Annotated in this window: 41 protein-coding genes (1 of these 41 running past the window's edge); 27 read left to right on the top strand and 14 right to left on the bottom strand. The window is 66.5% G+C overall.

From position 1 onward, the window contains the following. The 3 genes from FFS68_RS11650 to FFS68_RS11640 form a co-directional block, all read right to left on the bottom strand. Positions 1–315, bottom strand: partial view of an MDR family MFS transporter gene (locus tag FFS68_RS11650; RefSeq protein WP_137753365.1) — the start only. Its footprint begins 1,275 nt before the window's first position; only the first 315 of its 1,590 coding nucleotides appear in the window; it begins with the start codon at positions 313–315; the stop codon falls past the left edge of the window. A gap of 117 nt (positions 316–432) precedes the next feature. Then, entirely contained in the window at positions 433–1,530 is a 1,098-nt protein-coding gene (locus tag FFS68_RS11645) for an HlyD family secretion protein (RefSeq protein ID WP_137753364.1), read from the bottom strand. Then, positions 1,530–1,976, bottom strand: coding sequence for a MarR family transcriptional regulator (locus FFS68_RS11640; protein WP_137753363.1), 447 nt, complete (start codon positions 1,974–1,976; stop codon positions 1,530–1,532). Before FFS68_RS11640 ends, FFS68_RS11645 begins: the two co-directional genes overlap by 1 nt. 126 nt (positions 1,977–2,102) lie before the next feature. Between FFS68_RS11640 and FFS68_RS11635 the strand changes: the two genes are divergently transcribed. From FFS68_RS11635 to FFS68_RS11620, 4 genes are all read left to right on the top strand, one after another. Continuing rightward, entirely contained in the window at positions 2,103–2,750 is a 648-nt protein-coding gene (locus FFS68_RS11635; protein WP_137753362.1) for a 2-hydroxychromene-2-carboxylate isomerase, read from the top strand. 42 nt (positions 2,751–2,792) lie between these two features. Then, positions 2,793–3,545, top strand: a complete 753-nt coding sequence (locus FFS68_RS11630; protein WP_137753361.1) for an alpha/beta hydrolase — start codon at positions 2,793–2,795, stop codon at positions 3,543–3,545. 76 nt (positions 3,546–3,621) lie between these two features. After that, entirely contained in the window at positions 3,622–5,469 is a 1,848-nt protein-coding gene (locus FFS68_RS11625) for a M2 family metallopeptidase (protein WP_137753360.1), read from the top strand. Positions 5,470–5,528: 59 nt separating this feature from the next. Beyond that, positions 5,529–6,302, top strand: coding sequence for an arylamine N-acetyltransferase (locus tag FFS68_RS11620; RefSeq protein ID WP_212742350.1), 774 nt, complete (start codon positions 5,529–5,531; stop codon positions 6,300–6,302). Here FFS68_RS11620 and FFS68_RS11615 read toward each other — a convergent pair. Then, positions 6,281–6,625: a helix-turn-helix domain-containing protein gene (locus FFS68_RS11615; protein WP_137753359.1), complete on the bottom strand. Its 345-nt coding sequence runs from the start codon at positions 6,623–6,625 to the stop codon at positions 6,281–6,283. The genes FFS68_RS11620 and FFS68_RS11615 overlap by 22 nt on opposite strands. A gap of 47 nt (positions 6,626–6,672) precedes the next feature. Here FFS68_RS11615 and FFS68_RS11610 point away from each other — a divergent pair, with 47 nt between their 5' ends. Both FFS68_RS11610 and FFS68_RS11605 read left to right on the top strand, forming a co-directional pair. Beyond that, positions 6,673–7,155, top strand: a complete 483-nt coding sequence (locus FFS68_RS11610) for an SRPBCC family protein (protein ID WP_137753358.1) — start codon at positions 6,673–6,675, stop codon at positions 7,153–7,155. Positions 7,156–7,261: 106 nt separating this feature from the next. Next, the gene (locus tag FFS68_RS11605; RefSeq protein WP_137753357.1) at positions 7,262–8,083 is read left to right on the top strand and encodes a hypothetical protein; all 822 of its coding nucleotides are present in this window, start codon (positions 7,262–7,264) and stop codon (positions 8,081–8,083) included. Between the two features lie 36 nt (positions 8,084–8,119). Here the strand turns inward: FFS68_RS11605 and FFS68_RS11600 are convergent, their stop codons facing one another. Then, positions 8,120–9,670 carry an amidohydrolase family protein gene (locus FFS68_RS11600; RefSeq protein ID WP_137753370.1) on the bottom strand — a complete coding sequence of 517 codons (1,551 nt, stop codon included), beginning with the start codon at positions 9,668–9,670 and terminating at the stop codon, positions 8,120–8,122. A 275-nt stretch (positions 9,671–9,945) separates the two neighbouring features. Between FFS68_RS11600 and FFS68_RS11595 the strand changes: the two genes are divergently transcribed. The 7 genes from FFS68_RS11595 (at position 9,946) to dacB (ending at position 18,293) form a co-directional block, all read left to right on the top strand. Then, positions 9,946–10,830 (top strand): LysR family transcriptional regulator, encoded by an 885-nt coding sequence (locus FFS68_RS11595; RefSeq protein WP_137753356.1) that lies wholly within the window; start codon positions 9,946–9,948, stop codon positions 10,828–10,830. A gap of 96 nt (positions 10,831–10,926) precedes the next feature. Then, complete coding sequence (gene dgcN, locus FFS68_RS11590) at positions 10,927–11,964, top strand: N-acetyltransferase DgcN (RefSeq protein ID WP_137753355.1); 1,038 nt, start codon at positions 10,927–10,929, stop codon at positions 11,962–11,964. 10 nt (positions 11,965–11,974) lie between these two features. Beyond that, complete coding sequence (gene dgcA, locus FFS68_RS11585) at positions 11,975–12,967, top strand: N-acetyl-D-Glu racemase DgcA (RefSeq protein ID WP_137753354.1); 993 nt, start codon at positions 11,975–11,977, stop codon at positions 12,965–12,967. A gap of 22 nt (positions 12,968–12,989) precedes the next feature. Beyond that, entirely contained in the window at positions 12,990–14,228 is a 1,239-nt protein-coding gene (locus FFS68_RS11580) for a dicarboxylate/amino acid:cation symporter (protein WP_137753353.1), read from the top strand. Continuing rightward, entirely contained in the window at positions 14,225–15,805 is a 1,581-nt protein-coding gene (locus FFS68_RS11575) for a permease (RefSeq protein WP_249340134.1), read from the top strand. Before FFS68_RS11580 ends, FFS68_RS11575 begins: the two co-directional genes overlap by 4 nt. Further along, complete coding sequence (locus tag FFS68_RS11570; protein ID WP_137753352.1) at positions 15,802–16,815, top strand: serine hydrolase; 1,014 nt, start codon at positions 15,802–15,804, stop codon at positions 16,813–16,815. Before FFS68_RS11575 ends, FFS68_RS11570 begins: the two co-directional genes overlap by 4 nt. Next, a complete protein-coding gene (dacB, locus tag FFS68_RS11565) occupies positions 16,812–18,293 on the top strand; it encodes a D-alanyl-D-alanine carboxypeptidase/D-alanyl-D-alanine-endopeptidase (RefSeq protein ID WP_137753351.1) in 1,482 nt (493 codons plus the stop codon). Before FFS68_RS11570 ends, dacB begins: the two co-directional genes overlap by 4 nt. A 125-nt stretch (positions 18,294–18,418) precedes the next feature. Here the strand turns inward: dacB and FFS68_RS11560 are convergent, their stop codons facing one another. After that, a complete protein-coding gene (locus tag FFS68_RS11560; protein ID WP_137753350.1) occupies positions 18,419–20,806 on the bottom strand; it encodes a penicillin acylase family protein in 2,388 nt (795 codons plus the stop codon). Between the two features lie 423 nt (positions 20,807–21,229). On the opposite strand from FFS68_RS11560, the gene FFS68_RS11555 reads away from it, so the two are divergent. The 5 genes from FFS68_RS11555 to FFS68_RS11535 all read left to right on the top strand — a co-directional run bounded on the left by FFS68_RS11555 (position 21,230) and on the right by FFS68_RS11535 (position 31,424). Continuing rightward, entirely contained in the window at positions 21,230–24,256 is a 3,027-nt protein-coding gene (locus FFS68_RS11555) for a TonB-dependent receptor (RefSeq protein ID WP_137753349.1), read from the top strand. 137 nt (positions 24,257–24,393) lie between these two features. Continuing rightward, entirely contained in the window at positions 24,394–25,005 is a 612-nt protein-coding gene (locus FFS68_RS11550; RefSeq protein WP_137753348.1) for a TetR/AcrR family transcriptional regulator, read from the top strand. Between the two features lie 398 nt (positions 25,006–25,403). Further along, positions 25,404–26,675 (top strand): efflux RND transporter periplasmic adaptor subunit, encoded by a 1,272-nt coding sequence (locus FFS68_RS11545; RefSeq protein ID WP_137753347.1) that lies wholly within the window; start codon positions 25,404–25,406, stop codon positions 26,673–26,675. 136 nt (positions 26,676–26,811) lie between these two features. Then, a complete protein-coding gene (locus FFS68_RS11540) occupies positions 26,812–30,003 on the top strand; it encodes a multidrug efflux RND transporter permease subunit (protein ID WP_137753346.1) in 3,192 nt (1,063 codons plus the stop codon). An 11-nt stretch (positions 30,004–30,014) separates the two neighbouring features. Then, positions 30,015–31,424, top strand: a complete 1,410-nt coding sequence (locus tag FFS68_RS11535) for a TolC family protein (protein WP_137753345.1) — start codon at positions 30,015–30,017, stop codon at positions 31,422–31,424. On the opposite strand, the gene FFS68_RS11530 is transcribed toward FFS68_RS11535, so the two are convergent. Together FFS68_RS11530 and FFS68_RS11525 are read right to left on the bottom strand one after the other, a co-directional pair. Next, positions 31,421–32,929, bottom strand: coding sequence for an MFS transporter (locus FFS68_RS11530; protein WP_137753344.1), 1,509 nt, complete (start codon positions 32,927–32,929; stop codon positions 31,421–31,423). The genes FFS68_RS11535 and FFS68_RS11530 overlap by 4 nt on opposite strands. A 254-nt stretch (positions 32,930–33,183) precedes the next feature. Beyond that, entirely contained in the window at positions 33,184–34,218 is a 1,035-nt protein-coding gene (locus FFS68_RS11525; protein WP_137753343.1) for a LacI family DNA-binding transcriptional regulator, read from the bottom strand. A 319-nt stretch (positions 34,219–34,537) separates the two neighbouring features. On the opposite strand from FFS68_RS11525, the gene FFS68_RS11520 reads away from it, so the two are divergent. The 8 genes from FFS68_RS11520 to FFS68_RS11485 all read left to right on the top strand — a co-directional run bounded on the left by FFS68_RS11520 (position 34,538) and on the right by FFS68_RS11485 (position 51,771). Further along, positions 34,538–37,375 carry a TonB-dependent receptor gene (locus FFS68_RS11520; RefSeq protein ID WP_171003845.1) on the top strand — a complete coding sequence of 946 codons (2,838 nt, stop codon included), beginning with the start codon at positions 34,538–34,540 and terminating at the stop codon, positions 37,373–37,375. Positions 37,376–37,451: 76 nt separating this feature from the next. Continuing rightward, complete coding sequence (locus FFS68_RS11515) at positions 37,452–38,960, top strand: tryptophan halogenase family protein (protein ID WP_137753342.1); 1,509 nt, start codon at positions 37,452–37,454, stop codon at positions 38,958–38,960. Continuing rightward, positions 38,957–40,759, top strand: coding sequence for an alpha-amylase family glycosyl hydrolase (locus FFS68_RS11510; RefSeq protein WP_137753341.1), 1,803 nt, complete (start codon positions 38,957–38,959; stop codon positions 40,757–40,759). The genes FFS68_RS11515 and FFS68_RS11510 overlap by 4 nt, the downstream gene beginning before the upstream one ends. Before the next feature lie 13 nt (positions 40,760–40,772). Beyond that, on the top strand, positions 40,773–42,416 hold the full coding sequence (locus FFS68_RS11505; RefSeq protein ID WP_249340133.1) for an alpha-amylase family glycosyl hydrolase: 1,644 nt from the start codon (positions 40,773–40,775) through the stop codon (positions 42,414–42,416). Beyond that, positions 42,416–44,467, top strand: a complete 2,052-nt coding sequence (locus tag FFS68_RS11500) for a glycoside hydrolase family 97 protein (protein ID WP_137753340.1) — start codon at positions 42,416–42,418, stop codon at positions 44,465–44,467. The genes FFS68_RS11505 and FFS68_RS11500 overlap by 1 nt, the downstream gene beginning before the upstream one ends. Before the next feature lie 116 nt (positions 44,468–44,583). Continuing rightward, the gene (locus FFS68_RS11495) at positions 44,584–45,915 is read left to right on the top strand and encodes a hypothetical protein (RefSeq protein WP_249340132.1); all 1,332 of its coding nucleotides are present in this window, start codon (positions 44,584–44,586) and stop codon (positions 45,913–45,915) included. A gap of 164 nt (positions 45,916–46,079) precedes the next feature. Then, positions 46,080–50,786 (top strand): NAD-glutamate dehydrogenase domain-containing protein, encoded by a 4,707-nt coding sequence (locus tag FFS68_RS11490; RefSeq protein ID WP_171003843.1) that lies wholly within the window; start codon positions 46,080–46,082, stop codon positions 50,784–50,786. 127 nt (positions 50,787–50,913) lie between these two features. Then, complete coding sequence (locus tag FFS68_RS11485) at positions 50,914–51,771, top strand: hypothetical protein (RefSeq protein ID WP_137753338.1); 858 nt, start codon at positions 50,914–50,916, stop codon at positions 51,769–51,771. Here FFS68_RS11485 and FFS68_RS11480 read toward each other — a convergent pair. Together FFS68_RS11480 and FFS68_RS11475 are read right to left on the bottom strand one after the other, a co-directional pair. Next, positions 51,768–52,004, bottom strand: coding sequence for a ribbon-helix-helix domain-containing protein (locus tag FFS68_RS11480; RefSeq protein WP_171003842.1), 237 nt, complete (start codon positions 52,002–52,004; stop codon positions 51,768–51,770). The genes FFS68_RS11485 and FFS68_RS11480 overlap by 4 nt on opposite strands. Further along, a complete protein-coding gene (locus FFS68_RS11475; RefSeq protein ID WP_137753336.1) occupies positions 52,001–52,549 on the bottom strand; it encodes a hypothetical protein in 549 nt (182 codons plus the stop codon). Before FFS68_RS11475 ends, FFS68_RS11480 begins: the two co-directional genes overlap by 4 nt. Before the next feature lie 160 nt (positions 52,550–52,709). Between FFS68_RS11475 and FFS68_RS11470 the strand changes: the two genes are divergently transcribed. Continuing rightward, complete coding sequence (locus FFS68_RS11470; RefSeq protein WP_137753335.1) at positions 52,710–53,456, top strand: DUF4019 domain-containing protein; 747 nt, start codon at positions 52,710–52,712, stop codon at positions 53,454–53,456. A 302-nt stretch (positions 53,457–53,758) separates the two neighbouring features. On the opposite strand, the gene phbB is transcribed toward FFS68_RS11470, so the two are convergent. From phbB to FFS68_RS11450, 4 genes are all read right to left on the bottom strand, one after another. Beyond that, a complete protein-coding gene (gene phbB, locus FFS68_RS11465) occupies positions 53,759–54,481 on the bottom strand; it encodes an acetoacetyl-CoA reductase (protein WP_137753334.1) in 723 nt (240 codons plus the stop codon). 97 nt (positions 54,482–54,578) lie between these two features. Further along, on the bottom strand, positions 54,579–56,135 hold the full coding sequence (locus tag FFS68_RS11460; RefSeq protein ID WP_137753333.1) for a DUF1963 domain-containing protein: 1,557 nt from the start codon (positions 56,133–56,135) through the stop codon (positions 54,579–54,581). 93 nt (positions 56,136–56,228) lie between these two features. Then, positions 56,229–57,224 (bottom strand): ferrochelatase, encoded by a 996-nt coding sequence (gene hemH / locus FFS68_RS11455; protein WP_137753332.1) that lies wholly within the window; start codon positions 57,222–57,224, stop codon positions 56,229–56,231. After that, a partial coding sequence (locus tag FFS68_RS11450) for a molybdopterin cofactor-binding domain-containing protein (RefSeq protein WP_137753331.1) occupies positions 57,221–57,671 on the bottom strand: 451 nt, incomplete at its 5' end. The genes FFS68_RS11450 and hemH, both read right to left, overlap by 4 nt.

The raw sequence follows: 57,671 nt of genomic DNA, 5'->3' as shown, positions 1-57,671 counted from the left end.
AAAGATCGCGCCCAGAAACAGCTCGCGGCGGCCGATGCGGTCGGCCAGCCAGCCGGTGATCGGCATCGCGACCGCGCTCGCCAGGATGTAGCTGGTCAGCACCCAGGTCACCGTCTCGCTCGTCGCGCCCAGGGCCGATTGCATATGCGGGATGGCGACATTGGCGATCGTCGTGTCGAGGATCTGCATGATCGACGCGCCCATGACCGCGACGGTCAGCAGGCCGCGATGGCGGACGCGCGCGTGCAGCGGGACGCTGTCATCGGCGGGCAGCGCAGTGGCGGCAGGGCGGCCGGGGAGGGAGCGGGAGGCCATGATCAGTCGGAAAAAACTTCGTCATTCCCGCGAAAGCGGGAACCCAGTAGCGACGGCTGCTCGCTGGGTTCCCGCTTTCGCGGGAATGACGAAGGGAGGGGAAGATCGCGCATCGGGCTACTTCGTAAACACCCGCACGTCCGCCGACAGCCCGGCGATCATCTCGCGCGCCGGCTTTTCGTCGAACGCGATCCGCACCGGTACCCGCTGCGTCACCTTGACCCAGTTGCCCGTCGCATTCTGCGCCGGCAGCACCGAAAACTCGCTGCCCGTCCCCGCGCCGATGGTCAGCACATGGCCGCGCACTTTCAGCCCCGGATAGGCATCGAAGCTCACCTCGGCGCGCTGGCCGACGCGCATGTCGGCAAGGTCGGTTTCCTTGAAATTCGCCTCGACCCACGGATGCGCGGTATCGACCAAGGTGACCGCGGGCAGACCCGCGACCATCATCTGGCCGATCTGCAACCGGTCCGATTGCGCGACGCGCCCCGCGCTCGGCGCGCGGACGGTGGTGCGGGCGAGATTGACCTGCGCTTGCGACCGCTGGACGCGCGCCGCTTCGACCTGCGGGTTGACCCCGCTCGCCGGACCCGCGGCCAGCTTGGTGCGCGCCTCGATCGCCGCCGCCTCGGCCTGCCGCACCCGCTCGCGCGCCTGCGCGACCGCGTGGCGTGACGCATCATAGGCGGCTTTGGTGGTGAAACCCTTCTCCATCAGCGCCGCCTGCCGCGCGAAATTGACCTCGGCGAACGATACATCCTCGCGCGCCGCGGCAATGTCGACGGTCGAGGTGTTGGCGCTGGCCGACAGATTGCCGACCTCGACCTCGGCAGCGTCGATCGCCGCGGTCGCCTGCGCCACGCTCAGCGCATAGGCTTCGCCGTCGATGCGGAACAGCAATTGCCCCGCCGCCACCTGCTGGCCGTCGCGCACGGCGACTTCGGTGATCCGGCCACCCACTTCGGCGGCGACCGACACCTTGTCCATCTGGACATAGGCGTTGTCGGTCGACACCGACCCGCCGCTGGTCAGCCAGTACCAGCCGCCCGCCGCGATCAGGACCGCGGGCAGGCCGAACATCAGCAAGCGGGTGCGCCACTTCGGCGCGTCCTGCGCGTCCGCCGCAACCGTCGCGCTGGCGGGCGGCAGCGGATCGGCCTTGGGCGCTGCTTTTGCATCGTCGGACGCGGGGCGGGCGGGGGACAGCTGGTCCATCAGGCGGCGGCCCCTTCTTTCTGGCAGATACGGCGCGACAAATTGGCGCGGACGCGCTCGACCAGCGCGACCAGCTGGTCGCGTTCGGCGGCGCTCAGCCCCTCGGTCGCTTCGGCGGTCATCGCGTCGATGTCGGCGCGCATGGCGTTCAGCAGGTCGCCGGTGCGCGGGGTCAGATACAGCAGCCAGGCGCGGCGGTCGGTCGGGTCGGCGCGGCGTTCGACCAGATCGGCCTCGACCAGCCGGTCGATCATCCGCGACAGGGTGATCGGCTCGACCTCGATCAGCTCGGCCAGCGGCCCCTGCCTTATCCCCTCGTGACGGCGCAGATAGGTGATCAGCCGCCATTGCAGTGCGGTGATGCCGGTGTCGCGGGTGCGCGCGTTGAACGCGCGGCGGAACAGCCGCGCCGAATCGTTGAGCAGGAATCCGATCGTTTCACTCATGGCATGTAATATAATAGCAGATGCTACTATGTTCAACCGCCTGATCCTGTTGCCAACAATCTCGAATATGGTGTAAATTTTCTTTACACTGCTTGCGTTGACCGGCTTTTTGGGCAGGATAGAGCGATGACATTGACCGCCGACCTTTTCTGGTCCTTCCGCTCGCCGTACAGCTATCTGGCTATCGCCCGTTATCGCGCGCTCGCGGCCAGCCACGACCTGGCGATCAACCTCCGCCCCGTCTATCCGCTCGCGATCCGCCAGCCCGATTTTTTCGATCGCAACCACCCCAATTGGCTCAGCTACACGATGCGCGACATGATCCGCGTCGCGCAGTTCCACGGCATCCCGTTCGGCCCGCCGCGCCCCGATCCCATCGTGCAGGACATGATGACACGCGAGATCGCCGCCGAGCAGCCCTATATCTATCGCCTCACCCGGCTCGGTCAGGCGGCGTCGCGCCGCGGCAAGAGCCTGGCGTTCGCACACGAGACCGCGCAGCTGATCTGGGGCGGCGCGCGCGACTGGCATCTCGGCGATCATCTGGCGGGCGCGGCACAGCGCGCCGGACTCGATCTCGCCGAGCTCGACGCCGAGGCCGAAAAAGACGCCCAGACGCTCGACAATGAAATCGCGGCCAACCAAATCGCACTGGAGATGGCCGGCCATTGGGGGGTGCCGACGTTGGTGTTCGAGGGCGAGCCCTTCTTCGGGCAGGACCGGATCGAGATGGCGAAGTGGCGGATGGAGCAAAAGGGGCTGCGACCGCGCTGAACATCCTTGCCCAAGCGGTCGCCGCAGGGGCATAGCCGGGGCATGACGATCGAACCCCAATTTTTCGAGGCGCGCGACGGCGTGCGGCTGGCGTGGCGCGAAATCGGCGAGGGCCGGCCGCTGATCCTTCTCCACGGTCTGTTCTCGAGCGGCGAGGTCAACTGGATCAAGTTCGGCACCTCGGCGCGGATCGCTGCCGAGGGCTACCGCGTCATCATGCCCGACCTGCGCGTCCACGGATCAAGCGACGCGCCGCACGAGGAGGAATATTACCCGCCCGACGTGCTGGTGCGCGACCTTGAGGATCTGGTCGCGCATTTTGCGCTGACCGACTTCGATCTCGGCGGCTTTTCGCTCGGCGCGCGGACCAGCGTGCGCGCGGTTGTCGCGGGCATGAAGCCGCACCGGTTGATCCTCGGCGGCATGGGCCTCGCCGGGCTGGCCGGTTGGCAGCGGCGCGGGCAGTTCTTCAAGCGGGCGATCGCCGAGTATGAAACAGCGAAGCGCGGCGACGACACCTGGCTGTCGATCCAGTTCATGAAGACGATGAAGGTCGACCGCATCGCTGCGGGGCATTTGCTCGACAGCTTCACCGACACCCCGCCCGAGGCGCTCGCCGCGCTGACGATGCCGGTGCTCGTCGTGTGCGGCGAGCAGGATCAGGACAATGGCTCGGCGCCCGATCTCGTCGCGGCGCTCGCCGATGCCCGGCTCGCGACGATCCCCGGCACCCATATGTCGAGCGTGACCCAGCCCGAGCTGGGTGAGGCAATGGCGGCGTTCCTGACCGCTTGACCGCGCCGCCGACGCGGTCCAAGTTTCGATCATCGCGCCGCAGAGCGCCGTCCGATCATTCCAGAGGATCCACCCCATGAAAGTCATGATTTCAAGCCTTTCGCTTGCCCTGTCGCTCGCCGTCGCCGGCCCCGCCGTGGCGGCGGAGCAGAAGCCCGCGGCATCGACCGCAAAGGCGGCGAAGCCCACCGCCGCCGACGCCGACGCCTTTATCGCTGCTGCTGAAAAGGATCTGTTCGACTATACGGTCGAGGCAAGCCAGGTGAACTGGGTCAACAGCACCTATCTGACCGAAGACACCGATGCGATGGCGGCGCGGATCAACGCCGTCGGGACCGAAAAATCGGTCAAATATGCCCTCGAAGCCGCGAAATATAAGGATGTTGCGGGGCTCAGCGCCGACACCCGGCGCAAGCTCGATATCCTGCGCACCGGCCTCGTCCTGCCCGCGCCGACCAAGCCCGGCGCCGCGACCGAACTCAACCAGATCGCGACCGACCTGCAGTCGCAATATGGCAAGGGCCGCGGGACGCTCGGCGGCAAGGAAATTTCGGGCTCCGACATCGAGGAGCAGATGGGCAATATCGACCGGACGCCCGCCGAGCTCGCCGAAATGTGGACCAGCTGGCACGACAATGTCGGCGCGCCGATGAAGGATGATTATGCCCGCATGGTGGGCATCGCGAACGAAGGCGCCAAGGAGCTGGGTTTTGCCAACACCGGCGCGATGTGGCGGTCGGGCTATGACATGTCGCCCGAGGATTTCGCCAAGACGACCGAGCGCCTGTGGCAGGAAGTGAAGCCGCTCTACATGGCGCTCCACACCTATACGCGCTGGAAGCTGAACGAGAAATACGGCGATGCGGTGCAGCCCAAGACCGGCCCGATCCGCGCCGATCTGCTCGGCAATATGTGGGCGCAGGAATGGGGCAATATCTACCCGCTCGTCGCCCCTGCGGGGTCGGGCGACCTCGGCTATGATGTCGGCGAACTGCTGACCGCGCAGGGCAAATCGCCGCTCGACATGGTCAAGGCGGGCGAGAATTTCTACTCGTCGCTCGGCATGGCGGTGCTGCCCGAAACCTTCTGGAAACGGAGCATGTTCACCAAGCCCGCCGACCGCGAAGTCGTGTGCCACGCCTCGGCGTGGGATATCGACAACAAGGACGATATCCGCATCAAGATGTGCATCAAGGTGAATGCCGACGACTTCACCACCATCCACCACGAGCTGGGCCACAATTATTACCAGCGCGCCTATAACAAGCAGCCGTTCCTCTATCTGAACGGCGCCAACGACGGTTTCCACGAAGCGATCGGCGATTTCGTCGCGCTGTCGATCACCCCGCAATATCTGGTCGACATCGGCTTGCTCGACAAGGCGAAGGTGCCGAGCGCCGACAAGGACATCGGGCTGCTGCTGCGCCAGGCGATGGACAAGGTCGCCTTTCTGCCCTTCGGTCTGCTCGTCGATCGCTGGCGCTGGGGCGTCTTCGACGGCACGATCAAGCCCGCCGACTACAACACGGCATGGACCCAATTGCGCACCCAATATCAGGGCATCGTCCCGCCGGGCGCGCGGCCCGCCGGCGCGTTCGACGCGGGCGCGAAATATCACATCCCCGGCAACACCCCCTACACCCGCTATTTCCTCGCGCGCATCCTGCAGTTCCAGTTTTACGAGGCGGCGTGCAAGCAGGCAGGCTGGACCGGGCCGCTTCACCGCTGTTCCTTCTATGGCAACAAGGAGGTCGGCGCGAGGCTGAACGCGATGCTCGAAATGGGGGCGTCGAAACCATGGCCCGACGCGCTCGAAGCCTTCACCGGCAACCGCGAAATGTCGGGCAAGGCGATGGCCGATTATTTCGCGCCGCTGAAAACATGGCTCGACGCCCAGAATAAGGGCAAACCGCAAGGGTGGTGAGCCCAGCGTCCGCGCCGGCCGGTTTCGATCGGACACGCTATCTTTCCCGGATCGGTGCGGTGGCGCCGGTCCGGGCCGATCTGGCGGCGCTGGGCGTGCTGGTGCGCGCGCATCTGGACCGCGTTCCGTTTGAAAACCTCGATGTCCAACTCGGGCTCGTTCCGCCGGAGAGCGTCGATGCCATCTTCGACAAGGTGGTGAACCGGGAACGCGGCGGCTGGTGTTACGAGGTCAACACGCTGTTCGGCGTCCTGCTCGCCGATCTGGGTTATGCCGTCACTCGGTTGAGCGGCGATGTCCGGCGCGGCGGCGATGCCGCCGACCGACCGGGCAATCACCTCTGCCTGCGGGTCGATCTCGACCGGCCCTATCTGGTCGATGTCGGTTTCGGCGGGTCGATCACCGCGCCGGTCGCGATCGCGCCGGGGACGGGCGTCGACGGCCCCTATGCGATCCATCTGGCGCAGGTTGGTGGCGATCGCTGGACCTTCGACGAAATTGTCGGCGACGGCGCGCCCTTCGGCTTCGATTTCACCACCGGGGCAGCGGACGAGGGCGTCTTGGCTGCGATGCGATCGGCGCTCGCGCGCGAAGACTGGTCGCCGTTCGTCCAGAATCTGGTAGTCCAGCAGCGCCGCGGCGACACCCATTGGACGCTGCGCGGCCGGGTGCTCACCCAGCTGACACCCGCCGGGAAAACGACGCGCCTGCTGGAATCGGCCGATGAAATGGCGGGGGTCGGGCGCGAGATTTTCGCGATGGAGCTGCCCGAAGTTCAGCGGCTGTGGCGCCGCGCCGCCGATCGCCACGCTCAGCTGTTCGGTACGGGCTGACGCGTTTCGACCGACTGTTTTAATCGAGCGAGCTTGGCGCTCGCGGCGGCAGCGTGCGGGCCGATCCAGCGGTCGTGGATGTCCTGGATCGGCATCGCGTTGAGGTGGTTCCAGCGGGTGCGGCCGCGGCGTTCGGCGATGATCAGCCCGGCGTCCTCCAGCACTTTGAGATGTTGCATGATGGTGCAGCGATCGAGATGCACAAAGTTGCCGCACAGCGTGCCCGTGGTCAGCGGCTGATCGCGAAGATTGTCGAGGATTTGGCGGCGGATGTGTGACGCCAGCGCCTTGAAAATCTTGTCATATTCGTCGTGGATTGACATGTTATAAATATATAACATAATGGCCGAGAAGCAAGCGGAGAGTGTCGATGGAATTGAAATTTCGAGTCGCGGCACGGATCGCGAAGCCGGTGCATGAGGTGTTCGAGGCGGTCGCAGACCCCGCGAAACTGTCGAACTATTTCACCACGGGCGGCGCAAAGGGGCGGCTCGAGAACGGCGCGACGGTGACATGGGACTTCCACGATTTTCCGGGTGCGTTTCCGGTCTATGTCATCGAGGTTATGGCGGACGAGAAGATCGTGCTCGAATGGCAGGCGAGCGAAGGCGAGGCGCACAATGTCGAAGGCAGTGAGCCCAAGGATGCGGACTATCGCACGCGCGTGACGATGAGTTTCAAGGGCCTCGACGACGGCCGGACGCTGGTCGAGATCGCCGAAGAGGGCTGGCGCGAGAATCAGGGCGCGCTCGGCGCGAGCTATGGCAATTGCCAGGGCTGGTCGCAGATGCTGTGCGCGCTGAAAGTCTGGATCGAGCACGGCATCCATTTGCGCACCGACATGTATCGCTGAACCGTGCCGGCATTTGCTGGCGAGATACCCGGTACATTTTTGCGGTGGCATCGGCGCGCCGGGGTAGCGATGATATTTGCCTTTGATGCAAGGAAGGGCAAATCGAGTGAAGCGTGTCATTCTGGCGGCCGCTGGCCTGTTTCTGGGTGCCGGGACGGCGCAAGCCGCAACCTGCGAAGAGAGTTTCGTCAAAAAGGGCAATCCGGTCACCGGGCTGCGCTTCGTTGCGACCACGACCGTGCCCAACATGAGCATGGCGAGCGCGGTCGGGCAGCTCAACGGCATCGTCGCCGCCAAAGGCTATGCGATCCTCGCCGCCGAGCCCGCGGGCGGCGCGATGCTGATCGAACCACCCGCGACCGGCAAGTCACGGCCCTTCCCGATCGAGATCGCTGCCGACGCCGCGGGCACCGTTCGCATGGAAGCCAAGCTGCGCGGGGGAATGGCGATCCCCGACGCGGCGGCCAAGGCTGAAATGTGCGGCATCCTGGCGCAGCTGAAGGGCGGCAAGGCGGGAGAGGCGCTCGCCGCCAAGGGGCTGGGTGCGACCAGCGCGCCCGGCGCCCCTGTCCGCATGAGCGTCCTGCGCTTTTCGCAGGACATCACCGGGCAGGCCGACAAGAACAACGCTGCCGCACAGTTGCGCTACCAGAACCGGGCGTTCACCCTCTACGGACCCGTCGCCTATATCGGCCCGGTCGGCGACACGTACCGCGTCGAATGGAAACTGCTGTCCAATGTGCTGACCGACATCGTTCCCGGGCGCGCGTCGGCGGGCTTCAACGTCAACTGCTTGCTGGCCAAAGGGCAGGGCGTTTACGCGTTACAGCTCAAACCCGGCAAACATGTCGAGCTGACCGGCACCTTCGACCGGCTCGACTATGGCATGTCGCTGGTGTGGCTGAAGGATTGCCGCCCGGTCAAATAGGGCGGCCGGTCGGGGCGATGGGGCGCCGGTCGCGGGTCACGGCCCGGCACAGCCCGGCGGACGCGGTCGCAGCAGCGCCCGTCCCGCCGCGACCCCCGTTGCGCGGCCGTCATCAAGCGCCAGCGCGCCGTTGACGAACAGCTGCCGCACCCCGACGCTCAACTCGCGCGGCCGCACATAGTCGGCGCGCGGCGCATAGGCGGCCGGATCGAATACGAGAACGTCGGCAAAATAGCCCGGACGCAGGTAACCGCGCCGGTCGAGCTTGTAGATATCGGCGGTGCGCCCGGTCGACTGGCGGATGAAGGTCGGCAGGCCGATGACCTTGCGGTCGCGGACATAGCGCGCATATTTTTCGGGAAAGGTCGCGAACATGCGGGGGTGGCCGTCCGATCCGTCGGACGCCGTCACCATCCACGGTTGCTGCATCAGCAGGTCGACGTCGGCCTGCGCCATGTTGAACGACGCGACCGCGGTGCCGCCGACCTTCGCGCCCGGCGCCGCGATACCCTGCCGAATGATCCGCAGCGCCGCATCGCGGCTGTCGAGCTTCCATTCGTCCGCTACTGCCGCGAGTGTCTTGCCGCTCCAGGGAAAGCCCTCGGCGATCAACAGCAACGCGCCCGGCCCGCCGCGTCGCCGCAGATTGTCCTGCATCTCGGCGCGAATCCGCGCCAGCGTGGCGGGATCGTCCAGCCGCTTCAGCAACGCCGCGCCGCCGCCATCGACCGCCCAGCGCGGCAACAGCGACGCGTCGAGGCTCGATCCCGATGCCAGCCACGGATATTGGTCGGCGGTCACATCCACCCCCGCCCGGCGCGCCGCATCGATCGCGGCGATCACCGCGCCGGCCTGGCCGTGGACATCGACCCCCAGCGCTTTCAGATGCGCGAAATGCACCGGCATCCCGGCGCGCCGCCCGATCGCTATCGCCTCGTCCACCGACCCGAGCAGGCCGATGCTGTAGCTGGATTCGTCGCGCTGGTGGGTGTCGTAAAGCCCGCCGCGGATCGCCGCCTCGCGCGCCACCGCCACGACCTCGTCGGTGGTGGCGAAACTTTGCGGCGCATAGAACAGCCCGGTGGACAGCCCCACCGCGCCTTCGCACATGCCTTTGGCGACCAGCGCCTGCATCGCGCCCAGCTCCGCCGCGCTCGGCGCGCGCGCATCCTGACCCAGCACCCGCTGCCGCACCGGGCCGAACCCGACGAACGGCACGATATTGGTGCCGATCCCCGACCCCGCCAGTTTGCCGCTATCAGCGGCGACATCGGGGGTGCCATAGCCGTCGACCCCGATCATCACCGTAGTCACCCCCTGGTGCAGCCAAGCGGCGTTGACACGCACCACCGCGTCAGGCGAGCGGAGGAAACTGTCGGCGTGGGTGTGTGGGTCGATGAAGCCCGGCGCGACAATCATCCCCTTTGCGTCGATGATGCGCGCCGCTGTATAACGCCCCGGGCGACCGACAGCGACGATCCGGTCGCCGCGGATCGCGACATCGCCAATGACCGGCTTGCCGGTACTGCCGTCATGGATCGTCCCGCCGCGGATGATGACATCGACCGCCTCGTCCGCGCGCGCCATGGCTCCGGCCACGCTGAGCAGCGCCGCCGCCGCCGCCAGCGCGCCGATGGTCCGGCGAACCGGGAACGAGACAGTCGATGGCATCGGCATGATCCTTGATTGCGACCCATGGCGAACAGCACAAAGCGCCCGCCCGTCGGTTTCCGGCGCCAAGGATGTCCCGAACAGGCGCCCCGCGTCCAGAGGGGGGAGTTGCAGCCCCTATAACCCAATGGCATAAGGCCACGCGATGGGCCATTCGCAGCCCGATACCCGCAGCCTGGGACAAGTACGACATGAATCTGCGCCAGATCGAGATCTTTCACGCGGTCTTCCTGCACGGCACGGTCAGTGCCGCGGCGCGCTCGCTCAACGTGTCGCAGCCGTCGGTGACCAAGGTGCTGCGCCACGCCGAACGCTCGATCGGGCTGACCCTGTTCGAACGCTCGAAGGGACGGCTGATCCCGACGCAGGACGCGCACACGCTGTTCGCCGAGGTTTCGGATATTCAGGACCGGGTGCGTTCGCTGCGCCAGGCGTGCCAGAATCTGCGTCATGGGCGCGGGGGGCTGCTGCGCATTTCGGCGCTGCCCTCGCTCGGCCTCGGCGCCATCCCCGAAGCGGTCGCGCGCTTTCTGGGCGAGCATGAGGATATCATGTTCGACCTGCAGACGCTGCATCATGACGAAATGGTCCGCAAACTCTATGAACGCGAAACCGATATCGCGATCAGTTTTGAAGTGCCGCTGTCGGCTCCCGTCGCGCATCAGGTGATCGGCGAGGGCGAGCTGGTGGTGATCTACCGCGAACAGGATATGCCCGCCGCGCCGCCGCGCCTGCATCTCGACGAGCTGCGCGGGCAAAAGTTCATCAGCCCGGTCCAGGGCGGCCCGATCGGCCGAATGCTGTCGAGCGAGCTCAGCCGGCTGGAGGTCGAGCTTGACGAAGTGGTGTCGGCGCGCACCTATTATGTCGCCGCGGCGCTGGTGAGCGCCGGGGTCGGCATGGCGATTGTCGACAATTTCACCGCCCACGCCGCGCTGTCTCCCGGACTGGCGAGTCGGCCGCTACAGCCTGCGATCACCTTCGACATCAATGCGGTCTATCTGCAGAACCGCCCGCCATCGCGAACCGCGTCGGCGTTCCTCGCCGAACTCTCGACGGTGATCGAAGGATTATAGCATCAGGCTATAGCATATGAGGCGCAGGATATTGGGGCATTGCGACAGGTAGAGGTAGAGTTGGCCCCTTCATCGTACCGCAGGTTGCCCCGAGCCATGATCGAAACGCCTTATCTTCTCTACCTCGGCCATTCGACCGACCCCGCCGACATCAAGACCTCGCGCGGGCTCGCGGTGTTCCGGCCCGACATCTGCATCGGCGAATATCGCCACGACGATTGCCCGCTGACCCTGCACCTGCCGCGCATGGATTTTGCCGCGGCCTATAAGGCGGGCGCCCGCACCCTGGTGCTGGGCATCGCCAATGCCGGCGGCAAGCTGGGCGAGGATCTGGTGCTCGACGCGCTGGCCGCGATGGAGGCCGGGCTCGACGTCGCGTCGGGGCTGCACCACCGGCTGAACGCCGAACCGCGGCTGATTGCCGTAGCGGCGCGGCTGGGGCGCAAGCTTCACGACGTGCGCGACCCCCGCCCCGACATCCCGATCGGCAACGGCAAACCGCGCGCGGGCAAGCGGTTGCTGACCGTCGGCACCGATTGTTCGGTCGGCAAGATGTACACGACGCTCTGCCTCGCCAGCGCGCTCGCCAAGCGCGGGATCGCCGCCGATTTCCGCGCCACCGGCCAGACCGGCATCCTGATCGCGGGCGACGGCGTGCCGCTCGATGCGGTGGTCGCCGATTTCATTTCGGGCGCGATCGAACAGATTTCGCCGGCGCGCAGCGACGATGGCTGGGATCTGATCGAGGGACAGGGCTCGCTCTATCACCCCTCGTTCGCCGGGGTGTCGACGGGGCTGCTGCACGGCGCGCAGCCGGACGCGCTGGTCCTGTGCCACGATCCGGTGCGCCCGCATATGCGCGGCCTGCCGCACTATCCGCTGCCCGGCATATCCGAAACGCTGGAGGCCAATCTGCGCGTGGCGCGACTGACCAACGCCGAGGTGCGCGTCGTCGGCATCGCGCTCAACACCTCGGCGATGGCGGAGGATGACGCGCGCGCGCTGTGCACCGCGACCGAGGCCGAATTCGGCCTGCCGACCAGCGATCCTTATCGTTTCGGGGTCGAGGCCATCCTCGACCGGCTGCTCGGCGCCGCTGCCCATTCGCCCGCCGCCGCCGCCGCAACAGCCTGACCGACCGGCGATGCCCCGCACCCTGACCGTCTTTGCCGAGACGTTTCCGCTGCATACGCCCTTTCGCATCTCGCGCGGGGTCAAGACCGCGGCCGAGGTTGTGACCGTCACCATCGGTCAGGACGGGATGACCGGCCGCGGCGAGGGCGTCCCCTATCCGCGCTATGGCGAGAGCATCGCCAGCGCGATCGCCGCCATCGAGGCGATGCGCGGCGCACTCGAACAGGGGCTGGGCCGGCAGGACCTGCTCGCGCGGATGCCCACCAGTGCCGCGCGCAACGCGATCGATTGCGCGCTCTGGGATCTCGAACTGCAACTGGCGGGTCGTGATCTGGCGACGGCGCTCGATCTCGACCGCCCGCTGCGCCCGATCGTCACCGCAATGACGATCAGCCTCGATACCCCTGAAAATATGGCGCGCGCCGCCGCCGCGCTTGCCGACGCGCCGCTGCTCAAGGTCAAGGTTGACCGCAACGACCCTGCCGCCTTGCTCGACGCGGTGCGGGCCGCGGCCCCCAAACCGAAAATGATCGTCGATCCGAACGAAAGCTGGACGATCGACGAGGTGCGCGGCCTGCAGGGGCTGATGACCGATCTGCGCATCGACCTGCTCGAACAGCCGCTGCCCGCCGATGCCGACCGCGACCTCGCCGGTTTCCATTCGGCGATCCCGATCGCCGCCGATGAATCGGTGCATGTCGCCGCCGATCTGGACACGCTGCCCGGCGGCTATGGCGTGGTGAATATCAAGCTCGACAAGACCGGCGGGCTGACCGGGGCGCTCGAGCTGGCGGCCACGGCGCGGGCGCGCGGGTTGGGGGTGATGACGGGCTGCATGATCTGTTCGTCGCTGTCGATCGCCCCCGCTTGGGCGATTGCGGCGAACAGTGCTTTCGCCGACCTTGACGGACCGCTCTGGCTTGCCGAGGATCGCGCCGACGGGGTCAGCGGCGCAATGGGCGTGCTGTCGCCGCCGCAGCCCGGCTTTTGGGGCGGGATTTGACACGATCGGGGCAACAGGGCCGATGACAGGATTTTTTCGCCGCTGGTTCGCGGTGCCGCTGTGGCAACGGGTCTTGGGTGCCATGGTGATCGGCGTCGCGCTGGGCCTCGCCTGGCCCGCAGCGGCATCGGCGCTGACGATTATCGGCGAATTGTTCGTCCGCCTGATCCGGATGCTCGTCGTCCCGATCGTGTTCATCAGCATCGCGTCGGGGGTCACCGCGCTCGCCGACCCGCGCAAGCTCGGCTCGGTCGGCGCGCGCACGATCGGCCTGTTCGCCTTCACGACCTTTTGCGCGGTGTCGATCGGCATCGCCGTCGGCCTGCTGATCCAGCCGGGCGCCGGCGCCGCGCTGGGCAGCGCCGTCCCGCATGCGCTGGGCGAAGCGAAATCGCTGCATGATCAGCTGGTCGGCATTATTCCCGTCAATATCGTTCAGGCGCTGGTCGATGGCGACATGCTGGCGATCATCTTCTTTTCGATGCTGTTCGGCTTTGGCGTCATCCTGGCGGGCGAACAGGGGCGCCCGATGGCGAACCTGCTGCAATCGGCGGGGCAGGTGCTGTTCCACCTGGTGCGGATCGTCATGGAATTGACCCCCTTTGGCGTGCTCGCGCTGATCGCCAAGGCGGTCGCCGACAATGGCGTCGCGGTGTTCGCCAACATCGGCTGGCTGGCGGTCGCGGTCGCCGCGGGGGTGATCCTCCAGATCCTGCTCGTCCATCTGCCGCTGATCGCCTTTGCCGCGCGCCAGCCGGTGCTGCACTTTTACCGCACGATCGTCGACGCGCTCGCGGTCGCCTTTTCGACCGCATCGTCGGCGGCGACGCTGCCCGTCGCGCTGCGCATCGCGCTTGATGATTTGCGGATCACCCCCGGGGTTGCCAAGACCGTGCTGCCGATCGGCGCGAGCATCGGCAAGGACGGCACCGCTATGTACGTCGGGCTGCTCAGCATTTTCAGCCTGCAGGCGATCGGCGTCAGCCCGGATTTGTCGATGCTCGCGATCATCCTGTTGACCGGTGCGCTCGCCGCGTTCGGCACCGCACCGATCCCGTCGGCGTCGCTGTTCATGCTCGCGGCGGTGCTGTCGTCGGTCGGCATCACCCCGGAGCAGACCGCGCTTGTCGTTGGCTTCATCCTGCCTTTCGACCGCCTGCTCGACATGACGCGCACCGTGGCAAGCGCCAGTGCCAATCTGACCGTCACGACGGTCGTCGCGCGCTGGGAAAAGGCGATTGAGCCGGAGGCTGGCAAATGACCGCAACGGCATTAAATGCCGAGGCTCCGGCGGCAGCATTTGCGAGCGATAGCGACGCCAGGTCGGGGCAGCGACGCGTCCGCGCCCTGTATCTGCTGCTCGGCTTTTCCGCCGGCCTGCCCTTTTACATGTTCTCGACCGTGCTGGCGGTGCGGCTGACCGATCATGGTGTCGCGCTGGCGATCATCGGCTTTTTCGCCTGGGTCCAATTGTTGCCGACCTTCAAATTCCTGTGGGCACCATTGCTCGACCGCTATGCGGTGCCGGGCTTTACGCGCTTCTGGGGAAAAAGGCGCGGTTGGGTCATGTTGTCGCAGCTCGGCATCGTGACCGCGATGTTGGCGATGGCGTTCACGTCGGCCGACGATAGCCTGGCGTTGACCGCATTGTTTGCCGTGCTGCTCGCTTTCTGGACCACGACGCTGGAGGTCGCCGCCGACGCGTGGCGGGTCGAGCTTGGACCGACGCCTGCGTTGCAGGGTCCGCTCGCGGCCGCGAATCTGTGGGGGTATCGCACTGCGATGGTTGCGGCGGGCAGCGGGGCACTGTTGTTCGCGGATGTCAGCGGCAGCCTGGCGCCGACCCTGCATTCCCTGGGCATCATGCCCGGCTGGACCGCCGCCTATTTGTTGATCGCGGTGGCCGCCTTTGTCCCCCTGCCGATCCTCGCGGCGCTCCCGCCCGAACGGCGCGGCGACCGTGGTCGCTCAGCCGCGCTGGCGGGCGGATTGATCGCGAGCGCGGTGACCCTGCTCGCGCTTGCCGCTTTGGTCGCGGCGGTCGGCTGGTTCTTGCTCGGCGCAGCCGCAAATATCGGCATCAGCGCCAAGACGAATGTCACGCCGTGGGTGCTCGGCATTGCGATGCTGCCCTTTCTCGCGATGGCCGCGATGCTGCCGCGCATCCGCGACGCCGCGCCCGATTCTCGGCTGCGCGCTTCGGCGGCGCTCGGCCCCTATGTGGATTTCTTCTGGCGCTACGGCGGTCTCGCCATCGCGTTGATGGCATTTGTGTCCATCTATCGCATGGGCGACGTGCTGGCGCTCAATCTGTCCAAGCCGATGATCCTTGGGATCGGCTATACCAAGACCGAGATCGGCTGGGCCGACGGCGTGGTGGCCTTGGCCGCCAGTATCGTCGGCGTGGGCTTGGGCGGATGGATGACGACCCGCTGGCGTTTCGGCATCACCTTGACGATCGGGGCGCTATTTGCGGCGTTCGGCAATTTCGGCTTCGTCTGGCTCGCGCATCAGCCGCACGACCAGACCCTGCTTTATATCGCGACCGCCGCCGATCAGTTCGGCAATGGCATGGCCGGCGCCATCTTTGTCGTTTACCTGTCGATGCTGGTGAACCCGCGCTATCCGGGGGCGCAATATGCCTTTCTGTCGGGCTTCGCCTTCCTGTTGCCGCGATTATTGTCGGGGGCGGGCGGCACGGTGGTCGGGCGGCTCGACGCGGCGGGATATAATGGCTTCGATCTGTTCTTTTTGGCCTCGGGCGTGATCAGCCTGGCGGCGATATTGTTCCTGCCGCTGATCGGGCGGGCGAAGGCCCGGGCGGACGATCGGCCATGATCGACGCCGCCTTTCAGCCGGTGGCGGCAGCGGTCGAGGCCGGGCGGATTCCCGGCGCCGCGCTGGGTATTGTTTCGATCGATGGCCAGAGCGCGGTGCGCTTCGCCGGCATGGCGGCGCTTGTCCCCGAACGCGAAGAGCTGACCCGGACCCACTGGTTCGACCTCGCTTCGCTCAGTAAGGTGATCGCGACCACCCCGATGATCCTGAAACTCGCCGAAGAAGGCCGCCTCGACCTCGACCGGCCGCTGACCGACGCGATCCCGGACCTCCGCCAATATGACGTCGCGAACGCCGCCGAGCGCCGCCTGACCTTCCGCGACTGCCTGATGCACCGCACCTTCCTGCCCGCGGTCGAGCCGATCTATACCTATGGCGACGACCCCGCGCGGCTGCGCGCCTTTGTCCTGCAACGCGAATGGCGCCACGGCCCGCCGGTCTATTCGGACATCAATTTCATCCTGCTCGGCATCGCGATCGAGCGTCTGACCGGCGCGCCGCTGTCGGCCTGGCCGCTCGGCGACGGGCTCAGCTTTGGTCCGCCCCCCGGCCCCGCGGTCGCCACCGAAGACTGCCGCTGGCGCGGGCGTGTGATGCAAGGCGAGGTCCACGACGAAAATGCCTTCGCGCTCGGCGGCGCGCCGGGGCACGCCGGGCTGTTTGGCACCATCGACGGCGTGCTCGGCTTTGCCCGCGCGATGCTGGACGGCGCGCTGCTGTCGCCCGCGATGCTGGCCGAGGTCCGCAGCGCCGACGAACGCCACCGCACCTGCGGCTGGGAACGCGCCTTCGCCGGCTGGCATGGCGGGGACGCCTGCTCAGCCGACACCATCGGCCACACCGGCTTCACCGGCACCGGCCTCTGGATCGATTTCGAGCGCGGCCTTGGCTGGGCGCTGCTGACCAACCGGGTCCATCCGACCCGCCACGCCGACAGCGGCATCGCGGCGCTCCGCCCCGCCGTCGGCGAAGCACTGATCAAGGCGTGGGACGCACGGGAGATACCATGAAAACTTCGCTCAAATCGCTTGCACCCGTCCTTGCCTTGGCGCTGCTGATCGCCCCGGCCCATGCCCGCGCGCCGACCGATCCCATGCCCGTCCCGCTGCTGACCACCGTCGAGCAGAAACTGGCCGAGGGGCCGGCGGGGTCGCGCTTCGGCCTGCTCGTCACCACGCTCGAAGGCGAAATCCTGCTGTCGATCGCGCCCGATCAGCGCTTCATCCCCGCCTCGAACACCAAGATGTTCACCACCGCGATCGGCTATGCCCAGCTGCCGTTGCTCCAGCAGGCGGCCAAAGGCACCGGCGTCCGCCTCGAAACAGGTGCCGACGGCACGATCGACGTCATCCTCCACGGCCGCGGCGATCCGTTCCTGTCGAGCGCCGCCGACTGCAAGGCCAATTGCCTGCAGACCCTCGCCGACGCGGTGGCCGCCCGGACTCGCCAGGTCCGCAGCATTATCGGCGACGACCGCTGGTTCCCCGACGAGCGCTGGAGCCCGGGGATGAGCTGGAACAATATCGTCTCGCGCTATGGCACCGGCAATTCGGCGCTGACGCTCGACGATAATGAGCTGGTGGTGAAACTGGCGCCGGGCGCGGTCGGCGCCGCGCCGACGATCCAGACCTCCGGCTACTACAGCATCGAAAATCGGGTCACGACGGTCGCGGGCAAGGAAGAGGCGATCGAGGCCGATCGCATGCCCAACAGCCGCGTCCTGCGCCTGACCGGGACGGTCGGCGCCGAAGCCGCGCCGCTGACCTTGCGTTATGGCATCGATGATCCGGCGCATTATGCGGCGTGGCGCCTCGCCGAACTGCTCCGCGCGCGCGGGGTGCGCGTCGATGGCGCGGTCGAGGTCCGCCACCGGCCGCTGACTGCCACCGACGATCCAAAGGTCCGCAAGGGCGCGCCGGTCAGCCTGCCCGCCGAACCCGCGATGCTCGCCGAACTGCCCGCGCCGCCGCTCGCCGAAAATATGGTGCGGATCAACAAGGAGAGCCAGAATCTGCACAGCGAACTGATGCTGCGCCGCGTCGCGCGCCAATCTGGCAGCGGCTCGATCGCCGACGGGCAGGCGGCGGTTCGGCAGCTCATGACACAGGCGGGCGTGGCCGAGGCCAGCTACGACTTTTCGGATGGGTCGGGTATGTCAAGCTACAACCGCATCTCGCCGCGCGCTGCGGTCGGCTTGCTCAGCTGGATCGCCCGCCAGCCGTGGAGCATAGCGTGGCGCGAAACGCTGCCGATCGCCGGGCGCGACGGCACTCTGCAGAACCGCTTCAAAGGCACGATTCTCGCAGGAAAATTATTTGCCAAGACCGGATCGCTCAACGCCTCGCGGGCGCTGTCGGGGTATCTGACGACGCGTAGCGGGCGGACGCTGATCTTTTCGGTGCTGGCCAACGACATGCCCGACGGCACCGACAGCCAGGCCACCGCCGCGGTCGACCGCGCGCTGGTGGCGATTGCTGAGGCGCTTTAGAGAGTTAGCGCGACCCCAAAAGCCGTTTGTGCTGAGCTTGTCGAGGCACCGTTCTTTTTCTTCGAGGTCGAAAGCAAGAACAGCCCTTTGACAAGCTCAGGGCGAACGGTTGAGGGGAGGGGCGATCAACCCTTCGCAGGCGCCAACATCGTCCGCCCTACCGCATGTCGGTCCACCGCCGCCCTGCTGAACCAGAGCGGCTGCATCGCACCCGCCAGCCACTTGGGATAAAAATCGCGGTAGCGCGGCGAGCGCGGGTCGGCCGACTGGCCGGGCAGCAGCAGGAAACGGCTGTTGTCCCACGCGCCGACATCGGCGACGAACAAATAGCTCGCGCCATGCGACACGTTGAATCCGCGTCGCGAATTGAAGCCGCGCGCCATCGGCGTCGTCCCGTCGCCGCCCGACCGGCCGCCCTCGATTTTGGGAAAGGCCGCCGCGATCGCCGGGATCGACGATGCCAGCGGATGCGCGATGGTCACCCGGTGCAGATCGCCCCACTGCCATTTGGCCGGATCGCCGCCGCCCAGTTCGACCGCCTTTGCCCACCCGGCGGCCAGCGCGCGGTCGATCAGTGCGTCGCGCGCCGCCGCGGGATCGTCGCCCAGCCGCTTGTCGGGCGCGCCAAGGATGCGGAGCATTTCGGACAGGTTGACGGTCGGGATCAGATCTTTTGCCGCCGCGGGGACCACCCGGTCGCGGAAGTCGGCCGACAGCGCCACCATCACCATTTCGAACAACAGCGCCGCCGCGCTGTCGGCTTCGATCCCGCAATCCCAGCGCCGCAGCAGCGCGGCAGCGGGCGCGGCCTCGACCGACAGCGTGGCGGGAAGCAGTTTCAGCAGCGCGCGCGCGGGCAGCGACTGGACGTCGTGCTGCAGCGCGATGCTGTCGGCAATCCGGTGCTTGTTCTGAGCGCGCAGCACCTCGGCGACGCGGTCGTAGCGATAGGGATCGCTCCAGTTGAAGCTGATGACCCGCTCGCGATAGGGATAACCGACCGGCAGGTTCATCTGGTTCGCCGACGCGAACCAGCCTTCGGGCGGGTTATAGACGTGCGGCATATCCTCGATCGGCAGCAGTCCCGTCCAGTCGAAATCGCCGTCGCCGGGCGCGGGGAACAGCCCGTCATGCTTGGGACGGCGGGGGGTAAAGCCGATTGTCTGCCACCCGGTATTGCCGTCGATGTCGGCATAATGAAGGTTGGTCGGCGACACGTGGAGTTTGAAAGCCTGCCGCAGCGACGCCCAGTCGGTCGCCAGATTGATCGCGATGATCGCGAATTTCATATTGGCGCCCGGCAACATGCTGACCGTGGCAAAGGCGACCGCGCGGCTGCGCGCCGCGTCCTGCGACACGATCGGGCGACCATCGGCATAGCGCAAAGTCACGCGTTCGGGCGGCGCGCCCTTGACGACAATCTCGTCCTCGAACGTCTCGAACGCCCGCCACGCACCCTTGTGCCAATATTGGCCGGGGTCACCCTCTTTGGTGCGCAGGATGAACAGGTCGGTCTGGTCGATGTGGAAATTGGTACGGCCAAAGGCGAAACGATCGGTGTGCCCCTGCATGATCCCGGGTAGCCCCGGCGCGCCGGCACCGATGACGTCGAGCCCCGGTGCCGACAGGTGGCACATATGGCGCGGGCTGGCGCTGCCAATGCCCAGATGCGGATCATTGGCCAGGATCGGCCGCCCGGTCGCGCTGCGCGATGGCGAAATGGTCCACGCGTTGCTGCCCAGCGCAAAGCGGTCGGCGCCGCGCACTTCGGGGTCGAGCGACGCCTCTTGAATCGCGTCGAACGGCACCGGCCGCGCGGCGGGATCCAATACGCCCAGATCGGCCTCGCTGACCGCCGCGACGTCGAGTCCGTCGGGCATGTTGAACGACCAAACGGGGCGCAGCGGCGCCATCAGCTGCTCGGCGTCGAGCAGGCCGCGCGCCTGCAACTGCGCGCGGCGCACCTCGTCATCGGCGTCGCCCATGCCGATGCCGCGCCCGCGCACCAGATCGCGCACGTCCCAGCGCAGCGGGCTGATCCCCAATATGCCATATTCCAGCGGCAATCCCGCGGGATCGGCCGCCAGTTCGGCGATCCGCGCGTTGACCCCGGCGACATAGCCGCGCGCGCAATCGAGCACGTCGGGGGGCAGCGCCGCCAGCTCGGCATCGATATCGCCGCGGTACAGGAACAGCCGCGCCGCGCGGTCAGCGGCGACAAAGCGCGGACCAAAGGCTTCGGCCATCCGCCCCATCTCGCGGCGGCGGTCCATGTCGATCTGGAACAATCGGTCGCGCGCGACCAGATAGCCCTGCCCAAAAAACGCATCATGCCGCGATGCGGCGCGGACGTGGGGAACGCCCAGTTCGTCCTCGATGATCTCGACCGGCGCCCGTGCGCCCGACAGTCTGACGGTGCGCGTGCCGCCCTTGACCCGGGGTTTCGCGAGAAGGCTTCCGGGCATCGCGACAAGCGCAGCGGAAGCAAGCAGGAACGCGCGGCGATGGATCAACAAGGCCTCCAGATGAAGGGACGAAAGTGACGAAACCCGACCCTATCGTAGCGCGGTGGCGCGACCCCATAGCAAGCGGGTCCCCCCCTATAACTACAAGCTATCCGCATCGGGCCGGGCCGCGTTCGATCGCGCCATGCCTTGCGGCTATAGGTCCATATCGTCAGGGTCATCGCGAAGCGGTTGACCGACCGTAACCACCCTGTAACCTCGCCGTCACGGAACCGGCTGTCCGCGCGCCTTGAACACGGCGATGGCCGGATCGGTACGAGGGATATCATAAAATATAAGCAGGCGGAGCCACGAGCCCGCCGCGCGGTCAGGCGGGACAAAGCGGGGCTAGCCAAGCCGGAGCACCAGCACCGGAACACGCATCGAACGATGCGCGGCTTGGCCCTTGGGCAACATAAGGGGACGGATAACATGCGTGATCTTGGACGAATTCGCCGGTCGCTGGGCGGCAAACGCAACTTCGGCGCGGCGATGACCGCGCTGGCGCTTGTTCACAGCGCCCCGGCGCTGGCGCAGGAGACGGCGGCGCCTGCCGACACCGTCGAAGCCGCCGACGCCGACCAGATCGTCGTTACCGGTTCGCGCATCGTGCGCGACGGGTTCCAAGCGCCGACGCCGCTGACGGTGCTGAGCGAAACCGAGATCGAAAACAGCTCGCCGTCGAACAACATCGCCGATTTCGTCAACACGCTGCCGTCGCTCGCCGGCTCGACCCGTCCGTCCAACTCGCGCCTCAATATTTCGAGCGGACAGGCGGGCATCAACGCCCTCAACCTTCGAAATCTGGGCGCCGAACGCACGCTGATCCTGGTCAACGGCCGGCGCTCGGTAGGTTCGACGATCACCGGGCTGGTCGACATCAACACCGTTCCGCAAGCCTTGATCTCGAGCGTCGAGGTAGTGACCGGCGGCGCCTCTGCGGCTTATGGCTCGGATGCGGTCGCGGGGGTGGTCAACTTCATCCTCAACAACAAATATGAGGGGCTGAAGATCGAAGCCGACAGCGGCATCACCCAGGAAGGCGACGGTTTCAACTATTCGGCCAGCATCGCGGGTGGGATGGCGTTTGCGGGCGGGCGCGGCCACGTCCTGCTGAGCGGCGAGATCGCGCATCGCGACGGCATCTTCCAGGTCGATCGCGACTGGAACGCCACCGGCTTCGTCCGCATCCAGGATCCGGCCTATACCCCGACCAGCGGCGGGCCGCAGTTCCTGATCCGCCGCCAGGTCGGAGCGGCGAACTCGGCGCCGGGCAGCCTCATCACCAATTCGGCGGGCGGCGTCGCCAACCGGCTGCGCGGGCTGTATTTCACCGAAGGCGGCGCGATCAACCAGTTCATCTATGGGCCGCTGACGTTCCCGTCGCCGACCGGCACCGCCGCGCCGACGCTGACCCAAGGCGGATCATGGCAGGTCAATGATTCGGGCCGCCGCATCGGCCTGGACCCAGAGGATGACCGCTACGGGGTATTCGGCCGCGTCAGCTTTGAAGTCACCGACGGCATCGAATTGTTCGCGGAAGCCGCGTACAATCAGCAGAAGGTACGGTTTAACGCCGGTCCGAACCTGCAGACCGGCATCCAGCTCAATGCAACGGGCTGTACCCAGACGCCGGTGCCGATCACCTGCAACGCCTTCCTGCTCAACGCGCTGGGCGCGGACCGGCTGCAGGGTATCACCAGCGTCACCATTGCCACGACCTCGGCCGATCTGCCGGGCCGCGGGATCGACAACAAGCGCAAGGTGCAGCGGTATCTGGTCGGCGCGCAGGGCGAGTTCGATGCGTTCGGCAACACCGCGCGCTGGGACATATTTGGCCAATATGGCCGCGCTGAGCTCCGCGAGCAGCTGCGCGACATTCAGAATGTCGCGCGCATCAACGCCGCGCGCGACGCGGCCTTTGCCCCCGCCGGCAGCGGTTTTCCCGCCGGGTCGATCCAGTGCCTGATCAACGTCGATGCCAATCCGGCCAACAACGACGCCGCGTGCGTGCCGCTCAACCGTCTGGGTCTGGGCGTCGCCAACCCGGCGGCGATCGACTATGTGCTGGGCGATCCGTATCGCGACCAGGTGATCGAACAAACGGTGGTCGGCGCGAACTTCTCGGCCACGCCGTTCGCGACCTGGGCCGGCGATGTCAGCGTCGCGATCGGCGCCGAATATCGCAAGGAAGAGGTCAGCGGGTTTGTCCCCGACGAATTCCAGCCGGTGCCGATCATTACCAACGGCAACGTGACCGGCGCCACCAATCGCTGGTCGGTGGGCAATTATCTGCCCAGCTTCGGGTCGTACAACGTCAAGGAAGCCTATTTCGAAACCGTGGTCCCGCTCGGCTTCGGGCTCGAGTTCAACGGCGCGGTGCGGGCGACCGATTATTCGACCGCGGGTTATGTCACGACCTGGAAAGCGGGCGCGACCTGGCAGCCGATCGACGATATTCGCATTCGCGTGACCCGGTCGCGCGACATCCGCGCGCCCAACCTCAACGATCTGTTCCAGGCGGGCACCGCCAACAGCGATGCGGTCAGCAACCCCGGCTTTGCCGCCGGCACCAGTCCGTCGTTCGTGCCGCCGGGCCAGCCCGTGCAGTCGGGCTACAGCTATTCGGGTTTCGCGACCGGCAATACGGCGCTGGCGCCGGAAAAGGCCGATCAGTGGAATGTCGGTGCGGTCTTCACGCCGACCTTCCTGCCGGGCTTTAACCTGGCGGTCGACTATTTCGACATCGAGGTGGATAGCGGGATCGGCTCGTTCAGCGCGCAGCAGATCGTCAATCTGTGTTTCCTGGGCGAGCAGGCGTTCTGCGACGCCATCACCACCGACCCCGCCCGCACCCAGGATCCGGCGCGGCCATATCTGATCATCCGGACGCAGCCGTTCAACGCGGCGAGCCAGAAACTCCGCGGGATCGATTTCGATGCCTCCTATCGCCTGCCAGTTGGCAACGCTGGTGCGTTCACGCTGCGCGGCCTCGCCACCCGTTATCTGGAAAACCGCTTGGACAACGGCGTGCCGGGCACGGTGGTCGTGGATTCGACCGGGGTGAATGGCGGTCAGTCCAGCACGCCGAAATGGATTTACCGCGTCAGCGCGTCCTATGATGCCGATGATTTCAGCATCACGGCAGTTGGCCGCGGCGTCAGCGCGGGCAAATATGTCGCCAACGGCATCGAATGTCAGACGGGCTGCCCGACCTCGACGGTCAACGCCCCCACCTATGACAGCAACCGCATCAAGGGCGCCTTCTACGTCGACCTTAACCTGACGCAGAAATTCTCGGCCGGTGGTGACGCGCGGGGCGAGTTCTTCTTCAACGTCACCAACCTGCTCAACGACGATCCGATCCTGCTGCCCGAAACCGGACTCGCGGCCAACAGTACCTATTCGGACCTGCTGGGCCGCAGCTTCCGCGTCGGCGTCCGCTTCAAGACCCGCTGATGCAGCGCGAATGAGCAAAAGGGGAGGGCCGCGACGCTCTCCCCTTTTTCGTTCGCGCCAAGATCAGGCCACCCCGCTCGGGGTCACGCCCGGCGCCACTGGACATTCGTCACCGCTTAACTTATATACCAGCCGTTATGGAAATCGAAGCTCCCACTGCCACCAAAGGCCGGCCGCGCGAATTTTGCGTCGATGCTGCGTTGGCTGCGGCGCTGCGCGTGTTCTGGTCGAAAGGCTATGAAGGCGCATCGATGGCCGACCTGACCGATGCGATGGGGATTACCAAGCCCAGCCTCTATGCCGCGTTTGGCAACAAGGAAGCGCTCTTTAACAAGGCGCTCGACCTGTATGAGCGCGAAAAGGCCGATTATATGCGCGCCGCGCTCGAGGCGCCGACCGCGCGCGGGGTCGCCGAACGTTTGATGTATGGCGCGCTCGACATGTACACTTGCCCCGACAATCCGAATGGGTGCCTGGGCGTGATCAGTTCGGTGGCCTGCGGTGCCGAAGCCGAATGTATTCGCGAAGCCGTGGTCGAACGCGGCGCGGCGGCCAAGCGTGCGATGCTCGACCGATTCGCGCGCGCCAAGGCCGAGGGCGATTTTCCGGCCGACACTGACCCTGATGGGCTGGCCCAGTTCCTGATCGCGGTGAACCAGGGCATGGCGGTGCAGGCAGGTTCGGGCGCCTCGCGCGCCGAGTTGGAGCGACTGGTCGAAACCAGCCTGAAGCTGTGGCCGGGGCGCTGATAGAATTATTTTTACTGCCCGGTACACAATGCGCTTGACGCAGCGCAACATGACTTATATACCACTCAGTATACAAAGATAGGTTCTCCCCCCGGGCCGGCCACCGCGTGACAATGATCATGCGGCGGCCGGAACCCCCAGCATCGAATATTATCCCGGGAGCGGGCCTTGCTCCGGTCGGGCGCCTGACGGCGTTTGCCGGCAAGATAGAACAGGGACCGGCGCTCGCGCATTTTTTGGTGCGGGCGGCCGGACGGGCGGCCGTCCTCTTCGCAGAGGGCCGTCCCGCCATGAGGATTGTTTGAATACCCCCCACCGGAAGCCTGCTTCCGGTGCTGTGAACCGCTGTGTCCCGTGCGCAGCCGACCGAATTGCATGAAGAGAAGAGGGCACCCCCGATGACCGTCCACACCCCAATCGAAAAGCTCGACCCCGCCGATGCGACGGTCCGCCGTGAACTCAAGAGCTTGCTGCGGCCCGCCCGCGGCCGCCGCGCCGGATGGATCGCGGCGATCATCATATTGGTGATCGGCGCCTGGTGGTTGCTGCGCGACGGCGCCCCGCCGGCCGCCGCGGCGCCCGCGCCGGTGCTGACCGTCGCCGCGCCGATCGCGCGCGATGTGACGTTGTGGGACGATTATATCGGCCGTTTCGAGGCGTCGAAGGCGGTCGAAGTGCGCCCGCGCGTATCGGGCGCGATCACCGCCATCCACTTCACCGACGGCCAGATCGTCCGCCAGGGCCAGCCGCTCTTCACCATCGATCCGCGCCCCTATCGCGCCGCGCTCGCCGAAGCGCGCGCCGCGGCCGCCAGTGCACGCAGCGATCTGGCGCTCGCGCGGCTCGAACTCGACCGCGCCGGCCGCCTTGTCGAGGTCGAAGCGGTATCGCAGAGCGAGATCGACCGCCTCCGCGCCCGCGTCAACGCCGCCTCGGCGGCGCTCGCCGGTGCCGACGCGCGCATCGCGGCGCGTTCGCTCGATGTCGAATTCACCGTCGTCCGCGCCCCGATGGGCGGCCGCATTTCGGACCGTCAGATCGATGCGGGCAACCTGGTGTCGGCGGGCGACGCCGGCGGCACGCTGCTGACGACGATCAACGCGATGGACCCGATCTACTTCAGCTTCCAGGGCTCCGAAGCGCTGTTCCTGAAGGCCAAGCGCGCCGCCGCCGAACAGGGCGCGACCGTCGAGGTCCGCCTGCAGGACGAAGGCGATTATCGCTGGAAAGGGCAGCTCGACTTTACCGACAACGGCCTCGACCCGCGTTCGGGCACGATCCGCGCCCGCGCCCGCTTCGCCAACCCCGAAATGTTCCTGACCCCCGGCATGTTCGGCAACATGCGCCTGTCGACCGGACAGACGGCGCGCGCGCTGCTGATCCCCGCCGCCGCGGTGCAGACCGATCAGGCGCGCAAGATCGTCTATGTCGTCGGCAAGGACGGCATGGTTGCGGCCAAGCCGGTCGAGATCGGTCCCGAAGTCGATGGCCTGCGCGTCATCCGGTCGGGGCTGACCCCGACCGATCAGGTCGTCATCACCGGACACCAGTTCGCGCGGCCGGGCACCAAGGCGGTGACCCGGGCGGGCAAGATCGCTGCGACGACGCCGAAGCAGGGCGCGGCGGCTGCGGCCGAGCCGGTGTCGGCGCAGGCGACCTTTGCCAAATAAGTAAATTCGTCATCCCGGCGGAGGCCGGGATCTCAACGGCGCGTCCGTCCTCAACGTCGAGATCCCGGCCTTCGCCGGGATGACGCGGGGGATTGAGGTTCCGACTCCGTTTCGATTTCCAGACAGGGGCTTTCCCATGCGCCTATCCCGCTTTTTCATCGACCGGCCGATCTTTGCCGCGGTGCTCGCCGTCATCATCACCATCGTCGGCGCGGTCGCCTATATCGGCCTGCCCGTCTCGCAATATCCCGACATCGTCCCGCCGACGGTGACCGTCTCGGCCAATTACCCCGGCGCGTCGGCGGAAACCGTCGCCGACACGGTGGCGGCGCCGATCGAGCAGGAAATCAACGGCGTCGACAACATGCTCTATATGAGCAGCCAGTCGACCGGCGACGGCAATGTCACGATCACCGTGACCTTCAAGATCGGCACCGACCTCGACGCCGCGCAGGTGCTGGTGCAGAACCGCGTCGCCATCGCGACCCCTCGGCTGCCCGAAACGGTGCAGCGGCTGGGCGTGGTGACGCGCAAGACGTCGCCCGACTTCCTGATGGTCGTCAACCTGGTGTCGCCCGACAAGTCGCTCGATCGCGCCTATATCTCCAACTATGCGCTGACCCAGCTGCGTGACCGGCTCAGCCGTATCGACGGCGTCGGCGACGTCCGCCTGTTCGGGGCGCGCGACTATGCGATGCGGGTGTGGATCGACCCCGGCCGCGCCGCGGCGCTCGACCTGACCGCGGGCGAGATCGTCGCCGCGCTGCGGCGGGAGAATGTCCAGGTCGCGGCGGGCACGCTCGGCCAGCCGCCCTATGCGGGAGGCAGCGATTTCCAGCTCAACGTCGAAACGCAGGGCCGCCTGACCGATCCCAAGGATTTTGCCAATATCGTCATCCGCAGCGATGCCGATGGGCGCCAGGTCCGCGTGGCCGACGTCGCGCGGGTCGAGCTCGGCGCGTCGGATTACAACAGCAACACCTATCTCTCGGGTGACCCGACCGTCATCATGGCGGTGTTCCAGCGTCCCGGATCGAACGCGCTCGCCGCCGCCGAAGCGGTCGAGGCCGAAATGGCGTCGTCGTCGAAAACCTTCCCCAAGGGCCTCGAGTATCGCGTCATCTATAACCCCACCGAATTCATCGCGCAGTCGATCGACGCGGTGATGGAAACGCTGATCGAGGCGGTGATTCTGGTGGTCATCGTCATCCTGGTGTTCCTGCAGAAATGGCGCGCGGCGATCATTCCGGTGCTGGCGATCCCGGTGTCGCTGATCGGCACCTTCGTGGTGCTCGCGGCGTTCGGCTACAGCCTCAACAACCTCTCGCTGTTCGGGCTGGTACTGGCGATCGGCATCGTCGTCGATGACGCGATCGTCGTCGTCGAGAATGTCGAGCGCAACCTCGAACGCGGGATGTCGGCGCTCGAAGCGGCGCGCACCTCGATGGACGAAGTGTCGGGGGCGCTGGTCGCGATCGTGCTCGTGCTCTGCGCGGTGTTCGTGCCGACCCTGTTCCTGACCGGCCTCTCGGGCGCCTTCTATCAACAGTTTGCGGTGACGATTTCGACCGCAACGATCATCTCGCTGATCCTGTCGCTCACCCTGTCGCCCGCGCTGGCGGCGATCCTGCTCAAGCCGCATGCGGCGCCGCAGAACGAGGGCCGCGGGATGCGGTTCGTCCGCCGCGCCGGCGACAGCTTCAACCGCAATTTTGAACGGATGAGCGATGGCTATGCGCGGCTGACCGACCGGCTGGTGCGGGCGCCGAAAAAGATGATGGTCACCTATGCCGCGCTGATCGCTGCGACCGCGGGGCTGTTCTGGGCGACGCCGACCGGCTTCATCCCGGCCCAGGATCAGGGCTATTTCCTCGTCGTCGCCAAGCTGCCCGCCGGCGCGTCGGTCGAGCGCACCGACGCAGTGCTCAAAAAGGTCGCCGGTCGGGTGCTGCCGGTCGAGGGTGTCCTCGGCTCGGTGATGCTCGCGGGCTTCGACGGCCCGTCACAGACGCTCGCGCCGAACTCGGCCGCCGCGTATTTCCCGCTCAAATCGTTCGAGGAGCGTGCGAGGCTCGGCGTCAAGCTCGACGACATCATCAACCAGGCGCGCGCCAACACCGCCGACATCACCGAGGCGCAGATCGTCATCATCCCGCCGCCGCTGATCCAGGGCATCGGCTCGGCGGGCGGATACCGGATGATCGTCCAGGACCGCGGCGGGAACGGCTATGCCGCGCTCGCGAACGAGACGAACAATCTGATCGGCAAGGCGAACCAGACCCCGGGTCTCGCCAATGTCTTCACCTTTTTCGACGCGACCAACCCGCGCGTCTATGCGGACATCGACCGGGCCAAGGCGAATATGCTCGGCGTCCCGCCCGAGCGCGTGTTCGAGACGCTCCAGGTCTATCTCGGCTCGGCGTTCGTCAACGATTTCAACCTGCTCGGCCGCACCTACCGCGTCACCGCACAGGCCGACGCCCCCTATCGCCAGACCGTGCCCGATATTGCGAACCTGCAAACGCGGTCGAACAGCGGCGCGATGGTGCCGATCGGGTCGGTTGCCAATTTCGAGGATCGCACGGGGCCGTACCGCGTGACGCGCTACAATCTGTTCCCCGCGGTCGAGATTGACGGCGACACCGCGCCGGGCGCGTCGTCGGGCGCGGCGCTGACGACGATGGAAAAGCTGGCGAGCGAAACGCTGCCCGCGGGCTACGGCACCGAATGGACCGGCATCGCCTTCCAGCAAAAGGCGGCGGCGAACACCGCAGGGATCGTCTTCGCGCTCGCGGTGGTCTTCGTCTTCCTCGTGCTGGCGGCGCAATATGAAAGCCTGATGCTGCCGCTGGCGATCATCTTCATCGTGCCGATGTGTCTGCTCGCGGCGATGATCGGGGTGAATTTGCGCGGCATGGACAATAATGTGCTGACGCAGATCGGGCTCGTCGTGCTCATCGCGCTCGCGGCGAAGAACGCGATCCTGATCGTCGAATTCGCCAAGCAGGCCGAGGAGGAAGATGGGTTGTCGCCGATCGAGGCCGCGGTGCGTGCCGCGCGCGACCGTCTGCGCCCGATCCTGATGACCAGCTTTGCCTTCATCCTCGGCGCCGTGCCGCTGTTGATCGCAAGCGGAGCAGGCGCGGAGCTGCGCCAGGCGCTCGGCACCGCGGTCTTCTTCGGCATGCTGGGCGTGACGGCGTTCGGCCTCATCTTCACCCCGACCTTCTACGTCGTCGCCCGTTCGCTCAGCCTTTGGTCGGCCGAGCGGCGCGCGCGGCGCGGGTCGGACGATCATGGGACGGCGCTGCCGGTCCCGGCGGAATAAGGAACAAGATCATGACCCTTCGCAATATCCTCACCGCCGCCTCGGCCCTCGCGCTCGCCGCCTGCGCCGTCGGCCCCAATTACAAGGCGCCGCAATCGGCATCGGCACCCGTCGCCACCGGCCCGTTCATCTCGGCAAACAGCCCCGCGGTGACCCTCGCGCCGGTCGCAGCCGACTGGTGGCGGCTCTATGACGATCCCGTCCTCGACGGGCTCGTCGCCGACGCGCTTGCCAGCAACACCGACGTCCGCGTCGCGGTGGCGAATATCGCGCGGGCCCGCGCGTCCTTGCGCGGCGCGCGCGCCGACCGCTTGCCGCAGGGCCAGATCGGTGCCGGCGCCAATTACGGTCGCAGCCCCGAGGGCCAACGCCTGCCCGGCGCCGATCGCGAGGGTTGGGTGGTGGATGTCGGAGTGAACATTTCCTACGAAGTCGACCTGTTCGGCCGTGTCAGCCGCTCGGTCGAGGCGGCGCGCGGCGATACCGCCGCCGCCGAAGCCAACGCCGATGCGGTGCGGGTGATCGTCGCCGCCGACACCACCCAGGCCTATGCCGACGCATCGTCGGGCACCGCCCGGCTCGACGTCGCGCGGCGTATCGTCGGCCTGCTCGACCAGCAGGTGACGCTGACCCAGCGGCGCAAGGACGTCGGGATGGCGACGGGGCTCGACCTCGCGCGCATCACGACGCTGCGCGACCAGCGGTCGGCGGACATTCCCTCCATCGAGGCCGAGCGGCAGGCGGCTTTGTTCCGCCTCGCGACTCTGACCGGTCGTGCCCCCGCGGCGCTCCCCGCCATCGCGGCGGACCGCAACATCAGCCTCGAAATCACCGACCCCATCCCGGTCGGTGATGGGGCGGCGCTGCTGAAGCGCCGCCCCGACATTCGCGCCGCCGAGCGCCGCCTTGCCGCCGATACCGCGCGCATCGGCGTCGCGACCGCCGACCTATATCCGCGCATCGCGCTCGGCGGGTCAGCCGGGTCGACCGGATCGGGCCTTGGCGATGTGTTCGGCGGCGGGCCGATCCGCTGGCTGCTCGGGCCGTTGCTCAATTGGGCCTTCCCCAATCAGGAACCGGCGCGGGCACGGATCGCAGCGGCGGAGGCGGATACGCAGGCGTCGCTCGCCGAATTCGACGGCACCGTGCTGCGCGCGCTCGAGGAAACCGAAACCGCGCTGTCGTCCTACGCGCGCGCCCTCGAACAGCGGCAGGCGCTCCGCGCCGCGCGCGATCAGGCCGAGCGTGCGGCGCGCATCGTGCGCGTCAAACGGCAGGAGGGCGCCTCGGATTCGCTCGAATGGCTCGACGCCGAACGCACCTTTGCCGAGGCCGAAGCGGTGCTCGCGGCGCAGGACGGCCAGATTTCGCGCCGCCAGATCGCGCTGTTCCGCGCCCTCGCGGGCGGCTGGTCGAGCTAGGCGGCCAGTCCGCCCTTGGGCATCAGCGGCACGACGCGCAGCATCGCGAGCGCCGCGAGCAACAGCGTCGCCGCCGCAAACGCCATGGTAAAGATCGGCTCGCCGGGGAAAAAGGCCTGCATGATCGATCCCATGATCGTCGCGACGAGCAATTGCGGCACGACGACAAAGACGTTGAACAGCCCCATGTAAATGCCGAGCTTGGCCTGCGGCAGACTGGAGGCGAGCATCGCATAGGGCATCGCCAGCACCGACGCCCAGAAGATGCCGATGAAAATCTCGCTGACGATCAGCTGGGTCGGATCGCGCAGCAGGAAAAAGCTGCCAAAGCCGATCGCGCCGCAGACCAGCCCGGCGATGTGGGTGCGCGCCTGCCCGATCCGCGCCGACAGCCACGGCAGCAAGGTGAGTGCCGCGATCGCGGCGACGCCGTTATAGATCGCGAACAGCTCGCCGACCCAGTTTGCGCCCGTCTGATACGCCGCCGACGCCGGGTCGGTGGTGCCATAATGATATTGGGTGACCACCGGCGTCGTGTTGATCCACATGATGAACAGCGCCGACCAGCTGAAGAATTGCACCAGCGCGAGGCGCTTCATCAGCGGCGGCATACCCGCGAAATCGCCGACGATGCTCGACAGCATATTCTTGTCATTGCCGCCGCGGGCGAGGGCGATGGCGAGCATGCTGGCGAGGCCATAGCCGATCAGCAGCGCGCCAAGCAGCAGCACCTCGCGCAGCAGCGCGAACTGCATTTGGATCGCGACGACCGCCCCGCCCGCGGCGATCCAGAGCAGGCTGGCCGCATAGCTGTGCGAGGCAAGGGCGCGGATCACGGGGGTTTCGGCCGCCGCATCGCGCTCGGCAAAGGCTGCCATTTCGGCGGGGTCATATTCGCGCGTCGTGACGATCGTCCACAGCACCGACAGGAACAGCGCGAGGCCGCCGAACCAAAAGGCATATTTGACCGTGTCGGGAATCTGCCCCGGCGGCGCGACATTGGCGACCCCCATCGCCTCCATCAGCGTCGGGAACAGCGACCCGACGACCGCCCCCGCACCGATGAACGCGGTCTGCACCGCATAGCCCGCGCTATGCTGGTCGCGGCGCAGCATGTCGCCGACAAAGGCGCGGAACGGTTCCATCGAGATGTTGAGCGAGGCGTCGAGAATCCACAGCATCATCGCCGCAAACCAGATTGCCGGGCTTTCGGGCATCACGAACAAGGCAATCGCGGCGAGAATCGCGCCGGCGAGAAAATAAGGGCGGCGGCGCCCGAGCCGGCCAAGCCAGGTCTTGTCGCTCAGATGGCCGATGATCGGCTGGACAAGCAATCCGGTCAGCGGCGCCGCGACCCACAGCCCGGGCAGTTTTTCGATATCCTCGCCCAGCGACTGAAAGATGCGGCTCATATTGGCATTTTGCAGCGCAAAGCCGATCTGGATGCCGAAAAAGCCGAAGCTGATGTTCCAAAGGCCGGCAAAGCCCTGCCGCGGCTTATCCATATGTCTCTCCCCATGGCCGCATTGGCGGCTCTTGTCGGCGCGGAGGATTGCAGCGCGGGTGGGGGAGGGCAAGCGCGCCGCGCCTAAGTATACGAATACGTTCCTCCCAATCCTCCCTGTGGCGAAGCCATGGGGAGGGGGACCGCTCATCGCAGATGAGTGGTGGAGGGGCCGCGACGTCGCGCCACAAGCCCCTCCGTCAGCCCTTCGGGCTGCCACCTCCCCATCGCTGCGCGACGGGGAGGATCTGGTGGTTAAACCGCCGTACTCTGCCGCTTGATCAGCCGCGCGGGCAGCATCGTGCGTTCGACCGGACGGTCGTCGATCCGCGCCAGCAGCGCATCGACGAGCAGCGTCCCGGCGCCCTTCATATCCTGCATCACCGTGGTCAGCGTCGGCGAGGTCAGGCTGGCCGAGGGAATGTCGTCGAAGCCGATGATCGCGACATCCTGCGGCAGGCGCAGCCCCGCTTCGGCCAGCGCGCGCATCGCGCCGATCGCGATCAGGTCGCTCGCGGCAAAGATCGCGTCGAACGGCTTGCCGCTGGCGAGCAGCGATTTTGCGGCGGCATAGCCCGAATCTTCCGACGACACCGCGTCGCGTTGCAGCGCCGGGTCGGGTTCGACATCCGCCTGCCGCATCGCGCGGCAAAGCCCGGTGTAGCGGTCCTGAAACTCGGGCGCATGGTCCGATGCATCGCCCAGAAAAGCGATCCGCCGCCGCCCGATCGCGATCAGATGCGCGCCCGCCTGTTCGCCCGCGCCGACATTGTCCGATCCGACGGTCAGCCCGATGCCATCGTCGGACACCGACCCCCAGCGCACGAACTTCGTCCCCATCTCGACCAGATGCTCCAGCTTGGTGAGGTAAAGCTGGTAATCGCCATAGCCGAGCAGGATGATCCCGTCGGACCGGTGGCTGTCCTGATAGGCAACGTGCCAGTCATTGTGCATCTGCTGGAAACTGATCAGCAAATCATAGCCGCGCAGCGCACATTCGCGGGTGATCGACCCCAGCATCGACAGGAAGAACGGGTTGATCATCGATTCGTCGGGGGTTGGATCCTCGAAGAACAGCAACGCGAGCGTATGGGTGCGCTGTGACCGCAGGCTCGATGCGTTTTTGTCGACGGTGTAGTTGAGTTCGCGCGCGATGCGTTCGATGTTGGCGCGGGTCGCGGCGCTGACCGATTTGCTGCCGCGCAGCGCGCGCGACACGGTGGGCTGCGACACCCCCGCCAGATAGGCGATGTCGAAACTCGTCGGTTTGGCCGAGGGCTGACGCCCCATGCAAATCTCCCTGGTGCGGCGGCCTTGTCGCGGGTCGCTGCTGGCGCGAACCTAGCGAGTGGTCCGGTCACTGCCAAGAATTTGATCGCCGCGAATGTACCGGTGCAACCCGCCGGAATCGTGACATTTCGGCGACAGGCAGCGCGTCCGCATAATATGCGTATACGTATACCCTATGGCCGTGTCCGCCGAATGGCTCCAATTGCTGGGCCGCGATGGGAAAACCCATGCGTCGAAGAGAGGATGCCGCGCGGCACGATTGCCGCCCCCTTTTGCCGTCGCCTGGCCAAACCGCCCCGTCGCTGCAGGGGAGTTTAGCATGACCAAATCGACCAGTCTTCGCCGCGGGGCCAGCGCCATCGCGCTCGGCGTCGCCTTGACCGCATTGTTGCCGGGCGCCGCGCTGGCGCAGGACGCCGACACCGCGCCCGTCGCCGATCCCGCTGCCGAGGAAGGCGCCGAAGACGCGATCGTCGTCACCGGCTTTCGCGCCAGCCTGCAAAGCGCGGTGAACGCCAAGAAAACCCGCGACCAGGTCGTCGAATCGATCTCGGCCGAGGACATCGGCAAGCTGCCCGATGCGTCGATCGCCGAATCGATCGCGCGCCTGCCGGGCCTGACGTCGCAGCGGGTCTCGGGCCGCTCGAACGCCATCTCGATCCGCGGCTTTGCCCCGGATTTCTCGACGACATTGCTCAACGGCCGCGAACAGACCTCGACCGGCGACAACCGCGCGGTCGAATATGACCAGTATCCGTCCGAAGTCGTCAATCAGGTGCTCGTGTACAAATCACCGATGGCGTCGATCGTCGGCCAGGGCCTGTCGGGCACCGTCGACCTCAAGACGATCCGCCCGCTCGAATATGGCAAGCGCGTCTTGTCGATCGGCGGCCGCGGCACCTGGGCCGAAATCGGCCGGTTGAACGTCGACTCGAAAAAATATGGCTACCGGGTTAATGGCACCTTCGTCGACCAGTTCGCCAATGACACGCTCGGCGTTGCGCTGTCGGCCAGCTATCTCGACGAACCCTATCAGATCCAGGAATTCAACGCCTGGGGCTATGCCGGCAACGGCACCCTCGCCAGCCCGGTCGTGCTCGGCGGCTCGAAATCCTACGCCACCTCGACCCGGCTGAAGCGCCTCGGCTTGCAGGGCACGCTGGAATGGGCGCCGACCCCCAATTTCACCTCGACCTTCGACGCCTTCTATTCGGATTTCAGCGACGATCAGATCAAGCGCGGCATCGAATTGCCGCTCGCCTTTGGCGGCGCCGGGGTGAACATCACCGACGTCGACGACAGCGGTGAATTCGTCTTTGCCCGCGCCGGCACCTTCACCAATGTCGAGGGGGTGGTGCGCAACGACGTGTTCGAACGCAATGCCAAGCTGTACAGCTTCGGCTGGAACAACCGCTGGCAGGGCGACGACGGCTGGAACGCCTATGCCGACATCAGCATGTCGAAAACCGACCGCAACGAACTGATCCTCGAAAGCAATTCGGGCACCGGCCGCGGCGCCGGGGTCGGCGCGCGGGACAGCATCGGGTTCACCAGCGACATCGACGGCACCTTTTTCCGTCCGACGCTGAACTATGGCGATTACAACCTCATTCAGCTGACCAGCCCGCTCGGCTGGGGCGGCGACCAGACCGGGGTCAACGGCGGGCGCATCCGCGGCGGCCAGGACGGCTATTACAATAACCGCATCATCGAGGATGAGCTGTGGCAGTATCGCGTCGAGATCGAACGCGAGATGGAGGGCTTTCTGAAATCGGTGCAGTTCGGGGTCAATTACACCACCCGCACCAAACAGCTGACCCCCGACGAAGCCTTTGTCGGCCTGACCGCCAACACCGACGGGCTGACCAGCCTGCCGGTGCCGACGCAGTTCCGTCGCGGCACGACCGATCTGACCTATCTGGGGCTGGGTCCGGTGATCAGCTATGATCCGCGCGACCTGCTCGCCGCGGGCATCTACCAGCTGGTACCCAACCCTTATGGCGACGTGGTAGTCAAGGCGTACAACGTCGCCGAAAAGCAGATGACCACCTATCTCCAGGCGAATATCGATCAGGAACTGGGGTCGTCGGTGCTGACCGGCAATGTCGGGGTGCAGGCGATCTTCACCGACCAGAATTCGAACGGCGCCAGCGCAACCTTTGCCGGCACCAACCCCAACGGCTCGCCGAATATCCAGGGCATCCCGCGCCGCGAAAGCACCGACTATATCGATGTGCTGCCCAGCCTGAACCTGTCGCTGCGCACCGCCAGCGACTTCGTGGTCCGCGTCAGCGTGGCGCGCGAAATCGTCCGGCCGCGGCTCGACGACCTGCGCGCGACCTTGAGCTATGGCACGACGATCGGCGATCCGGGTGGCATCGTGTGCCCGGCGGGGCGGACCTGCGCGGTGGTGCGCGGCGATTCGGGCAATCCTGACCTGCGCCCATGGCGCGCCAATGCTGCCGATCTGACGCTGGAGAAATATTTCGGTTCGTCGGGCTATATTGCGGCGCAGTTGTTCTACAAGGATCTCAAGAGCTACATCTATAATCAGGCGATCCCGTTCGACTTCACCGGCTATCCGATCCAGGCGCCGGGCAACGACGCGGGCGGGCTGCCGATCATCGTCAATTACATGGGCACCGTGAACGCGCCGATCAACGGCGAAGGCGGCAAGCTCTATGGCGCCGAACTGGCCGGGTCGCTGCCGTTCAGCACCTTCACCGCGGCGCTCGACGGCTTTGGCGTCACCGGCGGCGTATCCTATACCAAGACCAAGATCCGTCCGAACCCCGGCGCGCCGGCCGAAGACATCCCCGGCTATTCCAAATGGGTCGCCAACGGCACTGCCTATTTCGAAAAATGGGGCGTCAACGCGCGCGTCAGCGCGCGCTACCGGTCGAGCTTCATCGGCGAGCTGTCGGGTTTCGGCGGCCAGCGGGTGCGCCGCCGGGCGCGCGCCGAAACGATCATCGACGCGCAGCTTGGCTATGATTTCCAGCCGGGCAGCGCGCTCGAAGGTCTGTCGGTGTTTGTCCAGGGCCAGAACCTGACCAACGAACCGTTCGTGACCGACGATCCGCGCGATGCGCGCGCGGTGATCGATTACCAGACCTATGGCCGCCGCTACCTTGCGGGTGCCTCGTTCAAATTCTGAACCCTCCCCCTTGTCGGGGCGGCCGGGTCGCGCCGCCCCGACAGTTTTGTTGCATGGCGAGGCAGAGGTAGATCAGATGGCCGACATGCGATTGATCATCATCGGTGGCGGAACGGCGGGCTGGATGGCCGCCGCTTGCCTGCGCCGCTTCCTGCCGCAGGACTGGTCGCTGCAGCTGGTCGAATCGGACGACATCGGCACCGTCGGGGTTGGCGAGGCGACGATCCCGCAGATCCGGCTGTTCAATCAGGCGCTCGGCATCGACGAGGATGAATTCCTCACCGCGACGCAGGGCACGATCAAGCTCGGCATCGAATTCAGCGGCTGGACGCGCCCCGGGCATCGCTACATGCATGCCTTTGGCGCGATCGGGCGCGGGCTCGGGCTGCTCGAATTCCAGCATTACTGGCTGCGCGCGCGCAGCCTGGGCGCGGCGCAAAGCCTCGACCATTATTCGCTCAACGAACGCGCCGCCATTGCGCGGCGGATGCAGCGCGGGGCGCCGCGCACCTCGCCGCACCTCCATGAAATGCCCTATGCCTTTCACTTCGACGCCGGGCTCTACGCTGCCTATCTGCGCCGCCGTGCCGAGGCGACCGGGGTCGAACGCATCGAGGGGCGGGTCGCCGATGTCCGCCTCGACGGCGAAAGCGGCGATGTCGCGGGGGTGACGCTTGCCGACGGCCGCGCCATCGACGGCGATTTCTTCATCGACTGTTCGGGCTTTCGCGGCCTGCTGATCGAAGGTGCGCTCGCAACCGGTTATGACGACTGGTCGCGCTGGCTGGCCAATGATCGCGCCGTCGCGGTCCCCTGCGCGCATGGCGACACGCCGCAACTGCCGTGGACCGGCGCGACCGCGCGCGATGCCGGCTGGCAATGGCGCATCCCGCTCCAGCACCGCATCGGCAACGGCTATGTCTATTGTTCGGACCATATTTCCGACGACGACGCGCTCGCGACCCTGCTCGCCCATCTCGACGGCGCGCCGCAGGCCGAACCGAACCGGCTGCGCTTCACCAGCGGCAAACGGCGCCGGATGTGGAACCGCAATGTCGTCGCGCTCGGCCTCGCCAGCGGGTTCATGGAACCGCTCGAATCGACCAGCATCCATCTGGTTCAGGCGGGCATCTCGCGGCTGCTCAAGATGCTCCCCGCGGGGGCGAGCGACCCCGCCGTCGCCGCCGAGTTCAACCGCCAGAGCGATTTCGAATGGGAGCGCATCCGCGATTTCATCATCCTCCATTTCAAGGCCACCGAGCGCCGCGACACCGCCTATTGGCGCGATCGCGCGGCGATGCCGATCCCCGATACGCTGGCGGCAAAGATCGAACTGTTCCGCGCGCAGGGGCTGATTTTCCGCGAGCATGAGGAATTGTTCACCGAATCGGGCTGGCTACAGGTGCTGGTCGGGCAGGGCATCGAACCGCGGCGCTGGCACCCGCTGGCGGGCGGCATCGGCGAGCAGGAACTGGCGCAATATATGGCGGGCATTGCGCTGATGATCGACCGCGAAGTCGCTGAAATGGAAAGCTATGACCGCTTCCTCGCCGCCACCCGCCCCACTGCTGGAGTCGCCGCATGATCCGCTATTTTGCCCCACTGGCGCTGTTGCTCGCGCCGCTGCCTGCCGTCGCCGACGAAGCCGCGGTGCGCGCCCGGCCCGCGAGTGACGAGGTCATCTATTTTGTCCTCCCCGACCGGTTCGAGAACGGTGACGCCGCGAACGACAAGGGCGGGCTGAAGGGCGACCGGCTGGCAACGGGCTATGATCCGACCGCCAAGGGCTTCTATCACGGCGGCGACCTCGCGGGGCTGACCAGGCGGCTCGACTATATTCAGGGGCTGGGCGCGACCGCGATCTGGTTTGCGCCGGTGTTCAAGAACAAGCCGGTGCAGGGGCCAAAGGGCGACGAGAGCGCGGGCTATCACGGCTATTGGGTGACCGATTTTACCCGCGTCGATCCGCATTTCGGCAGCAACGCCGAATTCAAGGCCTTCGTCGATGCCGCACACGCGCGCGGGATGAAGGTCTATATGGACATCATCACCAACCACACCGCCGACGTGATCCGTTACCAGGAAGGCGAGGCCGAAGGCTTTCGGTACCGCAGCCTCGCCGATTATCCCTTTTCGCGGCGCGGCGGGCTGAGCGGACCGGCGATCAATCCGGGCTTTGCGGGCGACCATGTCGCGGCGCCGGAGAATTGGGCGAAGCTAACCGACCCGGCTTTTGCCTACACCCCGGTCGTGCCGCAGGACGAGGCGGCGGTGAAGGTTCCGGCGTGGCTCAACGACCCGACCTATTATCACAACCGTGGCAACAGCGATTGGGTCGGCGAATCGGCGCTCTATGGCGACTTTTCGGGGCTCGACGACCTTGCGACCGAAAACCCTCGCGTCGTGCAGGGGTTCATCGACATCTACGGCCGCTGGATCGACGAATTCGGCATCGACGGCTTTCGTATTGACACCGCCAAGCATGTGAACCCCGAATTCTGGCAGGCGTTCGTCCCCGCGATGCAGGCGCGCGCGGCGGCGCGCGGCATTCCGAACTTCCACATCTTTGGCGAGGTCTATATCGACGCGGTCGATCCCGGCGCGCTCGCCGCTTATACCCACACCGCCGACCTTCCGGCGGTGCTCGACTTCGGCTTTGCCCGCGCTGCGATCGATACGGTCAGCGGCACCAAGGGCACCGACCAGTTCGCGCGGCTGTTCGACGGCGATGTGCTCTACAAGGGCGGCGCCGAAGCCGCGCTCCAGCTGCCGACCTTCCTCGGCAACCATGACATGGGGCGCTTCGCGATGTTCGTGAAGACGGCGAACCCGGGCGCGAGCGATGCCGAGCTGCTGCAACGCGTGATGCTCGGACACAGTTTGATGCTGACGCTGCGCGGGGTGCCGACGATCTATTATGGCGACGAACAGGGGTTTGTGTCCGACGGCAATGACCAGCTGGCGCGCGAAAATATGTTCGCGTCAAGGGTCGCGGTCTATAACGACAATGATCTGGTCGGCACCAATGCGACCACCGCGACCGCGAATTTCGACCCCGCGCACCCGCTCTATCGCCACATCGCCGCGCTCGCCGACATTCGCCGCAAGACCCCGGCGCTGATGCGCGGCGCCACCAAGGTGCGCGCCTTTTCCGACAAGCCCGGGCTGCTCGCGATTTCGCGCTTTGACCCGGCGTCGGGGCGCGAGGTCGTGCTGGCCTATAATACGTCTGCAACGCAATTGTCGGCGACGATTGCCATCGATATGAAAAGCACGGTCTTTACCGCGCTCCATGGCGACTGCCCGGCCGCCGCTGCGGCACCGGGCAGCCTGTCTTTCTCCCTTCCTCCCTTTGGCACCATCATCTGCCAGGCCAGCGAATAACCGGAACCCCAGCGTGACGACCAATCCCTCTCTTGTCCAAAACCAGCCTGTGACCAGCGCCGTGCCGCCATGGTGGAAGGGCGCGGCGATCTATCAGGTCTATCCGCGCAGCTTTGCCGATTCCAACGGCGACGGCATCGGCGACCTGGCGGGCATCACCGCGCGGCTCGATTACATCGCCTCGCTGGGGGTCGATGCGATCTGGCTGTCGCCCTTCTACCCCTCGCCGATGGATGATTTCGGTTATGACATCGCCGATTATTGCGGGGTCGACCCGATCTTCGGCAACCTCGCCGATTTCGATGCGCTGGTCGCCCGCGCCCACGCACTGGGGCTAAAGGTCACCACCGACCTGGTGTTCGCGCACACCTCCGACCAGCATGCCTGGTTCGCCGCCAGCCGCGCGAGCAAGGACAATGCCCGGGCCGACTGGTATGTCTGGGCCGATGCCAAGGCGGACGGGTCGCCGCCCACCAACTGGCAATCGGTGTTCGGCGGCCCGGCGTGGACGTGGGACGCGCGGCGCGGCCAATATTATATGCACAATTTCCTCGGCACCCAGCCGCAGCTCAACGTGCATAATCGCGCCGTACAGGATGCGCTGCTCGATGTGGTGCGCTTCTGGCTCGACCGCGGCGTCGACGGCTTTCGCATCGATGCAATCAATTTCGCGATGCACGATCCCGAAATGCGCGACAATCCGCCGGCGCCGCCGTCGAACAAGGTCCGCACCCGGCCGTTCGATTTCCAGCAGAAAATCTATAACCAGTCGCACCCCGACATTCCGCTGTTCCTCGAACGCATCCGGGCGCTGACCGATCAATATGACGGCAGCTTCACGGTCGCCGAAGTCGGCGGCGACGATGCGGTGCGCGAGATGAAGCTGTTCACCGCGGGCGTGAACCGGCTCAATAGCGCCTATGGCTTTGACTTCCTCTATGCCGACCGGCTGACCCCGCAACTGGTGCGCGAAGCGGCGCAGCAATGGCCCGACGCGCCGGGCATCGGCTGGCCCAGCTGGGCGTTCGAGAATCACGACGCGCCGCGCGCGGTGTCGCGCTGGACCCCCGATGGCGTCGATCCCGCCGCCTTTGCGCGCATGAAGATGGCGCTGCTGTGCGCGCTGCGCGGCAATATCATCCTCTATAATGGCGAGGAACTCGGGCTCGATCAGGTCGAAATTCCGTTTGAACTGGTCAAGGATCCCGAGGCGCGCAAAAACTGGCCGCTCACCCTGTCGCGCGACGGTGCCCGTACCCCGTTGCCCTGGGCGGCGGGCGAGGAACATGCCGGTTTCTCCGCCGCCGATCCGTGGCTGCCGCTGGGGCCCGCGCACCGCGAACTGGCGGTTGATCGCCAGCAGGACGATGACCGCTCGCTGCTCAACCTGACGCGGCGGCTCGTCGCGCTGCGCGCCGCGCATCCGGCGCTGCGCCTCGGCCGCGATGCCCGCTGGGTCGCCGCGGGCGATCTGCTCGGTTTCGACCGCATCGCGGGGAACCAGCATCTGCGCTGCCTGTTCAACCTGGGCGGCAAAGCGATCGATCTGGCGGCGCATGGCGCCGACGGCGTGGTGCTGCTCGCGCTCAACGGCGCCGATCCGACAATCTTGCCGCCGTGCGGCGCCCTCTGGCTTGAAATCGAAGGAACATATTGATGCGGACCCTGATCGCCACCGCCGCGCTGCTCGCTGCGGCCACCCCGGCCGCCGCGCTGGCGCAGGATGCCCGCCCGTCGCAGACCGCGACCTCACCCGATGGCAGCCTGGTGCTTACGGTGTCGACCGACACCGATCAGCGCCCGACCTGGTCGCTGTCGCGCAAGGGCAAACTGTTGATCGCGCCGTCGAAGCTCGGCTTTCTGATGGCCGACCGCGTCGGCCTGCAACGCGGCTTTGCGATCGAGGGCGCGGAAAAGGTCAGCGCCGACGGCCAATGGGAATTGCCGTGGGGCGAGCGGCGCTTTGTGCGCGATCACCACAATGAAATGCTGGTGCGGTTTCGTCAGCATGAAAGCTGGGGCGGACATGCGCTCAACGTCCGTTTCCGGCTGTTCGACGACGGCATCGGCTTTCGCTATGAGCTGCCCGAACAGGCGGGGCTGAAGACCGCGAAGATCATCGACGAGGTTACCGAATTCGACATCGCGGCGCCCGGCACCGCCTGGTGGATCACCGCCGGCGAGTGGAACCGCTACGAACAGATTTATCAAAAGACGCCGATCGATGCGGTCGCCACCGCGCACACGCCGATGACGATGCGGCTCGACGACGGCACCCATCTGGCGTTCCACGAAGCGGCGCTGGTCGACTATTCGGGGATGTGGCTGAAACGCGCCGAGGGGCGGCTGTTCCGCTCGACGCTGTCGCCCTCGTCGCGCGGCCCGCGCGTCATCCGCGAGTTGCCGTTCAACACTCCCTGGCGCACGATCCGCATCACTGACGATGCCGCGGGGCTGGTCGAAAGCGACCTCGAGCTCAACCTCAACGAACCCAACAAGCTCGGCGACGTCAGCTGGGTCAAGCCGATGAAATATATCGGCATCTGGTGGGGGATGATCCGCGGCGACTGGAGCTGGGCCGAGGGGCCGAAGCATGGCGCGACGACCGCCCGGACCAAGCAATATATCGACTTCGCCGCCAAGCATGGGTTCGGCGGGGTGCTGGTCGAAGGCTGGAACAAGGGCTGGGACAGCAATTGGTTCGGCCACGGCGACGCCTATAGCTTTACCCAGGCCTATCCCGATTTCGACCTGAAGGCGGTGACCGACCATGCGCGCAAAAAGGGCGTCACGCTGATCGGCCATCACGAAACCGGCGGCAACATCGCGGTTTATGAAGCCCAGCTCGAAGACGCGATGAAGCTCTATGGCGATCTGGGGGTTCAGGCGGTCAAGACCGGCTATGTCGCCGACGCCGGCGGCATCATCGCCCCGGGCGACGCCCCGGGCGAAACGCGCATGGAGTGGCACGATGGCCAGCGCCAGGTGCAGCATCATCTGAAAGTCGTCGAGACCGCGGCGAAATATAAGGTCGCGGTCAATCCGCACGAGCCGGTCAAGGACACGGGGCTGCGCCGTACTTATCCCAATTGGGTCGCGCGCGAGGGGGCGCGCGGGATGGAATATAACAGCTGGAGCGCCTTTGCGAACGGCGGTCCCGACCATGAACCGACGCTGGTCTACACGCGCATGCTGTCGGGGCCGATGGATTATACGCCGGGGGTGCTCAGCCTGGTCGGCGGCGAGGGGCGGCCGCACGCCTCGACCCTCGCGAAACAGCTCGGCCTCTATCTCGCCATTTATTCGCCGATCCAGATGGCGGCCGATTTCATCGAGAATCTGGAAGCGCACCCGCGTGAGCTGGAATTCATCAAAATCGTCCCCGCCGACTGGGCCGACAGCCGCCTGATCGCGGGCGAGGTTGGCGATTATGCGATCTTTGCGCGCAAGGACCGGAACAGCGCCGACTGGTATGTTGGCGGGGTCAACGACGGCACCGAACGCACGCTGACGCTGGGTTTCGACTTCCTCGATGCGGGCAAGACCTATACCGCGACGATCTACAAGGACGGCGAAGGCGCCACGTACCTCACCGAAGCGCGGCACAAGATCGCCTATGAGACGATCAAGGTGAAAAAGGGCGATTCCTACAAGCTGTGGCTCGCCCCCGGCGGCGGCGCGGCAATCCGGCTCCATCCGGGGAAATAGACCCGACCGGATGGGGCGCTGATCGGCGGCATTGTCGTCATCGTTTACGCGGCTTTTACCAGTTCTGGTGCATGACTTCGGCCGATGTTTATGGCTGGGGATAAATGATGGACAGCATGCGCGGACTGCTTTCGGGCAGCCACGACCAGGAAGACGGGGCGATCGATGCGCCCGCGTCGGTCGGTGTCGATGAACGGCGGATGCAGGTGCGCGCCTATAATTATTGGGCGTCGCTGCTCGCCGACCGCGCGTATCCGTCGGTCGAGGATCTTGATCTGGAGGGCGCCGATTTCGGGTCGCACTCGGTGCTGCTCGATTTCACCGCCGGGGTCGAAAACCCCGGTATTGCGTTCCTTGGCGACCGGCTGCGCGCCGAATCGCAGATCGACGAGGATGTCCATTATATCAGCCAGATTCCGGGCCGGTCGCTGCTGTCGCGGCTGACCGACCATTATCTCCAGATCATCGCCAACCGCGCCCCGATCGGGTTCGAGGCCGAATTCGTCAATGATCGCGGCACGACGATCATGTACCGCGGCATCCTGTTGCCCTTCTCGTCCGACGACGACACGATCGACTTCATCATGGGGGTGATCAATTGGAAGGAAGCGGCGCCCGCCGATCAGGCCGCCGAATTGCAGCTGTCGGTCGAACAGGCGCTGCGCAGCGCCGCGCCGCTGACCGCGCCGGTGCCGGTGTGGGCCGACGGCCCCGATAGCGAACATCTTGACGACGATGTCGACGGCGATGCGAGCCCCGGCTTTGCCGCGCTGGTCGACAGCGCCGACGTGCCGATGGTTGCCGCAGCCGACGACGATGACATGCCCGCCGCCGACCCCGGCGCCGATGCCGAACTCGCCGACTGGCTGGCGCTCGCGCGCGAAACCGCCGAACGCGCGATCGCCGCCGACAGCCGCAGCCGCGGCGCGCTGTATCAGGCAGTCGCCAAGGCATGGGATTTCGCGCTGGTCGCCGAGCAGCAACCCGACGCCTTTGCCACGCTGCTCGACGATGCCGGGCTGGCGGTGCAGGACCGCGCGCCGATGACGCCGGTGGTGAAACTGGTGTTCGGCGCCACCTACGACAAGACGCGCCTTGCCGAATATGCCTGCGTGCTCGGTCATGCCAAGGATGAAGGCGTCGGCCGCGGCGAACTCGCCGCCTATCTCGACCGCTATCCCGGCGGGCTCAAGGGGCTGGTCAAGGACGCCCGCGCGCGCCGCAAGCCCGCGGGCGAAGCGGCCGCCCAGGTCGATGACACGCTGGCCGCGCTGCGCGCCGCGCATCCGGCGATCATCCTCGAGCATGACGCCGGCGACGCCGAATTCGTCGTGCTGATCGCGCGCGCGATGCCAGGCGGGCATATCGGGATCGTCGCCAAGGCGGCGGATGATCCGGCGCTGATCGCCCGGCTGGCGAAGAAGGCGGTGCCGATTACCGGCGGCTGAGAGCGTTCACGCAACAGTCGATCCAAAAATTGAAATATTTTAACGCGGGCGCGCGAACGAGGCCTTGAGCCGCGCGCGTCACAGGCGCATAGGGTGGCGAGCGAACGGGCCCCCGCCGATCGTCGGCAGGGATCCCCATTTTTTGGTTCGGGATGCTGCACTTTATGCCTCAAAATTCGTCCGCCACGCCGGAAACGGACACGCCAACCACCGCCACCGCCAAAGTCCCCGCCAAAATCGCCGCCGCCTATCTGGCGGCGCTGCACGGCAGCGCGCTGCCCGGCGAAGGCGACGATATGGACAAAACGGCGCTGGCCGATGCCAGCCAGTTCGCGGGGCGCGCCTCGCTCGATCGCGACGCCGAAACCCCGTCGCTGCTGCTCGAACCGATGGCGGCCGACGGCACCGACCGCCGCATGCGGCTGGTCATCGTCAACGACGACATGCCTTTCCTGGTCGATTCGACGTCGCAGATCGTCGCCGCGCAGGGACTGGCAGTCCACCGCATCCTCCACCCCGTCGTCGCGGTGAAGCGCGATGCCAGCGGCCATCTGTTGGCCGCGGGCGAGGGGCCGGATCGCGAGTCGGTGATTTATATGGAGCTTGAGCGCGGCGATGCGCGCGCCCGCCGCCGCCTGATCGACGCACTCGAAGCGGCGCTGCGCGACGTGCGCGCCGCGGTGCGCGACTGGCGCGCGATGCGCGCCGCGATGCTCGCCGATGCCGCGATGCGCGTCGAGGGCGAGGCTGCCGAACTGCTGCGCTGGTTCGAGGGCGGGGCGATGACCCAGCTCGGCCATGAATGGCGGACGCGCGACGGCAAGGTCCAGGAGCCGCTGGGGGTCAGCGAAAGCGGCGAGAGCCAGCTCTTGTCCCCTGCCGCGCTCGACGCGGCGTTCGCATGGTTCGATGGGGGCGGTCAGGCCCCGCTGCTGATCAAATCGAACCGGCTCTCGGCGGTCCATCGCCGCGTGCTGCTCGATCTGGTCATCGTGCCCGAAATGAAGGGCAAAAAGGTCGATCGCCTGTCGATCCACGCCGGGCTGTGGACCAGCGCGGCGCTGTCGGCGCGCCCCGACAAGGTGCCGGTGCTGCGCGCCCAGCTCGACGCGCTGATGACCAAATTCAGCTTTGATCCCACCGGCCACGCGGGCAAGGCGCTCGCCCACGCGCTGACCGCGCTGCCGCACGATTTGCTCATCGCTTTCGATGCCGCGTCGCTCGAAGCACTGGTGCTCACCTCGATGTCGATCACCGACCGCCCGCGGCCGAAACTGGTGACGGTGCGCAGCGCGCTCGGCCGTCATCTGTTCGTGTTCGTCTGGCTGCCGCGCGACGAGGTGTCGACCGGCCGCCGCATCGCGGTCGAGGCGATGCTGGTGCGCGCCGCCAAAGCCGGGGTCATCGGCTGGACGATGGTACTCGAGGACGGCGGCGCGGCGTTGCTGCGCTATACGCTCGATCTGCGCAGCGGCGGGGTCGTGCCTGACACCGACGCGCTCAATGCCCAGCTCGAACAGATGGTGCGCGGCTGGCAGCCCGAGGTCGAGGCGGCGCTGGCCAAGCGCGGCGATCCGGGGCGCGCGGCGGCGCTCGCGGCGCGCTTTGCGCCGACCTTTCCGCCCAACTATCGCAACCTCTACAATCCCGAAGAAGCGGCGCGCGACATCTTGCGGCTGCGCGATCTCGACGCCGACAATCCGCGCAGCGTCCGGCTGGCGAAAAAGAGCCTCGACGGCGACGACCGGCTGCGGCTGAAAGTGTACAGCGCAGTCGGCCCGCTTGCGCTCTCCGACGTCGTTCCCGCGCTCGAACATTTCGGGTTTGAGGTGCTCGAGGAAATCCCGACCGCGCTCGGCCACGGCCGCGCCCCGGGGATGGAGAGTGATGACGAGGTGCCGATCGTCATCCATGATTTCACGCTGCGCCTGCCCGCGTCGGTCGATGAATTGGCGCTGTTGCCCTATGCCGAAGTGCTCGAAGGCGCGATTGCCGCGGTGCTCGACGGCCGCGCCGAAAATGACGCGTTCAACGAACTGGTGCTCACCAACCAGACCGACCCGCGCGCGATCGTCTGGCTGCGCGCCTGGTTCCGCTATTTGCGCCAGGGCGGATCGGCTTATGGCATGGACACCGTCGTCAGCGCACTGCGCCACGCTCCGGCGCTGACCGCGGCGCTGATCGAGCGGTTCAGCGCGCTGCACGATCCCAAGGGCCGTGATGCCAAACGCGCCGACGCGCTGGAAGCCGACATCCTTACGGGCTTTGCCGATATCAAATCGATCGACGAGGATCGTATCCTCCGCCTCTTCCACGCGGTGATCGGCGCGACCTTGCGCACCAACGCCTTTGCCCCCGCGGCCGCCGAAGCACTGGCGTTCAAGATCGATTCCAGCCTCGTCCCCGGCCTGCCCAAGCCGCTGCCGTGGCGCGAAGTGTGGGTCTATTCCCCGCGGGTCGAGGGTATCCACCTGCGCGCCGGTCCGGTCGCGCGCGGCGGGCTGCGCTGGTCCGATCGCCGCGACGACTTCCGCACCGAAATCCTCGGCCTGATGAAGGCGCAGCGCGTCAAAAATGCCGTCATCGTGCCGACCGGCGCCAAGGGCGGCTTCTATCCCAAGGCGCTGCCCGACCAGTCGCTCGACCGCGATGCGTGGTTCGCCGAGGGTACCGAATGTTACCGCATCTTCATCCGCTCCTTGCTGTCGATCACCGACAATCTGGTCGCGGGTCAGGTCGTGCATCCGAAGGGCGTCGTGATCCACGACGGCGACGATCCTTATTTTGTCGTTGCCGCCGACAAGGGTACCGCGACCTTCTCCGACGTCGCCAACCGCCTAGCGATGGAGCGTGACTTCTGGCTCGGCGATGCGTTCGCCAGTGGCGGGTCGAAAGGCTATGACCATAAGGCGATGGGGATCACCGCCAAGGGCGCGTGGCTGTCGGTCCAGCGTCATTTCGCCGAAATGGGCGTCGATGTGCAGGCCGACACGATCCGCGTCGTCGGCTGCGGCGACATGTCGGGCGACGTGTTCGGCAACGGCATGTTGCTGTCCAAGGCGATCCAGCTGGTCGCGGCGTTCGACCACCGCCACATCTTCCTCGACCCCAATCCCGATCCGGCGAAAAGCTGGAAGGAACGCGAGCGGATGTTCAACATGCCGCGCTCATCCTGGGCGGATTATAACGCCAAGCTGATCTCGAAGGGCGGTGGCATCTTCCCGCGCAGCCAGAAAAGCATCCCGCTGTCCCCTGAAGTGCAGGCGCTGCTCGGCCTGTCGGTGTCCGAAATCGACCCCGGCGCGCTGATCTCGGCGATTCTGAAGGCACCCGCCGACCTGCTGTGGTTCGGCGGCATCGGCACCTATGTAAAGGCCGCGAGTCAGAACAATGCCGAGGTTGGCGATCCCGCCAACGACGCGCTGCGCGTCGATGCCGAGGAACTGCGCGTCCGCGCGGTGGGCGAGGGCGCCAACCTGGGCACCACCCAGGCGGCGCGCATCGCTTTCTCGGCCCGCGGCGGGCGGATCAACACCGACTTCATCGACAACAGCGCCGGGGTCGATTGTTCGGATAACGAGGTCAATATCAAGATCGCGCTCAACCGCGAGATGGCCGAAGGCCGCCTCACGCAGGATGCGCGCGATGCGCTGCTGGTGCGGATGACCGACGATGTCTCGGCGCTGGTGCTCGAGGACAACCGGCTGCAGGCGCTGGCGCTGTCGATCGCCGAACAGGGCGGGTCGGCGGCGGTCGCCTCCTATGTCCGGTTGATGGAGACGTTCGAGACCACCGGCCGCCTCGACCGCAAGGTCGAAGGGCTGGCGGCGAACGACGAATTGCTGCGCCGCGCCGCCGAAGGCCGCGGGCTGACCCGTCCCGAACTCGCGGTGCTGTTATCGACGGCAAAGCTCGCGTTGCAGGACGCGATCGAGGACAGCAGCCTGCCGGACGATCCGGCGCTGGCCAGCGATCTTGCCGCGGCCTTCCCGGCCGAAATGCAGCGCGATTTTGCGGCCGCGATCGCCGATCATCAGCTGCGCCGCGAAATCATCGCGACCAAGCTGGCGAACCGCATCATCAACCGCATGGGCATCGTCCATCCGTTCGAGCTGGTCGAGGAAGAGGGCTGCGCGCTCGGCGACATCGCCGCGGCGTTCGTCGCGGTCGAACGGCTGCTCGCCATGCCCGCGATCTGGGACGCGCTCGACGCGGCCAGGATCGATGAAAGCGTGCGCCTGTCGCTGTTCAGCCAGGCCGCATCGGCGATGACCTCGCAGATGGCCGACCTGCTCCGCGTGACGCAGGCGCTGGCGCAGGCCGGACCGGTGGTCGCGCGGCTCGAACCCGGGGTCGACCGCCTGATGACCGGGGTCGATGCGCTGCTCAGCCCCTCGGTCAAGCGTCAGTGGGACATGCTGACCCAGCAATTGCTCGACGCCGGCGCCCCCGAAACGCTGACCGCCGCGGTGGTCCAGCTGTTCAAGACCGACGGCGCGATCGGCATCGTCGACCTCGCCGAACGGCGCGGCGACGACGAGGTCGCGGTGACCCACGCCTTCACCCATCTGGGCGAGGCGCTCGGGCTCGACTGGGCGCAGACGCTGGCGGCGCATATGAGCCCCGCCGATCCGTGGGAACGCCTGCTGGTCAACAGCCTGGCGCGCGATTTCCAGCAGATGCGGCTGACGTTCCTGGCCGGGTTGCCGAAAGGCGATCTCGACGCCGCGGTGACCAAATGGCTGACCGAGCACGCCGCGCGCGTCGCGCAGTTCCGTGCGACGGTCGAGCGCGCGCGGACGATCCCGAACCCGAACGGCGCGATGCTGTCGCATATTGCGGGGCAGGCGCGCGGGTTGCTGGGGCGGTAAACATCTTCGTCATTGCGAGCGAAGCGAAGCAATCTCCAGCCCTCGGTGTCGCGCGATATCGACAACTGGAGATTGCTTCGTCGCTACGCTCCTCGCAATGACGGATTGAAGAAGGCGATCGAAATCCATGCCCTTCCAACCCCGCGTCGCGATCCTTGTCCCCGCGCCTGATTATTACGAAAACTGGCAGCCCGCTTTTGCCCGCAAGGCAGCAGCGCTGAGCGGCGCCGGGCTGATCGTCGAGCAGCGCATGTGGACCGACCCCGGCGACCTGTCGGGCTATGACCTGATCTTGCCGCTCTTCGCTTGGGGCTATCAGCGCGATGTCGCAGCCTGGTACGCGCTGCTCGACCGGCTGGAAGCCGACGCGCTGCCCGTCGTCAATCCGGTGCCGGTGCTACGCTGGAACAGCGACAAGGCGTATCTATCCGAACTCGCCGCCAAGGGTATCGCGGTGGTGCCGACGATCGAGGTCGCGGCGCTCGACGATGCCAGCCTAGCCGACGCGCGGGCGCAACTCGGCGCCGACGAAATTGTCATCAAACCCGCGATCTCGGGCGGCGCTGACGGCACCCACCGCATCGCGCCGGGCGGCGCAATCCCCGCCGATGCGCGCGGCCAGCGCCGCCTCGTCCAGCCGTTGATGCCGGGCATCCTGACCGCGGGCGAATTTTCGCTGTTCTTCTTCGCCGGCCAATTCAGCCACGCGATCGTCAAACGCCCCGCGGCGGGCGACTTCCGCGTCCAGGAACAATTCGGCGGGCGTGAAACTCCATGGGAAGCCAGCGACGCGGCGCAGGCGCTCGCTGCTGCAGCGCTGGCCGCCGCCCCGGCGCCACCGGTCTATGCCCGCGTCGACATGGTCGGCGACGCAGCGGGCACGCTGCACATCATGGAACTCGAACTGATCGAACCGTCATTGTTCCTGCACCACGCCCCCGACCAGGGCGCGGCGTTCGGACATGCGGTTTACGCCGCCATCTAGCCCGCCGGGCGCCCCCGCCACAGCCATTGCCGGATCGCCGAGGTCAGGTTTGGTGGGTCATCCGCCTCCATCCGCTCGACATCGATCCGCGCGACGAGCGCGTTGACGGGCAGCGCCTGCCGCGCCGCTTCAGCCTCCAGCGCGTCCCAGAACATCGGTTCCAGGCTGATCGACGTCGGGTGACCCGCGATGGTCACCGACCGTTTGACCGGGGGATGCAGCGGCGCGCTCAAGCGCGTGCGCGCCAGCGGTGCAGGATCCACGGCGCTGCCGCCAACTCGATGGCGCCGACCAGAAAGCCGAGGTTGAGCGGAAGGCCAAGGCCGAACAGCGCCAGTCCGGCAACCAGCAGCATCGCGGCGCCCAGCACCCAATAGGCGATCTCGCCATACAGAGTGCGAAACAGGAAATAGCGCGCGCCGACAATCGCCGCGAACACCGGAATCGCCAGGTCGGGCGCGCGCACGAGCAACACCCAGGCGATCATGATGCCGACGAACAGCAGGATCGTCGCTTCGATCGCCAGCGTTTCGAGCGGCTTGCCGATGGTGGCCTTGGGCGCACGGAAGGCGATGCGCTCGATCAGAACGCCGAGCGGGTGGATCGCCATGCCGCCAAAAAACAGCGCGGCAAAGGCGGCGGTGATGCCGTGAAAATGCCATATCGCGCCCGCGACCAGCCAGACAAGGCCCGAGACAAAGACGCCCGGCGCCCCGCCGGCGTAAGCGCGCGAAAGATCGTGCTGGGCGGCGGCGAGAGGCGGGGCGGCTTCGGTCATGCGGCCGGTGTAGCGACTTGACCGGCAACCGCAAAGCCGCTCACGCCGCGTGCCCCGCCGCCGCCAGCGTTGGCAAGGCAGGTACGATTTATTTGGGGTAGCTAGCCGTTCGGGCGCTCCGTACACCATGGCGCGGTCCGGCGCGAACATAGGCAAGCCCATGACATCAGGATTTCAGGCCCTCACCGAAAAGGAAAAGCAGACATTGCGGCTGCTGGTTGATGGCCATGACGCGAAATCGATGGCGCGCCATCTGGGACTGTCGGTGCATACGATCAACGAACGCCTGCGCGATGCGCGGCGCAAGCTGTCGGCGTCGAGCAGCCGCGAAGCGGCGCGGCAGCTGCGCGAGATCGAGGCGCGGCACCCCGAAATATCGGGGGACAAGGCTTTGGGGGAAGCCACAGCCCCCTCCGGCATGGAACAGCTTGCTCTACCCGCCGACGCGCGCCGCATGGTGCGGCCGTCCGGCTGGGTTGCAGGAGCGATCATCATGTCATTCAGTCTTGCCTTGCTGGCCTTTGCCGCGATGTCCGGGGACGCCGATACGCCCCCCAAGCCGCCCGCGACCGCACAGGCCGAAAGCGCCGCGGTCGCCGCAGCGCGCGACTGGCTCGCGCTGGTCGAAAAAGGCGACTGGAACGGCAGCTGGGCGGCGACGGGGGCATCGTTCAAGGCGCTCAATACGGTCGAGACCTGGACGCGGGTGGCGCAGCAGGTGCAACTGCCGCTGGGGGCGGTGAAATCGCGGGTGCTGGTGACCGAAGAGTCGGTGCCCGCGCCGCCCTATGGCTATCAGATGGTCAAGTTCCGCACCGATTATGCGAACAAGGTGGGAGCGATCGAGACGCTGTCGCTGGTGCGCGAGGGCGGTGCCTGGCGCGTGGTGGGGGTAACGATCGAATAGGGGGCGGAACGGATCGGAAATCTGATCCGCCCTCTCTTCCCGTTCGTGTCGAGCGAAGTCGAGACACGTCTTGGCTTGGCGCTATCTCTCGGCGTGTCTCGACTGCGCTCGACACGAACGGTTTTTCGTATTGGATGGCGCCCTGAATGGCGGCGGCAAAGCCGCCGCTATGACGTCAGACGGGTTCGGCGATCCTTCGGGATTGCCGCCCCGCTGGCCGTGCCGGTGGCTGCCGCTTCGCGGCACCGGCGCCTAACCTTGTCGTTCGCTAAGCGAACGCCTTGGTTACGCGCCTGCCACCGTCAATACATATGCTGCCCGCCATTGATCGACATCGTCGATCCGGTCACGAACCCTGCGTCCTCGCTGCACAGAAACGCCACGCCGCGCGCGATTTCGTCGGCCTGGCCCAGACGCCCGACGGGAATCTTGGCGACGATCTTTTCCAGTACCTGCGGCGGCACTGCGGCGACCATGTCGGTGTCGATATAGCCCGGTGCGATCGCGTTGACGGTGACGCCCTTTTTGGCGCCTTCCTGCGCCAGCGCCTTGGTGAAACCGTGGATGCCCGATTTCGCCGCGGCATAATTGACCTGGCCATATTGGCCGGCCTGGCCGTTGATCGACCCGATGTTGACGATGCGGCCCCAGCCGCGCTCGATCATGCCGCCAAAGGTCGCTTTGGCCATGTTGAAACAGCCGCCCAGATTGACGCGCATCACATCGTCCCAATCGCCATAGCTCATGCGGGCGAGGGTGCCGTCGCGGGTGATGCCGGCATTGTTGACGACGATGTCGACGGGGCCGAATTCCTCGGCGATACGGGCGCAGCTGTCGAGGCATGCCTGATGGTCGCCGACGTCCCATTTCATCGCCGCGATGCCGGTGCGGTCGGTAAAGGCCTTCGCCTTCTCGTCATTGCCGCCATAATTGGCGATGACGGTGACGCCCTGCTCCTGCAATTTCAGGCTGATCGCCTCCCCGATGCCCCGGCTGCCGCCGGTGACGATTGCTACGCGTGCCATGAATCAAGCTCTCCCACACAATTATTGCGCCAGACTAGGGCGCGGTGCGGGGCGCCGCAAGTTTACCGAAACGTCAATCGCAAAGCTATTCAGGCGGCTAGTTGCTCACTTGGACGCGCAGCTTTGAAAAGTCGCCGACGGCCAAGTCGGCCTTGTCGATCGTGATCACCAGATTGTCGCCATCGCCGAACATCCGGCTCATCAGCCCGCTGGTCGGCAGTTCGAGCAGCACGGCGTCGCGCTCCTCATCAAAATCATGGACATAGCGGAACGGTTCATGCCCGATCGCCGCCATTTCGCGCGCCGCCAGGTCGCGCCAATAGGGCTCGTAAAAGGCGCGCATCGGCGCCGACAGACTGTCCGGATTGGCGCACCAGGCGTGCTTGGCGCGGTCGAACAGGATCGTCTGATAATCATGGACCCACAAATTGGCGTCGCTGCGGTGCGTCGTCAGCGGCAGGGTGATTATTTGGTGCGTTTCGGCGCCGGTTTCGGGGTCGATGCGGTGCACCGCCTTCGCCCAATGGATCGCGTGCAGCGCCGCCATCACCGCAGTCGCGTCGCTGGCCGAAAAGGCTTCTTTCGCGGCGCTGTCGTGGATGATGGCGATGATCTCGTCGGCGCGGGTGTGCGCCTCGCGGTTGATCGCGGCACGCTGTTCCAGTTCGACGATCGCCTCGGCGCTCGCGCCCGGTGGCGGCACCGCTTCGGTGGTCAGCCGGTCGAGCCGCATTTCCAGCAGCGCGGCCAGCGCGGTCATGCTGCCCCAGTCGAACGGATGAAAGGCGGGGTCGGCGATGTCATAGCTGCGGTCATATAGCGTCGCGCCGGGTTCGTTCGGATCGGCCGCGATCCGCGGATCGGCATCGCCGGGCCGCACCGCGACCAGATCGACCGGCCATTCGGGAAAGGCGCGCACCGCAAAGGGCTCGAGGTCGCCAAAGCGCAGGCCGCCATGCGGCCCGAACCAGCCATCGGGATCGTCGAGCGCCAGCGGCGGCGATACCGCCGCATCGGTATCGCGCAGGTGGACGACGTGCATATGATAGCCGCGGCGATGGATGAAAAAAGCGAGCGCGCCGTCGCGCGGCCCCAGCCCGTCCCACAGCGCCGGCGGCAGGCTGGCGCAGTCGATCTGGGCCAGGAAATCGGCGGGTTCGCCGTCGATCTGCGGCCAGTCCATACCGCTGGGCAAGCGCGGCCGTCCGCCGATCCAGCTGTTGGTTGAAATCGCATCGCGCGGCGGGATCTGGGGCACCAGGCGCAGCGTGACCGCCTCAACCGCGCTCTGTTCGATCCGATGCGCTTCGTCTTCCACCTCAGAGGCCATGGCGCCCAGCGTCGCCTCGATCGCGGCCGGTTCGCCATCGGCGGCGGGTATCGGCCGGTAATCATAGTCGGTCTCGGCTTGCGGTTCGAGCGGCGCCTTGCCGCTCACCCGCGCCAGCCGCGATGCGGAGATTTCGACCGGTTCGGCCTCGACCTTTGCCTTGCGCGAAAGTTTCGGCATCCGGCTTTCACCCGGTGCGCGGGGAGCGCGCGGCGCGGCAGGAACGGTGCGCGGGCGGCGGCGCCACCACATGGCAAAGACGACCGCCACAAAGGCCAGCGTGACCCCGGCCAGCATCAATGCTGCCGATTGGACCTCGTTCATGGCGTATCTCCAAAGTGGCCGCGACCGGACCGTTTCGGTGCCGCACCGGAGCAATCTAGCGCATGGACCTAAACAGTTGGTAAGCGTGGGAGATTAAAGCCAGCCCGCCAGCTCGCGGCGCATCAGCGTCTCCAGCATCGCCATGCCCGGCGCCTCGGCGTTCAGGCACGGCAGATAAGCGAAGCGTCCGCCGCCCGCGCCCTCGAACTGTTCCTGGCCGCGGATCGCCAGCTCTTCGAGCGTTTCCAGGCAGTCGGCGGCAAAGCCCGGCGCAAAAATCGCGACGCTCTGGCCCGCTTTGCCAAAGGCTTCGAGCTGGGTGTCGGTCGCCGGTTCAAGCCATTTGGCGCGGCCAAAGCGCGACTGGAACGCCACCTCGACCGGGCGGCCCAGCGCGTCGGCCAGCAACCGCGCCGTCTTGCGGCACTGGCAATGATAGGGGTCGCCCAGATGCAGCGTGCGTTCGGGCATGCCGTGGAAGCTGGCGAGCAGCACGTCGGGGGTGAAATCGAGCGCCGCCAGCCCCGCCTCGACCGACGCCCTCAGCGCGCCGATATAAGCGGCATCGTCGTGATAGGGCGGCAGGTAGCGGACCGCCGGTTGCCAGCGCAGCCGGGCCAGATGGGCGCCGACCGCATCGACCACCGTCGCGGTCGTCGCGGCGCAATATTGCGGATACATCGGCGCGATCAGGATGCGCTGGCACCCCGCGGCGAACAGCGCATCGATCGCCGGGCCGATCGCGGGTTTGCCGTAACGCATCGCATAAGCGACCCGCACCGTATCGCCGAACAGCGGCTGCAACGCCGCGCTTTGCGCGCGGGTGATCGCGGCCAGCGGCGATCCTTCTTCGGTCCACACCTGCGCATAAGCATGCGCCGATTTTTTGGGCCGGGTGGTCAGGATGATGCCGCGCAGGATCGGCTGCCACAATATTTGCGGGATCTCGACAACGCGGCGGTCGGACAGGAATTCGGCCAGATAGCGCCGCACCGACGGCGCATCGGGCGCGTCGGGGGTGCCCAGATTGACGAGCAGCACGCCGATACCCGGCGCCGCGACGGGCGGATGATCGGGGGGCAGGGTCAAAGCGGTTGCCCCGAAAGCGGCAGGCGGCGGATGCGGCGGCCGGTCGCGGCGAACATCGCATTGGCGATCGCGGGCGCGACGACGGGCACCGCGATCTCGCCCAAACCGCCCGGTTCGCGGTCGCTGTCGACAAACTCGACCAAAATCTGCGGGGTTTGCGACAGCCGCGGCAGGCCGAGTTGGCCCAGCTTGCGCGCCGTCGCCACCCCGCCCGCATAATCGGTGGTCGCCCCGACCGCGGCGGCCAGGCCAAAGATCAGCCCGCCCTCAATCTGTTGCCGCGCGACCGCCGGATTGACGAGGCGCCCGGCGTCGACGACCGCGACCAATTGTTCGACCTGCAACCCCTTGTCGCTTTGCCGGGCGGTCGCCATCAGCGCGACATGGCTGCCGCGCATGCTGTGGCACGCCAGCCCCTGCGCGGTTCCGGGCAACCCGCCCTCCCAC

The sequence above is a fragment of the Sphingopyxis sp. L1A2A genome (assembly GCF_005502465.1).
Lineage (GTDB): Bacteria > Pseudomonadota > Alphaproteobacteria > Sphingomonadales > Sphingomonadaceae > Sphingopyxis.
This window is presented reverse-complemented; position numbering and strand designations above follow the sequence as displayed.

What these genes read in the sequence shown, in the direction of transcription:
- FFS68_RS11645 (WP_137753364.1), bottom strand. Translation starts at nt 1,530, where the DNA reads ATGGACCAGCTGTCCCCCGCCCGCCCCGCGTCCGACGATGCAAAAGCA.
- FFS68_RS11640 (WP_137753363.1), bottom strand. Translation starts at nt 1,976, where the DNA reads ATGAGTGAAACGATCGGATTCCTGCTCAACGATTCGGCGCGGCTGTTC.
- FFS68_RS11635 (WP_137753362.1), top strand. Translation starts at nt 2,103, where the DNA reads ATGACATTGACCGCCGACCTTTTCTGGTCCTTCCGCTCGCCGTACAGC.
- FFS68_RS11630 (WP_137753361.1), top strand. Translation starts at nt 2,793, where the DNA reads ATGACGATCGAACCCCAATTTTTCGAGGCGCGCGACGGCGTGCGGCTG.
- FFS68_RS11625 (WP_137753360.1), top strand. Translation starts at nt 3,622, where the DNA reads ATGAAAGTCATGATTTCAAGCCTTTCGCTTGCCCTGTCGCTCGCCGTC.
- FFS68_RS11615 (WP_137753359.1), bottom strand. Translation starts at nt 6,625, where the DNA reads ATGTCAATCCACGACGAATATGACAAGATTTTCAAGGCGCTGGCGTCA.
- FFS68_RS11610 (WP_137753358.1), top strand. Translation starts at nt 6,673, where the DNA reads ATGGAATTGAAATTTCGAGTCGCGGCACGGATCGCGAAGCCGGTGCAT.
- FFS68_RS11600 (WP_137753370.1), bottom strand. Translation starts at nt 9,670, where the DNA reads ATGGCGCGCGCGGACGAGGCGGTCGATGTCATCATCCGCGGCGGGACG.
- FFS68_RS11595 (WP_137753356.1), top strand. Translation starts at nt 9,946, where the DNA reads ATGAATCTGCGCCAGATCGAGATCTTTCACGCGGTCTTCCTGCACGGC.
- dgcN (WP_137753355.1), top strand. Translation starts at nt 10,927, where the DNA reads ATGATCGAAACGCCTTATCTTCTCTACCTCGGCCATTCGACCGACCCC.
- dgcA (WP_137753354.1), top strand. Translation starts at nt 11,975, where the DNA reads ATGCCCCGCACCCTGACCGTCTTTGCCGAGACGTTTCCGCTGCATACG.
- FFS68_RS11580 (WP_137753353.1), top strand. Translation starts at nt 12,990, where the DNA reads ATGACAGGATTTTTTCGCCGCTGGTTCGCGGTGCCGCTGTGGCAACGG.
- FFS68_RS11575 (WP_249340134.1), top strand. Translation starts at nt 14,225, where the DNA reads ATGACCGCAACGGCATTAAATGCCGAGGCTCCGGCGGCAGCATTTGCG.
- FFS68_RS11570 (WP_137753352.1), top strand. Translation starts at nt 15,802, where the DNA reads ATGATCGACGCCGCCTTTCAGCCGGTGGCGGCAGCGGTCGAGGCCGGG.
- dacB (WP_137753351.1), top strand. Translation starts at nt 16,812, where the DNA reads ATGAAAACTTCGCTCAAATCGCTTGCACCCGTCCTTGCCTTGGCGCTG.
- FFS68_RS11555 (WP_137753349.1), top strand. Translation starts at nt 21,230, where the DNA reads ATGCGTGATCTTGGACGAATTCGCCGGTCGCTGGGCGGCAAACGCAAC.
- FFS68_RS11550 (WP_137753348.1), top strand. Translation starts at nt 24,394, where the DNA reads ATGGAAATCGAAGCTCCCACTGCCACCAAAGGCCGGCCGCGCGAATTT.
- FFS68_RS11545 (WP_137753347.1), top strand. Translation starts at nt 25,404, where the DNA reads ATGACCGTCCACACCCCAATCGAAAAGCTCGACCCCGCCGATGCGACG.
- FFS68_RS11540 (WP_137753346.1), top strand. Translation starts at nt 26,812, where the DNA reads ATGCGCCTATCCCGCTTTTTCATCGACCGGCCGATCTTTGCCGCGGTG.
- FFS68_RS11535 (WP_137753345.1), top strand. Translation starts at nt 30,015, where the DNA reads ATGACCCTTCGCAATATCCTCACCGCCGCCTCGGCCCTCGCGCTCGCC.
- FFS68_RS11530 (WP_137753344.1), bottom strand. Translation starts at nt 32,929, where the DNA reads ATGGATAAGCCGCGGCAGGGCTTTGCCGGCCTTTGGAACATCAGCTTC.
- FFS68_RS11525 (WP_137753343.1), bottom strand. Translation starts at nt 34,218, where the DNA reads ATGGGGCGTCAGCCCTCGGCCAAACCGACGAGTTTCGACATCGCCTAT.
- FFS68_RS11520 (WP_171003845.1), top strand. Translation starts at nt 34,538, where the DNA reads ATGACCAAATCGACCAGTCTTCGCCGCGGGGCCAGCGCCATCGCGCTC.
- FFS68_RS11515 (WP_137753342.1), top strand. Translation starts at nt 37,452, where the DNA reads ATGGCCGACATGCGATTGATCATCATCGGTGGCGGAACGGCGGGCTGG.
- FFS68_RS11510 (WP_137753341.1), top strand. Translation starts at nt 38,957, where the DNA reads ATGATCCGCTATTTTGCCCCACTGGCGCTGTTGCTCGCGCCGCTGCCT.
- FFS68_RS11500 (WP_137753340.1), top strand. Translation starts at nt 42,416, where the DNA reads ATGCGGACCCTGATCGCCACCGCCGCGCTGCTCGCTGCGGCCACCCCG.
- FFS68_RS11495 (WP_249340132.1), top strand. Translation starts at nt 44,584, where the DNA reads ATGCGCGGACTGCTTTCGGGCAGCCACGACCAGGAAGACGGGGCGATC.
- FFS68_RS11490 (WP_171003843.1), top strand. Translation starts at nt 46,080, where the DNA reads ATGCCTCAAAATTCGTCCGCCACGCCGGAAACGGACACGCCAACCACC.
- FFS68_RS11485 (WP_137753338.1), top strand. Translation starts at nt 50,914, where the DNA reads ATGCCCTTCCAACCCCGCGTCGCGATCCTTGTCCCCGCGCCTGATTAT.
- FFS68_RS11475 (WP_137753336.1), bottom strand. Translation starts at nt 52,549, where the DNA reads ATGACCGAAGCCGCCCCGCCTCTCGCCGCCGCCCAGCACGATCTTTCG.
- FFS68_RS11470 (WP_137753335.1), top strand. Translation starts at nt 52,710, where the DNA reads ATGACATCAGGATTTCAGGCCCTCACCGAAAAGGAAAAGCAGACATTG.
- phbB (WP_137753334.1), bottom strand. Translation starts at nt 54,481, where the DNA reads ATGGCACGCGTAGCAATCGTCACCGGCGGCAGCCGGGGCATCGGGGAG.
- FFS68_RS11460 (WP_137753333.1), bottom strand. Translation starts at nt 56,135, where the DNA reads ATGAACGAGGTCCAATCGGCAGCATTGATGCTGGCCGGGGTCACGCTG.